Annotated in this window: 38 protein-coding genes, 1 tRNA gene, 2 rRNA genes and 3 pseudogenes (1 of these 44 running past the window's edge); 16 read left to right on the forward strand and 28 right to left on the reverse strand. The window is 55.5% G+C overall.

The window, feature by feature from the left end:
* Positions 1-177: 177 nt before the first annotated feature.
* The 3 genes from So717_RS03850 to So717_RS03860 form a co-directional block, all read right to left on the reverse strand.
* The gene (locus So717_RS03850) at positions 178-732 is read right to left on the reverse strand and encodes a hypothetical protein (RefSeq protein ID WP_159974910.1); all 555 of its coding nucleotides are present in this window, start codon (positions 730-732) and stop codon (positions 178-180) included.
* A 256-nt stretch (positions 733-988) separates the two neighbouring features.
* Positions 989-1993 carry an endonuclease/exonuclease/phosphatase family protein gene (locus So717_RS03855; RefSeq protein WP_159974911.1) on the reverse strand — a complete coding sequence of 335 codons (1005 nt, stop codon included), beginning with the start codon at positions 1991-1993 and terminating at the stop codon, positions 989-991.
* 545 nt (positions 1994-2538) lie between these two features.
* Entirely contained in the window at positions 2539-2919 is a 381-nt protein-coding gene (locus So717_RS03860; protein ID WP_159974912.1) for a VOC family protein, read from the reverse strand.
* 39 nt (positions 2920-2958) lie between these two features.
* Here So717_RS03860 and So717_RS03865 point away from each other — a divergent pair, with 39 nt between their 5' ends.
* Positions 2959-3504 (forward strand): winged helix-turn-helix transcriptional regulator, encoded by a 546-nt coding sequence (locus tag So717_RS03865; RefSeq protein ID WP_159974913.1) that lies wholly within the window; start codon positions 2959-2961, stop codon positions 3502-3504.
* A 145-nt stretch (positions 3505-3649) separates the two neighbouring features.
* On the opposite strand, the gene So717_RS03870 is transcribed toward So717_RS03865, so the two are convergent.
* The 4 genes from So717_RS03870 to So717_RS03885 form a co-directional block, all read right to left on the reverse strand.
* Entirely contained in the window at positions 3650-5062 is a 1413-nt protein-coding gene (locus tag So717_RS03870; protein WP_159974914.1) for an MATE family efflux transporter, read from the reverse strand.
* A gap of 317 nt (positions 5063-5379) precedes the next feature.
* Positions 5380-6078, reverse strand: coding sequence for a hypothetical protein (locus tag So717_RS03875; protein WP_159974915.1), 699 nt, complete (start codon positions 6076-6078; stop codon positions 5380-5382).
* Positions 6065-7207, reverse strand: a complete 1143-nt coding sequence (locus So717_RS03880; protein WP_159974916.1) for an AAA family ATPase — start codon at positions 7205-7207, stop codon at positions 6065-6067. Before So717_RS03880 ends, So717_RS03875 begins: the two co-directional genes overlap by 14 nt.
* 142 nt (positions 7208-7349) lie before the next feature.
* Positions 7350-9221 carry a methyl-accepting chemotaxis protein gene (locus tag So717_RS03885; RefSeq protein WP_159974917.1) on the reverse strand — a complete coding sequence of 624 codons (1872 nt, stop codon included), beginning with the start codon at positions 9219-9221 and terminating at the stop codon, positions 7350-7352.
* Between the two features lie 189 nt (positions 9222-9410).
* Here So717_RS03885 and So717_RS03890 point away from each other — a divergent pair, with 189 nt between their 5' ends.
* The 8 genes and pseudogenes from So717_RS03890 to So717_RS03925 all read left to right on the forward strand — a co-directional run bounded on the left by So717_RS03890 (position 9411) and on the right by So717_RS03925 (position 13855).
* Positions 9411-10154 carry a substrate-binding periplasmic protein gene (locus tag So717_RS03890; protein WP_159974918.1) on the forward strand — a complete coding sequence of 248 codons (744 nt, stop codon included), beginning with the start codon at positions 9411-9413 and terminating at the stop codon, positions 10152-10154.
* Between the two features lie 98 nt (positions 10155-10252).
* Positions 10253-10528: pseudogene (locus So717_RS03895) on the forward strand (hypothetical protein); the annotation flags it as partial.
* 273 nt (positions 10529-10801) lie between these two features.
* Positions 10802-11098, forward strand: a pseudogene (locus So717_RS03900) (transposase); the annotation flags it as partial.
* Positions 11099-11181: 83 nt separating this feature from the next.
* Positions 11182-11349: pseudogene (locus tag So717_RS03905) on the forward strand (IS3 family transposase); the annotation flags it as partial.
* Between the two features lie 31 nt (positions 11350-11380).
* Positions 11381-11893: an IS66 family transposase gene (locus So717_RS03910; protein ID WP_159974919.1), complete on the forward strand. Its 513-nt coding sequence runs from the start codon at positions 11381-11383 to the stop codon at positions 11891-11893.
* A 38-nt stretch (positions 11894-11931) separates the two neighbouring features.
* Positions 11932-12111 carry a hypothetical protein gene (locus tag So717_RS03915; RefSeq protein WP_159974920.1) on the forward strand — a complete coding sequence of 60 codons (180 nt, stop codon included), beginning with the start codon at positions 11932-11934 and terminating at the stop codon, positions 12109-12111.
* Positions 12112-12297: 186 nt separating this feature from the next.
* Positions 12298-12549, forward strand: a complete 252-nt coding sequence (locus So717_RS03920) for a helix-turn-helix domain-containing protein (protein ID WP_159974921.1) — start codon at positions 12298-12300, stop codon at positions 12547-12549.
* Positions 12473-13855, forward strand: coding sequence for a type II toxin-antitoxin system HipA family toxin (locus So717_RS03925; RefSeq protein ID WP_306439495.1), 1383 nt, complete (start codon positions 12473-12475; stop codon positions 13853-13855). The genes So717_RS03920 and So717_RS03925 overlap by 77 nt, the downstream gene beginning before the upstream one ends.
* Here So717_RS03925 and So717_RS03930 read toward each other — a convergent pair.
* From So717_RS03930 to So717_RS03945, 4 genes are all read right to left on the reverse strand, one after another.
* On the reverse strand, positions 13845-14030 hold the full coding sequence (locus tag So717_RS03930; RefSeq protein WP_159974922.1) for a hypothetical protein: 186 nt from the start codon (positions 14028-14030) through the stop codon (positions 13845-13847). The two genes, So717_RS03925 and So717_RS03930, sit on opposite strands and share 11 nt — an antisense overlap.
* A gap of 125 nt (positions 14031-14155) precedes the next feature.
* Complete coding sequence (locus tag So717_RS03935; RefSeq protein ID WP_159974923.1) at positions 14156-15259, reverse strand: glycoside hydrolase domain-containing protein; 1104 nt, start codon at positions 15257-15259, stop codon at positions 14156-14158.
* 380 nt (positions 15260-15639) lie between these two features.
* Positions 15640-16572, reverse strand: coding sequence for an IS66 family transposase (locus So717_RS03940; protein ID WP_159974924.1), 933 nt, complete (start codon positions 16570-16572; stop codon positions 15640-15642).
* Between the two features lie 320 nt (positions 16573-16892).
* Positions 16893-17150 (reverse strand): helix-turn-helix domain-containing protein, encoded by a 258-nt coding sequence (locus tag So717_RS03945; RefSeq protein WP_159974925.1) that lies wholly within the window; start codon positions 17148-17150, stop codon positions 16893-16895.
* Positions 17151-18636: 1486 nt separating this feature from the next.
* Between So717_RS03945 and So717_RS03950 the strand changes: the two genes are divergently transcribed.
* From So717_RS03950 to So717_RS03970, 5 genes are all read left to right on the forward strand, one after another.
* A complete protein-coding gene (locus tag So717_RS03950) occupies positions 18637-19602 on the forward strand; it encodes a tetratricopeptide repeat protein (RefSeq protein ID WP_159974926.1) in 966 nt (321 codons plus the stop codon).
* Positions 19603-20196: 594 nt separating this feature from the next.
* On the forward strand, positions 20197-22224 hold the full coding sequence (locus tag So717_RS03955) for a S8 family serine peptidase (protein WP_159974927.1): 2028 nt from the start codon (positions 20197-20199) through the stop codon (positions 22222-22224).
* 1 nt (position 22225) lies between these two features.
* A complete protein-coding gene (locus So717_RS03960) occupies positions 22226-23680 on the forward strand; it encodes a trypsin-like serine protease (protein WP_159974928.1) in 1455 nt (484 codons plus the stop codon).
* Positions 23681-24302: 622 nt separating this feature from the next.
* Positions 24303-24779: a hypothetical protein gene (locus tag So717_RS03965; RefSeq protein WP_159974929.1), complete on the forward strand. Its 477-nt coding sequence runs from the start codon at positions 24303-24305 to the stop codon at positions 24777-24779.
* A gap of 76 nt (positions 24780-24855) precedes the next feature.
* Positions 24856-25854, forward strand: coding sequence for a trypsin-like serine peptidase (locus So717_RS03970; RefSeq protein WP_202981890.1), 999 nt, complete (start codon positions 24856-24858; stop codon positions 25852-25854).
* Positions 25855-26161: 307 nt separating this feature from the next.
* Here the strand turns inward: So717_RS03970 and So717_RS03975 are convergent, their stop codons facing one another.
* The 3 genes from So717_RS03975 to So717_RS03985 all read right to left on the reverse strand — a co-directional run bounded on the left by So717_RS03975 (position 26162) and on the right by So717_RS03985 (position 27564).
* Positions 26162-26641, reverse strand: a complete 480-nt coding sequence (locus So717_RS03975) for a metallophosphoesterase (RefSeq protein ID WP_238840663.1) — start codon at positions 26639-26641, stop codon at positions 26162-26164.
* 141 nt (positions 26642-26782) lie between these two features.
* Entirely contained in the window at positions 26783-27133 is a 351-nt protein-coding gene (gene tnpB / locus So717_RS03980; RefSeq protein ID WP_159974931.1) for an IS66 family insertion sequence element accessory protein TnpB, read from the reverse strand.
* Complete coding sequence (locus So717_RS03985) at positions 27130-27564, reverse strand: hypothetical protein (RefSeq protein ID WP_159974932.1); 435 nt, start codon at positions 27562-27564, stop codon at positions 27130-27132. Before So717_RS03985 ends, tnpB (So717_RS03980) begins: the two co-directional genes overlap by 4 nt.
* A gap of 318 nt (positions 27565-27882) precedes the next feature.
* On the opposite strand from So717_RS03985, the gene So717_RS03990 reads away from it, so the two are divergent.
* Complete coding sequence (locus So717_RS03990; protein WP_159974933.1) at positions 27883-29469, forward strand: ATP-binding protein; 1587 nt, start codon at positions 27883-27885, stop codon at positions 29467-29469.
* Positions 29470-29599: 130 nt separating this feature from the next.
* Here So717_RS03990 and tnpC read toward each other — a convergent pair whose 3' ends face one another.
* The 3 genes from tnpC to So717_RS22630 all read right to left on the reverse strand — a co-directional run bounded on the left by tnpC (position 29600) and on the right by So717_RS22630 (position 31998).
* On the reverse strand, positions 29600-31252 hold the full coding sequence (gene tnpC, locus So717_RS03995) for an IS66 family transposase (protein ID WP_159974934.1): 1653 nt from the start codon (positions 31250-31252) through the stop codon (positions 29600-29602).
* A gap of 4 nt (positions 31253-31256) precedes the next feature.
* Complete coding sequence (locus So717_RS04000; protein ID WP_159974935.1) at positions 31257-31544, reverse strand: hypothetical protein; 288 nt, start codon at positions 31542-31544, stop codon at positions 31257-31259.
* 187 nt (positions 31545-31731) lie between these two features.
* Entirely contained in the window at positions 31732-31998 is a 267-nt protein-coding gene (locus So717_RS22630) for a helix-turn-helix domain-containing protein (protein ID WP_159974936.1), read from the reverse strand.
* Positions 31999-32127: 129 nt separating this feature from the next.
* Between So717_RS22630 and So717_RS04010 the strand changes: the two genes are divergently transcribed.
* Positions 32128-32721 carry a hypothetical protein gene (locus So717_RS04010; RefSeq protein ID WP_159974937.1) on the forward strand — a complete coding sequence of 198 codons (594 nt, stop codon included), beginning with the start codon at positions 32128-32130 and terminating at the stop codon, positions 32719-32721.
* A gap of 339 nt (positions 32722-33060) precedes the next feature.
* Here the strand turns inward: So717_RS04010 and So717_RS22495 are convergent, their stop codons facing one another.
* The 11 genes from So717_RS22495 to So717_RS04065 form a co-directional block, all read right to left on the reverse strand.
* Entirely contained in the window at positions 33061-42549 is a 9489-nt protein-coding gene (locus So717_RS22495; RefSeq protein ID WP_159974938.1) for a calcium-binding protein, read from the reverse strand.
* A 47-nt stretch (positions 42550-42596) separates the two neighbouring features.
* A complete protein-coding gene (locus So717_RS04020; RefSeq protein ID WP_159974939.1) occupies positions 42597-42848 on the reverse strand; it encodes a hypothetical protein in 252 nt (83 codons plus the stop codon).
* A 911-nt stretch (positions 42849-43759) separates the two neighbouring features.
* The gene (locus So717_RS04025; protein ID WP_159974940.1) at positions 43760-44266 is read right to left on the reverse strand and encodes a hypothetical protein; all 507 of its coding nucleotides are present in this window, start codon (positions 44264-44266) and stop codon (positions 43760-43762) included.
* 116 nt (positions 44267-44382) lie between these two features.
* A complete protein-coding gene (locus So717_RS04030) occupies positions 44383-44844 on the reverse strand; it encodes a hypothetical protein (RefSeq protein ID WP_159974941.1) in 462 nt (153 codons plus the stop codon).
* A gap of 340 nt (positions 44845-45184) precedes the next feature.
* Complete coding sequence (locus So717_RS04035) at positions 45185-45703, reverse strand: hypothetical protein (RefSeq protein WP_159974942.1); 519 nt, start codon at positions 45701-45703, stop codon at positions 45185-45187.
* 467 nt (positions 45704-46170) lie between these two features.
* Entirely contained in the window at positions 46171-46476 is a 306-nt protein-coding gene (locus So717_RS04040; protein ID WP_159974943.1) for a FitA-like ribbon-helix-helix domain-containing protein, read from the reverse strand.
* 17 nt (positions 46477-46493) lie between these two features.
* A complete protein-coding gene (tnpB, locus tag So717_RS04045; RefSeq protein ID WP_159974944.1) occupies positions 46494-46844 on the reverse strand; it encodes an IS66 family insertion sequence element accessory protein TnpB in 351 nt (116 codons plus the stop codon).
* A complete protein-coding gene (locus So717_RS04050) occupies positions 46841-47269 on the reverse strand; it encodes a transposase (protein WP_159974945.1) in 429 nt (142 codons plus the stop codon). The genes tnpB (So717_RS04045) and So717_RS04050 overlap by 4 nt, the downstream gene beginning before the upstream one ends.
* Before the next feature lie 277 nt (positions 47270-47546).
* Positions 47547-47623: transfer RNA gene (locus tag So717_RS04055), tRNA-Met, on the reverse strand.
* A 73-nt stretch (positions 47624-47696) separates the two neighbouring features.
* Positions 47697-47811, reverse strand: a 5S ribosomal RNA gene (rrf, locus tag So717_RS04060).
* Between the two features lie 89 nt (positions 47812-47900).
* Positions 47901-50000: ribosomal RNA gene (locus So717_RS04065) — 23S ribosomal RNA — on the reverse strand; it runs 1274 nt beyond the window's last position.

Here is a 50000-nt window from a genome sequence, read left to right on the forward strand (position 1 = left end):
TTGCCAATATCGATACCAATCGACATCAGTTCATCAAAATCTGTCTTCGCCATGCTACTTCTCCAGTTTGCAGAAATAGGCAGAGCCTACCGTGCTGGGTGAAGCAGCCGGTACATCCCATTAGCGGCCTTTCAACAACCCGTCAAGATGCTGCAATTGCACCCGCATAGCGGTCGTTCACAGAGCGGAAGACGACACTCGCATTTGCTCCAAACCTAACCCAAAACGCGGGCGGGTAAGTTGGATATGCTCAATTTCCGCCTGCAGAACCAAATGGTATTGGTAAGCCTCGTCCGTAAAGAAGCGCTCTGCCGAGTTTCTTTCGCAAAGGCCAGTATCCACGCAAACGAAGAGCTCATCAAAAAACCGCACCACAAGCAATGCGTCTTGATAGGATTCATCAGATCTTAGTTGAGCGGAGGTTTGTTCACGATAATGACGTGAAACGATTTCATTGATCGCCTCCAAGGAGGTCATCCCAGCCAACTTCTTTGAGAGAGCCTCGCCAAGTGTGTCAATTGAGCGCTGAACGTCAGAGCGGGCTTGTAGAACACCCTCTTGGTTATAGCGAGATATGAACTCCAAGGTGGTGCGTTGTGCGTCATCGATCCTTTTCGAAGTACTTTCTTGATACTCGCTAATTCCAAAGAGCACCGCAGCGCCCACACCAATCAAAGAAAGCCAACTAACGGCAATATCCGACTTGGTCTTGAATGCTTCCAGGTCTGTCATTTCTTCCTCAAAACGTTTGGGCGCCCCCCCAAAGGACATAATTGAAGTCAACAGAGTCAAGACGACCAAAAGCCGACATTGGGCAATACTTTCAAACGCTGCGTTTGCTGCCCGAGTTCCCGATGTTCGTCACGAACGCAAAACGCACTGTCTTGCCGCGCAGCTGTATAACTCGTACCTGATTACCAACCTGGCCGATGCGCTGGCGTTAGATTGGTCCGATAACTTCAATCCGAGCAAGGCAGGCTGTTATTTTTCAAATCTCCAGCCAGATTGGTCGATGATCACTTGCTCTTTGGGTTCGGCTGACCCCGCTTCCTTCTAGTTCACTCTCAAATTCGGAATGCGCGATACCTGCGTCTTGCACATCATCATATAAACCCGGCGAAACCGCGAAGTGATCCAACAAAAGGGGGCGATCTTGTATTCCATCTACAAAATCGTCGAAACGCGAGGTAAATAGGGCATTTGTTGGTACCCTTTCCAATACGGGATGACGAAATATCAAGTCGGGATAGAACGTGCTTCCCAGCACGATATCTGCAACATTGTGGGTAAGGTATTGTCGCTCAAAGAAATCTGGACCAGGACCATCGTTCCAATCTCCAGTAACGATAATACGTTCGGATGGCTCATTCTGCACCAATTGATCGAGGTACGTTCTGAGACGGAAGCCTTCTGCAGAAATTCGTCGCCGTGCTTTCATCGCAGAGGCGATGAACTCGTGACGACGTGCAGGATTATTGAATAGACTCTCGCCGTTATGAACATATTTCGATTTGGTGTGAAGGTTGACGATCCGAATAGGATCGCCCGCGACAGGATTGATGTCGACAACCATAGGCGCCCGAGTAAAGTCGTAGGGCTGCAACAGGAGGTCCCCATCCACGTCGGCTTGCCACACTTCTTCTAGTTCATGTGTCACCGTGTCCGTGGCATGATCAAAATCCGCAACACCACCGCCTATTTTTTTGAGCACGTATAGCTTTTGCGATCCGCCAGCTTTTCCAATCAGCGCCTCGTAAAGCGGGTCACCGTTCTCAGAAAGAAAATCCGAAATGAATAAGTTCATTTCCTGGATAGCGCTCGGTCCTTCCTGGATGCACAAGATATCTGGGTCGGTAGCTTTGACTATGTTGGCAACCCTCTGAGCTACGACCCGTGCATCTGCTTCGCTCAATGAGTTACTGCCCCAGGCAGGATTGTGATTGCCAGAGAACCAGCGATTCATCCATTCGATATTCCAGTTCATGATTTTCATAGCGGTCCCCTAAAACGAATTTTGATAAATAACTGTGCGAAGAATGCTGAAGGATCCTGCGGAAGTCTACAACTTTCATGTCTCGGATCATTTTCGGGCAGACGACTTCGCGCATCCCTCCAATCCTAGGTGCGCGGGTGTGCGTTAGCGGCGAGCTAGTTCAAAGTGGGAGGCCAAGTAGAGGTGAAACCGGCCCAAAGCCGTCATTGGCCAGTGCCCGCCTTCGCCGCGCTGCGGCCCGTGAGACCGGACCTTCGCTGCGACTGCAAATTTCAAGGGGCCGTGAATTCACGTATCGCGGGACAAACCCGACCTCGAATTTTCGACCTTCGCTGACGCAGCATGCCTTCGCAATCGCAGCACGCCGTTCCCTTTTTGCGCGACCTTGCCGCCAAACCGGTCATTGCAGTTCGTGAAAAAATCCTGGTTTGTGCAACATATGCCGGACTCCCCTGTTCCTCCGCGCGCCAAAGTCCGCAGCGAGCACAAATTCACTGATGCTGCAGAGACTTCAAGCAAAAGCTAAAGGAAAACGACCCAGCACACTATTCTGCGGCGCCGGTCAAATCCTGGGCAAGCATCATCGCGTTGCCGTCGGGATCATAAAAGGTCGCTGTCTTCACCATGCCTTCAACAACATCGGTTTCGCCGTCAAATTTAACTTCGGCCTGTTCCATTTTTTGCCGCGCCACATCCAGATCAGCGATACCAAAGACAGGAACACAGTTTCCAGGTACAGGTTCCGTGTGTTCGCCCAGACCGATTGTCACGCCGATCATTTTTGTCTGAAGCTCTGACCACCCGACCTCATCCGCATGGTAGATCGTTTCAAACCCAAGCATACTGCCGTACCATTCAGCACTTGCATGGCGGTCTTTGACCGACAGCGCGATGGTGATGGTTTCTTCCAGTGAGATGAGTGACATGGCCTTCCCTTATGTACACGAATATATTAACTATACTTTATGGACATAAGAACCTTTGTCAACACCACCTCAAGGGCTTGGGCCATTCCTATTCTGTCGAGCCTGCATGTAGGCATTGCCGGAAGACAAGCGCCGCTACTTGCTGCCACCGGAGCGAGCAGGACTGCTTTCGCGCAAAGCATGGATCACCTCATCTCGATCGGACTGCTGGAACGAAACCCCGGCTATGGCCATCCGCTGCGCCCAGAATTTCGACTAACAGAGCTTGGAGTTTCCGCAGCTGCTCTTGCCAACAAAATTCAAAGTGTCACTGCTGAGGGAGATCAAGATTTGCTCCGGCGTTCCTGGACCTTGCCGGTTCTGACTGCAATCCATCGGCCGCGTCACTTCAATGAGATCAAACGAAACCTGCGTACAATTACGGATCGCGCCTTGTCGCAGTCGTTGAAGACGATGGAAACCAGAAGCTGGGTTCACCGACATATTGACGAGGCCGCCCGCCCGCCACGATCTATTTATCGTGCTGTGAACACTGGTGGTTTGATAAGCAGTGTTGCGGCCAGTGAAATCAGCTTTCCCGGATAAGCAGTCCTTCTTTGGGAAACAACGAATGACGGCAATGTCCCGCACTAAGGTCCTGGAAGCATGTGCGCAAACGTCGAGTTGCACAACGCTGGTTTGTGCAACACGTCCTCCAGCAAGGGCATCCCACGCGGAGCGGTCACGTCTCCTATGCCCGGATTCTCCGTAACCATCCGAACCTTGTGACCCGCCAGAGCGCCATACCGAGGCGCGCCATCTCCTCGGCATTGATGGCGAGGAACACCCACGGGAAGGGCAACCCGAGCCATAGGACGGCCGCCGCTGTCAGAGGGATCGCGACGAGCCATTGTGCAGAGACGTCCATGACGATGGGCGAGATCGTGTCTGCGCCCGCGCGCAGCACGCCCACCACAAGGGTGACGTTGATCGCACGGATGACGAGGACGCAGGCGAGGACGTCGAACACGTCGTCGGTGACGGCCAGAACGGAAGCCCCCGCCCCACCGTAGAGCCATAGAAGCGCAGGCTTTGCGAGCCACAGTGCCACGCCCACAACGAGCGCAATTAGCACCGTCCACGCGACGAGGGCTGTAGCATCCACTACAGCGCCGCGGAAGTTGCTGCGCCCAAGCTGCTGACCCACGATCACATTCGCGGTGGAGGACAGGCCGATCATAATCGCGATGGCCATCGACTCGACCGGGGTAACAAGGCCGAGGACTGCCAGCGCTTCCGGCCCGGCCTGTGCGGTGACGACGGAATACATGAAGATGCCCACGGCCCAGATTACCGATCCGGCGGCGATCGGCAGACCCACGCGCAGCACCTTCCGCATCGTGTCTGCGTTCAGGTAGCCCGGAAGGCGAGCGGGCGCGAAGAGACGGCGGTCGAACAAGGCCACGGCGCAAATCGCGACGACGACAGCTTCGATCCCGAACGACAGGACGGAGGCATAGGCCGCGCCCTGCACGCCGAGGGCAGGCGCACCGAGGTTTCCAAAGATCAGGACCCAGTTGAGCAGCACGTTCGCCGAAAGCCCAACCACAGCCGCCGCCGTCGCCAGCCCCGGCCGCCCGACGCTGCGAAGTCCCACCGCGAGGCCGAAGGCGGCGGCGTAGGGCAGCACCATGGCGCTCGCCGGGATGAGATACTCCAACGCAAGGGCTTGGATAGCTGGATCGTCGCTCGACCAAGCGGCGAGTGGGCCGGACAGGGTCACCACAAGGGCGAAACCGCCAGCAGAAATCGCAACCGAGAGCAGCACTGTCGTGCCGATAGCGTCCCGCGCGCGTGCCTCCGCTCCGCCGCCGTAGAACTGTGCGACCACCACGCCTGCGCCGTTGCAGATAGTGAAAGACGACCGCAGCGGTACCTCGCAGCAGTCACAGACGGCGATGCCGCGCAGTGCAAAGTGATCGCCGATGTTCTTGCGTTTGGGCGCCTTGGCCGTGCCTGCGCGGCGTTCCTGTACCTTGTCGAAGGTCTCCAGAGTGATCAGCGGTTCGTGCTGAGCCTTGAGCCAGTTGATACCATAGCGCTCAGAGCAGATGTGGCCGGTGTAGATCGGATGAGTCAGCAGATCGGTTAGGCACCGTCGCAAAATTCAATGAGCTTTGTCCTATCGTCAGGTGTCGCAGCGTCTGACAGCGCGCTGCGCGCCATAATGGCCCGAAGTGACTCCAAAAGATCGTCGCGGTTGGCTCGCACGCATCGATCCAACAACGCTCGCCATTCTGGTCCGGTCGTCGGTGGTTCGCTACGCGGTCCAGGTTTCCGAATATAGCATCTGTGGTTTTGCAGCGTCCCGGGGCATTCTCTCTTGCTCATGACTGGCACCGCCAGATCACTCAGGATCGAAATTATGGGATGCATCACCTCTGTTTCGGGTGCTTTACTGAAAACAAAGTTACATGAAACTCAGGGTCGCAATATCTTGCGACTGCTGCGTTCGCTAGGTCCTGGGTGATTTCTGGTATCTCTTCCGGTCGTACAACTGAGTTTAGGTTGTCGCCAACTTCTTCCATTCCGACAACAACATAACCACCCCCGTGATTTGCCAGTGCTATTGCCGCCGACATAACCCTGTGCCTCTTTGTACACTTCGCTACGGCGGATAATCCGCGCTATCGGGTCATTCTCATAGCCAGGCTTGAAGGTCAGGTCATCATTCAACACTTCTTCGGCAACTGCTGTTAGCACACGGCGATTGTAATCTGCATCGGACTCGCCCGGACGACGCTCCGGCATGTTCTCCCCAAGAATGTCCTTGGCATAGTCTTCGAAGCTTTGGCCGGATTCTGCTTCGATTTGCGCAACCACATCATTGATCTCAGCGTCTGACATGCCGCTAAAAGTTTTCTCCGCAACGAAGTTATCGAGATCGCCGCGCTGAAGAAGTGCAAGAAACAGCGTGTCATCATATTGGCGTTTGGATTTGCGCACCGCTTCTTGCTCTGGCGAGTTGCGTGCATCCTTGGTCGCAAGCGCCGATGTCTTGTGGATGTTTTCAACCGAGCCGCCTTTGAGGCCCGCTTGGTTGTAATCGTCCGTCTTCCTGAAAATGGCGTCTGAAATAGTCGCGTGCTGCTTGTAGTCTTGTGCGTCAGCGGGCGTCATCAATGACCAGCACGTCACCTTTGGCAATCGGCTCGTATCCATTCTTCCAGGATAACTCCAATGAAGCGATCGTGCGGCTTTGGATGCTGGAGGCGGTTTGCAATTCTTCTGCTGCTTTACCAGCCAGTGCGGCCCCATGAACGGTCATGCCTTGCTTGGCCCAGGCATTGTGAGCCGTCGCCAGCAATGTGCTCTTGCCCGCGCCCGCGAGACCGACAACGGAAGAAAGCTGTTTCTTGCCGAGAACATGGTGCAACGCCGTCTGCTGTTCCAAGCTAAGCTTGCCACCAAAGGCTTTTTTCGTCTCCCGGTTCTTCGCCAATGTCGCGGACGCAATGTGTACGGCAGAGACGCCAAAACCATGTCGCGCTGACATCGCACTTGTGGCTTGATCGAGATCGCGTTCGGCCTTCTGATAATCCCGCGTCGTGAAGGCAGGCGTTGTGCCGTCTCTCGCCAAACGGACCAATTCAGAGGATTGCATCGCCTGACCCGCTGCTGTTTGCAGCGCCAAAGGGTCATCAATGTGTTTCGCCAGCGCGCGAAGTACGTCGACACGTTTGAAGCTGGCTTTGGTCTGTGAGACATGATCCAGCACCAGCTCGGGTCTCGCAATCAATTGCGCCTGCGAATGGGGTAGGCCATCATCCTTTAGAAGCAGTGCCTGTTTGGGGTCGGCTTTTGTCTGCGCAAGAAATGCCGAAGAAAGGCCCTGCGATTGACCTTCACGGGTAAGTGCTCGCCGTTCTGTCAGGTGTTTTGTGACGAGCGCCTGCTGCGCGATACGGTCACGGGTTTCCGATGCCATTACATCAGCAGCCATTTGGTCGACAAGCTTTTGAAATTGCCCCGTCGCCCGCGCAAGCATGCCGCGCCGCCCTGTCGGCAAACGCGCTTGCCTCGCTTTGATCTCGTTGATGCGCTGGCGTACCTGCCGGTTGAGCAACGCCTCACGCTCCGCCCGTTGGGCTGCGACCAGCTTGGCAAGTCGCCTCTCAAAGGCTGTATTGCGCGGATCAATGGGCTGCTTCGGCAGCTCTTGCGCTTGCTGCGCGACATCCTTAGCGGAGGGCAGATCGATCTCTGGGCCCAGCCGTGTGATAGGGCTTAGATAGGGGATTTGTCGCAACCCAGTTTAGAATGTGCCAGTCATCCAATCGTAGGAGCATAATAGTCCAACTAAGAGATCATAAACCCGCCGTCGGGCGACGATATCAAGCCCTGTTCTCAGAATAGAAGTACCACGAGGCAAGCAATGGAGAGTTCTCAGGTCACGCAGACTCGGCGACAGAAGTCTCTTGGGAGGGCGTATTTTCATCCCGATCTTCCCCTAGAGAGAAGCGTGAAACGACCTTTGCAAGCGCCTCTGCTTCGGAGGTCAGGGCAAAACTCGCAGCTGTTGTCTCTTCGAACATTGCGGCATTTTGCTGGGTCACGTGATCAAGCTCATTGGCGGAACTATTGATCTCACCCAAACCTGCGGATTGCTCGTTTGCGGATGCAGAGATATCTGCAAGTCGGTTTGAGATTTCAATCACAGCTTCGGACAACTGCGATAGCGCACCGCCGGTTCTTTCAACCAATTCGACACCCCTTTGAACTTGAGTTCCCGAGGAAGACACCAACTCATTGATTTCCCGTGCGGCGTCCGCTGACCGATGCGCCAGAGCGCGCACTTCGGTTGCAACCACCGCGAAACCGCGACCGAATTCGCCAGCTCTCGCCGCTTCTACGCCAGCATTTAGAGCAAGAAGATTTGTCTGAAAGGCGATGTCATCAATCACAGAGGTAATGGTTGAAATCTGCTCGGATGACTCTCTGATCTCGGACATGGCGACCATGGCTTCATCTGCGATGTCAGCACCTTCCTGTGCTCTGTCCTGAGCATTGTTGGCGACAGAACTGGCCTTACCTGCGCCCTCGGCCGATGTCTTCACCGACGTGGTCATTTGGTCCAATGCTGCGGCGGTCTCTTCCAAGGTGGCTGCTTGTTTCTCCGTCCGCTTGGACAGGCTGTCAGCCGCACTGCTGATCTCAGAAGCCTCGCTGCGGATGGTTATGGAATGTCCTTTGACCGCAGATACGACCTCCGAGAGGCTCGCGACCGCTCTGTTGAAATCAGTGCGGAGCTTTTCGTACTCCGCCGGGAAAGTGTCGGTGATGTTTGAGGCAAGGTCGCCTTCGGACAGCGCGTGCATGGCTTCCCCAAGGGCTTTGACAACGGCTTTTTGTTCATCGGCTCGTGCGGCGCTTTCCGCAGCACGTTCTGCATCCAGCTGGCGCTCCTTTTCCAAACGTTCGCGTTGACGTTCTGCCTTCTCCGCCTCCGCCTGTCGGGCCTCCATATCTCGTTGACGGGCGTCCTCCTCCCGTTCCTTTTCGAGCTCCCGCTGAGCTTCTTCCGCCTGCCGTCTTTCGGCCTCAAGCCGCTTTGATTCGACCATTGTGTCGCGAAAGTCTTCCAATGCCTGTCCAAGCAGGCCAATTTCATCACCTCTTTTCGCCAAATTGGTGTCGAACTCGGTCTCGCCGTCTTGCAGTTTCGCGATCACACCCAGGGTCTTTTGAAGCGGTCGTGTCACCGACAAGGACACCAGATAAAGCATCACGCCAAAGCAGACGAAGGCAAAGGCGCCTATTGCTGCCGCCAGATAATTCGCGGTGCGTATCTCAGCCTGGATCGGTGAAGATGTATAACCTGAGATCAAGGTGCCAATTTGGTTTCCGTCTTCCTGCAAAAGCGGCGTATTGTATATGTGCAAGGAGCCATCGTAAAAAGAAGTCTCCCGATCGGTTTCCTTTGGCATTTGCTCGATCAACGAATCCCAAGTCGGTCTCCATTCCTCGCCATGTGTCATTTCGGTCATGACTTCGCCAGACGAAACGACCCGTGCAAATTCGAACGAGGAAACCCGGGCCAAGCCATAGACAGATTTCTCGATCACATCGGTGTTGAAGTCCCAAACAGCCTCAACCAATGAAGGCGTGATGAAGCTCTTTGCGGACTGAATCTCGCTGTCAAAGCCATCATAGAGCTCGTTGCTATACCGCGTCGCCCAAAAGAAGGTCAGCCCCAGAACGAGGACCAGCAAAGAGACTTGAGCAGGGATCAGTAGTTTTTGTTTGATCGACAGCTGAAGCATGGCTTCACTCCATTCAGATTACTCGTGGGGCTTAGCCAGAAGAGCTTTCGATCTTGCTAACGCCCGGGTGCTCGTTTCGCGGTATCGCTTAACCCAGCATTCATAACCGCTTTGCTAGGAAGCGGCAGCCAAATGGCACTTTTTTGGTGTGCACTTAGGCACGCGATTTACCCTAAGACGGAGACAAACATGAACAATCTATCAAGGCGCGGCGCACTCGGTGTATTGGGTGGCGCGATGGCTTCGACTGTCGTTCCAAATCTCGCTCGGGCGGGCATGGGGCCTTACAAATTTGTGCGGATCGACGGCCTAGCCGAGCAAGCCGTCGGCGAAAAATTACTGAAAGAGGTGTACAAGCGCGCCGAGATTGAAATCTCTGTCACTCCGATGCCTGGAAAGCGGGCTTTGCAGCAAGCGTCTTCGGGCGCAATGGATGGCGAAACGCTGCGCGTGTTTGCGCTTGGTGAGAACGTCAAGTCGCTCATTCGTGTGCCAACTGCGCTGTCCAGCCTGCAAACCGTAGCCTTCAAGAAAAGCGGCTCGGACATTTCGCTGACGACAAAAGACGACCTCAACAAGTATTCAAACGTGATCGTCACCGGGGTTTTGCATACTCACGCGATCACCGAAGGTATTTCAGACGTCAACGAGGTGAGTGATCCTGCCGCCATGTTCAAACTGGTCGCTGCAGGGCGCGCAGATCTGGCGTTAACCAGCTATCTTGATGGTTTGGCGTCGATCCGGCAGCTGAACGTCGAAGGTATCGAAGACGTGAAGCCGGCACTCAATGATCAGCCGTTGTTCCACTACGTCCACGAATCCAAGAAGGATGTTGTGCCGGTGGTGGATGCGATCATCAAGGGCATGGCCGATAGCGGCGAACTGGCCGACTTGCGTACCAAACTCGAAGAAGAGTACCTGGACAATCTCTGACAAATGGCTCCGGCGCTGGAATCATAGTGTGAAAGCGTCGGAGGCCTCTTACAAAGCCGTAGGCCCGTCATATAATAGCACAGCGACCAAGAATGGCCGACGGCAAATACATTGGGTGGGGCGGTTTTCAGAAAGAAGGTGACGAGTGGGATTTCGGGCTTGTTTTGCGGCCGGATGCGTTTGGCCTAGGCAGGCGCATCTCGAAAAAAGCCATAGATTTCGCCATCGCCGACGACCGCATTCCATTTGTGACGTTTCTGCTGCCACCATCCCGGAAGAACCTTGGAGCGCTCGGAAGACTAGGTGCTGAGCACGTTGGCGATGTCGACTACGGCGGAGAGAGATTCCTGAAGTTCCGTCTTAACACTGCGTGACCAGCGCGCCGCCTGTTTTGCTTATGACCGTCTCAGACCATCTTCAGGCCGCAATGAATGTAAGGCACCTATCAAAATCAAACGACCCACGCGAACGGGCGCTTTGGCGACAACGGCTGCAACTCAGAGAATGATACGCCGCGCCTGCAAGGCGATGCTGCGTCAGCGAGGTCAAAAAAATCGACTGTCGGCGGAGTCCGCATAGTGTTGAAAAAGTCCGTTGATTGGTCGGCTTGGCGCTGATTCACTCGTTTTGAGAGTGGAGGTGTGGCGATGATGGGACCAAGACAGATGGCGCAAGGTGCGCTGTTTTACGAATTCTCGATTGAAGAGTTTGTGCCTGGCGATCATCCGTTGCGCGGCATTGATCGGTTTCTAGACCTGTCCGACGTTCGACCGCTTTTGGCCCCGTCTTATAGCTCGCATGGTCGTCCCGCGATTGATCCTGAGTTGATGATCCGGATGCTGTTGCTGGGCTACTGCCAAGGCATTCGGTCGGAGCGCCGCCCCTGTGAAGAGGTCCATGTCAATCTGGCGTATTGGTGGTTCTGCCGTCTTGACCTATCCGAAGTATGTCTGCCGGACATGCAACAAGTTCGTCCAAGCTAAGGTCCCGCCCCGCGCTTTCGACTACTGCTGGGCGCATGGTGGCACTAACCGTTCGTAAACGGGGCGGACGCAAGTGCGCAGTGGGCACCAGGACACCGATGGCGATCCCTCAGGGGCCAAACCAGAGATGGTCGCTCGACTTCATGTCAGACGCGCTGGAAGACGGGCGCAGGTTCCGGGTGCTGAATGTTATCGACGACTTCAGTCGGGAATACCAGTCATGAATGCGGACAGTTCGATCAGATGATCGACGATCTCCACTATCAGTGTGACCTCTTGTCCGTGCACGCTGATCCGGCCGTCCGCGCGGCAGCAGCAGAGATTGTGACGCTCGGCATCCAGCTGTCAGATGCTTTCGTGAAGGCGGAGGCGACAAACTCTACGCTGTCTGCCAAGATCAAGGTGCTTGCCGCTGAGATCAAGCGCCTAAAGACCCAGCTTAGGAATGCTCAACGTGCGCAGTACGGAAAAAAGAGCGAAAAATCTGAAACTGAGAAAGATTCCTCGTCGGTGGGGTTTGATGATGGTGACCCTGAGACCGACGATGAGGATGAAACACCTGATGACGGGAACGAACCATCTAAACCTGAGGAGGTTCCCAATACAGGCACTGGTAAGAACAAGAAAAGCTACCCGTCACACTTGCGACGTGAGCCGCGCGAGTTCCAACCTAGACCCGATCAACTGTGTGACTGCAGCTGCGGTCAGCGCCTTCACTGGCCGATGATTGTGTGTGTCCGGGCCGAAAGGCCCTGAGTGGTTCGGGGCCTCCTTGAAACAAGAGGAGGAGTGCTATGAAACTCGTCTCACGATTTGAAGCGGCATCCCGCAGCACGGCAGAACTGCATGGTCTACTGACCAAAGCATTCAACGCCTTTGCAACAGCTCCGCGCGGCAGCGGTCAGCGCCGCGATGCGCTGGCATCGATGCGCAACATCGAGGATGAATTGGCGGCCCGTTCGCCAAGCATCTGATCTTTTGCGGCTGGCCACACGGTCAGCCGCATTTTTTTGTCATCCAGGTGTGCACGCCACGGGCACTCATGATCTTTAAGTCATATTTCCCATTTATGCGCCATAGATCATAAGTCCAATTTATGCCCTACAGATCATATTGACATTTTATGATTTAAAGATCATACTGGTATGAAGGAGTCACAGATGAAGAACCTGGCACGCACACCAAATGATATCGGGCACGCCATCCGCCAAGCCCGCAAGGCAAAGAAGCTGACGCAGAAAGAGCTCGCGGAGCGCAGCGGGGTCTGGCAGGAGACAATTTCCAAGGTTGAAAACGGTTTGTCCGGCACCAAGCTGGAAACCGTTTTCGATATCTTTGCTGCGCTCGACCTGGAAATTCAGGTGCAGAGCCGCAGCAAGGGCTCGACCGAGAGCTTCGAGGACATCTTCTAAGATGGGACGAAAACGAAGCTATCCGCCGTTAAATGTCTTTCTAAATGCGCGCCATGTTGGCCAACTCCTGCGCGAAAGCACGGGCGCGATCAGCTTTGTCTATGATCAAGACTGGCTGGCTTGGGAGCACCGCTTGCCTGTGTCCCTGTCACTTCCACTGCGAGAAGATCGTTATGTCGGCGCGCCTGTCATAGCCGTTTTCGAAAATCTGCTACCGGACAATGATGTTATCAGAGGGCGCGTTGCCGAGCGCGTTGGCGCGGCGGGCACGGACGCCTATAGCCTGCTAAGCGAAATTGGCCGCGACTGTGTGGGCGCGCTGCAATTCTTGCCGGACGGTGAAGAACCGCAAGCCGCCGACGATCTCACCGGTCATCCGGTCAGTGAGACGGACATCGAGGCGCTGCTGGGTGAGCTCGACGTCGCACCGCTCGGCATCAGGAGAGAAAAAGACTTCCGGATATCGGTGGCAGGCGCACAGGAAAAAACTGCCCTTCTCTGGCATGACGGCAAGTGGTTAGAGCCTTCGGGCACCACACCGACAACGCATATCATCAAGCCGCAGATCGGGCGGCTCCCGAACGGCATGGATTTGTCGAACAGCGTCGAGAATGAATATCTGTGCCTGAAACTGATGGAAGGCTTTGGCCTACGCGCCGCAAATGCCGAAATGGCCAGCTTCGGCGCACGCAGGGCTCTAGTTATCGAGCGGTTTGACCGGCTCTGGACGAGAGATGGTCGCCTCATCCGCCTGCCGCAAGAAGATTGCGCGCAAGCCCTATCAGTGCCGCCAACCCAAAAATACCAGAACGAGGGCGGGCCAGGCATCGCGGAAATCATGGGACTCTTGCGCGGGAGCGATGAAGCAACCCAAGACCGGCTGGATTTTTTCAAGTCCAATATCCTGTTCTGGCTAACCGGTGCGACCGATGGACATGCCAAGAATTTCAGTCTCGCCTTGATGCCAGGTGGGCGTTTCCGGCTGACGCCCTTCTATGACGTGCTGACCGTTCAACCAACGTTGGATGTGCACCAGTTGAACAGAAAAGACTTCAAACTGGCGATGCGCTTTGGCAAGTCAAATCACTACAAGGTCAGCGATATCATCGGGCGTCACATTATGGAGACGGGCCTTGCGTCCGGCCTATCTCGCAAAGCCATTGCCAACATCTTCGAAAGCATCCACGCAACGTCAGAGGCCGCGATGGACGAGACTTTCGCTGCGCTTCCCGCAGGATTCCCAGAAGTGCTCGTCACGTCGATCCGCAGCGCGGTCTTGGACCGGTTGCGCCACCTCAAACCTTGAACACGCGATCAAGGTTTAGATGAATGGCGTTTTGCTCAACCCGATTGAGCAAATCCGCACAAATCCAAGCCATGGTATTTCCGCCCGCCAAATGGCGGGCGAAATTTTCTGACTGAGGAGCCGCCTTACGCGGCGGCTCCTTGCTGCTCTTCCTCAATGACAGGCTGACACCCATGCAGGAAAGCGCTTTGCGTATCGAACTTCATGCGGGACTGTCGAACATATCCGTTTTGCTTATACGACCAAGGCAATAGTGGATTCATGCCTTCCAAAATGCGGCAGGGGCTTCCAAATTTCGCGTTAAATGTTGCGAGGCGAGCAAACGCTCCTCTTCCAACGCGGCATATCGTTCAACGGCAAGAGATTTGGCACTTGGCAATAACCTTCGGCCGTACCGTCCTCGTCTAGATCCACCAACGCCCAATCTCCATCAATGCGCAACACATGCACGGTTCTTGCGATACATGCCCGATCGACAACGTTGCCACCAGGTCGGTCAAACACATCTAGTCGATCTGACTGGACCCATAACCGGGAGGAAGCGACACGTTCTAGCTTTGATCTATCGTACGTCTTAATGCTGTTGTCCGAACTAAATGCCCCAATAGTGTCTGTCGTCTTAGGGTTAATGATGTTGGTATCGATTATCACTTCTTGTCCGAACCCAGCTGTCAAACTCGAGCGATCTACGTTGGTTTTATTTTGATACAGAGTCCAGTCTTGTGAACGAATGAACTCGCGGGTTCCGTTCCATGCAGGAGCTTCCGGCACCCAGAAGAACTGCGCTAGACCCGCGTCTTTGAGAGAACGGCAATGCACACCGGGTCCATACACTCCTAGTTCGAACCTGCCCCCTAGAATTCGTCTTATTTCCGTGAAGTACGCGCGTACGGACCTAATCGAATTCTTAGAGAGGTCGCCATCAACGCCAATGTAAATGGTGCTGCCATCTGGAGGACGAATGACCTGCGCGCGCTCAAGAATGAAAGCCGCATCCTGTTGCGCCCGAGCTCCTGTATAACGACCGGCAACATTCCCGTTGTACTGGTAGACCACAGCAATCGAGAAACCATAATCAAACAACATGTCTCGCTCGCGGACCGTAAGGTTCTTGCAGTTCAAGCCAGCATTATTTCGATCTGAAAAGTACCGAATAACCGTATCGATACCAGCTTCGGCGAGGGCGCGGTAGTACCGCTCGTTTGGCCTTGTACATGCATCGAGACCGTCTAAGCCGCTTGGGCTCGTTCTTCGATCTAAGAATGACGCATTCGCCTGATCAATGACGTGGATGTTGGAAGACCTCGGACTGCCAATAAAATCGGAATCAGAACAGCCGGACAATCCGACTGCTGACATCGCGAGACTAGAAATTAAAAAGTCCCGCTTAGAAATTTTTTTCATGGTTGCTAAATCCTAAAATTCCTTCATGAGAATGTTCAAACGGTAGCTCGATTGACTCCTTGCAAAAAGGTGCCAATCCTATTTTTTGGCCAAAGACACCAATACGCGAGGTTGAGCGGCCCAAATGTATGTACCGGCTACTGTTCGCAATTGATTTCTTCGCATGTTCTCGGAAGTCGCTCATATGTATCCGGCCTGTTGATCGGCACGCGGGCCGTGGCCTTGTTGGGGTTACGCACGCGCCGTGATCTCATTACCGGACAAGTCGTTGTCGACTATTTGGGCCGTCAGATTCTGGGGGCGTAGTTTTTCCGTTCCATGCTTTCGATCTTTCGCGAACTCCTTTGGATTGCTTCGGGTCGTTAAATGTTGATCAAAATCTATGTCTGCGGGACTTGCCCTTTGCTTGGCCCGGGTTGGGTAAGCACACCACAAGCACCGTTGAGTACACCGAAATGATGCTCAAAGCCTACGCCAGCCAACGGGCTGACAAAGATGTCGAATAACGTATGCTGAGACAGTGCTTCTCTTACACCATCAAGTGCTTTGGCCAGACCGGCGACTTGGTTGCACATGGTCGCACGGTGATATGTGATGCCATCGTGGTTGAGCATGTTTTCGATACGATACCAAGGGATGCCCCACCCGAAACGCATGGTCACCAAATATGCCAGCACACTTGACCCGCTGGTCAATCCGGGCATCAAAGTGGGCTTGTACAGAGTCCCAATGGTGACGCCCTGTTCGCGACAGCGATATCGAGGATACTTCCGGACAGCGACGTAGAACTTGGCCGGGATTACTTCCCGCTTTTCATCAATATCATATGTCCGGATAGTACCGCCGCAACCGCATGGGCAGGTCTTGGGGAAATCCATGGGAACCTCAATGCGCTCCAGATTATCCCAATTTTTTGGAGCACGACCGCTTGTATTGCGCGGTTTCTTGGGCCGCTCTGCTGCAAAGCTCTTATTCTGGCTCCCGGTGCCTTCGTCACTTGGCTCGCGCTCATTGCCTTTCTGAGAATTCTGGCGCCGATTCTGAGCTACGCTGATTTCAGATTTTGAACCAAACTGCTCATGCAACAGCTCTGCAATCCGCTGCGCCTGTTTGGCCATCTCTGCTTTCAATGCCTGAACCTGAGCTTTGAGATGGGTGATTTCCCCGGATCGCTTGGTAGCAAGTGCTTTGGCTTCCTCATAAGCCGCCGATTTATTGGCAAACAACCGCACCAAGGCCTCAATGGGCTCTTGCACGGCTTCGCCGCCAAGTTCACATGCTAATCTGCTATGTTTGACAAATTCGCTGGTCATGGAGACAGCGGCCCACCACCAGCGCGAGCGCGGCTCCCTATCAGGGTAGCGCACCCGGGAGGGTCTCCGGGGAGCAAAACCTTGCAGATAGTATTCACAATTTCGGCCATACAGCATCGACCGCCAGATTGGCGGGTTCATCCCATGTCGGCTGCAAACGCAGCTGTTCTGGTCACGTCCGACGCATCGGGCGCGTTTTCACTTGATTTTTGGGGGTGAGGGTGGGATGAAGAAGATGTCGTGATGAGCGATTTCGAGCCCGGCTATGGATTGCAGTCCACCGGGCTCAACCTTTTTCAAAGCCCAAGTATTCTAGGGGCTCATCGCGGAACCTCCCTAGGCTCAGCAAGGTCCTGATACCTTTCAGGAAAAAGCTCTTCTGGAGTTTTATCGAGGGCAGCCGCTAAGGCTTGCTCAATTCTCTTGGAGCGGCTTTTGCCAAGCGATACCGAACTCACAGCGCTGGCACCTACTCCAATTTGTTCAGCTATCTCGGCAAGGCTCAGTCCGCGAAGCTCCAATTGATACTTGATGTGAGCGTGGCGTTCACGATCCACCGCTATATCAATGTGCTTCATAAAGCTACTCCGCGAATCAACTACACCCTTACTGCCAGATGATTTCGGGAAAAATCAATATCAAACTTAAAATAACAAAAAAAACCGCACTAAAGCGGCTTCCTCTATAGTCTTATCTAGCTCTAGGATTAAACCGGGTCAAGTTAATAGTAGAAACAAGAATAGACTTACTGAAACTTAGCCTGCTCGCTACGCGACGAACTGCAAACAAGTTCTAAAACGCCAACTGATCAACCGCGATAGAAATCAAGCGCTCGGACTACTGTTAATTGGAACATTGTGTCTTCCGGCTACCAAAGAAACTGTGCTGCGTTCATTCGTTAGAAACGCAGCAAAATTTTTGTGAGAGGCCATTGTTGCCGATGGTGCAAGGCCAACCGAAACCGTGGTTACGGTGGAGCTTGAAGATCGATTGGCTTTTTTGCAGTGGAGATTGTGACATACAAGCCTAACTCAAGTCAGAAAAGATCGCCGGCAGCCAAGCAGCCAGGAGAAAGTTTGTAGCTACTGCCTTAATAGCGATTCTTTTCTTTGCGGCTTTGTATACACCCGTAACATTTGAGACCTGCCGAGCTACATAGATGAGCGGTGGTGCCACCTCCCCGAAAACAAGAGACCTTGAACACTCGACGCATTTGTCCACGTAGACATGGCATAAATCCAAATGCGCATTTGGAGCCCGCGCCTCAAACGGATCCAATGTCGGCAAAAGAACATTCAGTTTTGTTCCAGATCGTTTCTACCATCAGAAAACCATCAAAAGTAACGCAGCGGACCTCAGCCGATTTGGTAAACTGTTAGAGTCAACTTAAGGTGTTACGTGTGGCTAGTGGGGCGAAAAATGCGATTGGAATTGACTGGTTTATTCCGGCTTGAGGATCAAGAGGGGAAAGATGTACCGCTCAGTGGACGCTATGGGCCAGCGCTGATTGCGATTCTGGCAACCTCTTGCCGCAACAGCAGGTCGCGTGATGTTTTGCGGACGATGCTATGGCCGCGGTCACCCGATGAACAAAGCGCCGCCAGCTTGCGAACACTGTTAAATGCCCTACGGAAAGAGTTGGGATCACACTCGCACCACCTGATTGCAGACAGAAAGACCGTCCGGCTGCGGGGCGTGACATTGGTGCCGCATCGTGATCCCGCTCAAACATTTTTTGAGGATGCCCCCCGCCTTGGGGAAGCATTCGAAGACTGGTTGAGCACGGAGCGCAGTCGCGCGCAGGCGGCAATGCCGACTGCCCAGCCTGACGCCGGCGTACGCGCCAACATGCATGCGCGGATCTGTGTAGCAATCTATCCCCCGGACATCTCAACCGACGATGCGCATGCCAACCATTTGGCGGGGCGCATCATCGGGCAGATGCGCCAGCACCTGTGCCTGATGGACATGACGGACGTGCTGGATCTGTCGATCCTCGACGAATCCGGTATCGCGCCAACCACGCTGGCGCAGCGCTTGCCGGATGTGGCCTTGCTTGTGTCATTGTCCAAGATCGGCAGTTTTGCCGAGATCAGCATCCGTGCTTTTGATCCGGCAACAAAGCATGTGCTTTGGAGTGCTTCAATCTCGGCCGATCAATCCACCACCTTCCTGTTTTCTACTGATCAGCTGGATGAATTCGTTAACCAGGCAGTTGATGCGCTCAACGTTGCTTGCCTGCGTCTGGTTGAAAGTGGGCGGATCGGTCGCGATGCGGCGCCACAGTCGATCTTTGGCGCCGTGCACAAAGTGTTGGGGATGTCGGTGCGGGGGCAGTCGGCAGCACGGCAGTTCTTTCGCAGCAAAGCAGAGCTCGAGAATTCAGCGATTGCCGCGGCATGGTACGCGTTTTCACTGGCCAATACACTGGGCGAAGGTGGCGACCGACAGAATATCCTTGAAGAAGCGGATGCCTATTGCCGCCGTGCGGTAGCGCTTGACCCGTCTAATGCGCTGGCGCTTGCACTTGTCGCTCATGTGCAGGGCTTTGTGCTGCGTCGCTTGGAAATTGGAGCAGAACTGGCACAAACCGCCCGCCAGATCGCGCCGACACTGGCTATTGCATGGGATATGTCGGCAATGAACTCGCTTTACCGTGGACAGGTCGCGGAAGCTGCAGAGTTCAGCGAGAAGGCCGTGCGGTTGGGCCGCTTCAGCCCTTACAAACCGCTATTTGAAAGCTCGCAGGCAATCACTACGTCGCTTGCCGGAAAGCATGCTGAGGCTATCATGATCGCGGGCCGTGTGCTGGACCGGGTGCCGCATTTCCTAGCGGTTGAACGGCATCTCGCTGGTAGCTTGGCAGCAGCAGGGCGGCTTGATGACAGCCGCCGCCTGATCCGAAAGGTGCAGACCCGCGACCCGGGGTTTGTTGCCGCGCACCTGGCTGACCCTGACTATCCGCTGCCCTCGCCACAAAGCGTTGATTTGATCCAGCGCGGCTTTTCCAGCGTGGGTGCATTGATTTGAAACAAGGGAGATTGACAGATGAATATTTCACGTCGTGCGTTCTTGCTGAGCTCTGCCAGCGCGACATTTGTACCGTGGGCGCCGTCGCCCGCAATGGCGCTGGAGAGTTGTCAGGTACCGGCACGTACTGGCAGTCTGGCCGCCCGAGTGCGTGGTCATGTCTTAGGTGCGCCATTCACACCGGTCCCCATTCTTGATGCCTGCCACCGGCCAGATAATATGGCACCCTTGGACCTTGCCGGTCTCTGGGCACAAACGACACGCAGTTTTCTAGTGCCCGGCGATGAGGGTGGTGTCGGCACGCGTCTTCTTACCACAACCGACGAACCTGATGACGCGCTGTTTGATGGCCCACTGGCAAGTTGCTACAGCGACGGCGGCGGGTTTCCTGCAAACATATTCCGAGCCACAAACGAGGGTGGCACGGGCCGGGGACGTGGGCGCGGAAGGGGCAGAGGGCGCGGACGCGGCAGAGGCCGTGGTAGGGGGCGCGGGCGAGGCCGTAACCAGACATCTGTGCAGGCGGCGCTCGATCGATCGTTCGAGGAAGAGACGGAATACTATCGAAGGCGCGTCGTCCAAACGCTCCCCACCATGGTTGAGCTGTTGCGCACTGGGGTACAGGGGCAGCCTTTCTTCCTGCCCGATCCCGCTTACACAGGACCCGTCTTTGCCGCAGAAATCGCGGATCTGATCGCGCTGCAGAAAGACGCAGAACGAGCGGCGCGCGAGGAAGAGATCCTCGCTGAGATCGACGATATCGCCACCCCGTTTCTGGCGGAACTCGATGATTTTGGTGGTCCACCCGGCGGCGTGCTCCGCCTGATCAATCTGATGGATATGGCGGGCCTGACCATCGGTTATCATTTCAAACGCATCTTTGGTCGCCCGCGCCCTCACATTGCGGATCCCCGGATTGACCCACTGATCGATGTCCCGACCCATTCGGCCTATCCCAGTGCGCATGCAGTCCAGACCCATCTGATCGCTCATGCGTTGGCCGAGGTGTACGAAGATAACGCACTGGTTGCGGATCTGTTCGATGTCGCCGCGCGCATCAGCATCAATCGCGAATGGGCCGGGGTGCATTATGCGTCCGACACCGAAGCAGGCATGCAGATCGCACAGGCGGTTTTCCCCATCCTGCGGCTGGTGATGGACGAGGTGTTCGTGGATGCCATTGCCGAGCTGAACACCCCGCATGATGCCCATTGCCATCTGCTGGGCGATCTGCGACGGCCCCTGATCCCCCCGCAATCAGAAGACCCCGACCCAGACGGGTTGCCATGGAACCTCGACGCGCTTGGATTGGCTACCATCTCTGACGGGGAAATGGGTGACGCTATTGTAGTGGGCATGATCGACGGTGCCGTTGCGGTGCGGCACCCGGCCCTTGCCGCCGGGATGCCCCGGTTCGAGAATGTCGACTACCCCGTCCCTGCTGGTGACGAATGGTGTATGTCGTCAAAGGGCATCGGGCATGGCACGGCGATGGCCGGTCTTGTCATCGGGCAGGAAGGCGCCAGACGCTATGGCGTCGCGCCGGGCGCAGAGCTTTACCCGATCAGAGCGGCCAACCTGTCCGGTGACAGGCACGAAAACCGGGTGACGCTCGCCCTGCGTGTGTTAGAGGCCGGGCTGGCAGGTGATCGCTTCATCTCTGATATCAACTGCGAAGCCGATCGGACCATAGCAGCCAAGCTTGGCGTGCTGCTTTTGTCGCTGGATTTTCAGCGGCCGGATGCGGCCGCAGCAGGCTATCTCGACATGGCAAAGATCGCTGAATTACGCGCGGATGATCCCGATGCTGCAACGGCGTTGATCGATGCGGTCGATCCCGAAAACGCGGTTGATCCCTTCGTGCTGGCCATCTTGATCGTGCAAAGCCAGATCGCCGTCGTGATCCCGGCAGGCAATAGCGGCGCGCAAAACCTCGCCTACCCCGCCGCCTTTGATGACTATGCGCCGGTCCTGCAGGCGATCATAGATGATGAAACGCGGCCCAAAGTTATCAGCACGGTAGCCGCATTGTTGCGTCAGTTCAGCGCAACGCTGGAGGACGATGTATTAGGTGATGCCACGGATCTTGTCACCGAAGCTACGACATTGCTGGCGCAAGGCTTGGCAGCGCAGGAGGAGGAGACCGGCGCAAGTCTTGATGCCTTTGAAAGCACCGGCATAGTGGTTGTTGGGGCCAGCAGCCCAATTGATGGCGCCCTGACAAAAACGAATTACAGCCAGTCTGGCCCAGGTCTTTGCGTGATGGGCCCCTCGGATGGAGATCATAACCCGCCTTACCGGTGCCCCACATCGCAGGTGCCTGCGCCGGGTTTTGGGTCGGCGCAGAACAGCCGCCCCGTGCGAACACTGGATATCCTAGGCCCCGGCGGCTTTGCCGATGATCCGCTGGCGGATGAAAGCCATTCGGGGCAGGCAACCGGTTTTGGGGGAACATCTGCGGCAGCAGCACAGATTGCCGGGGCGATTGCGATCATCGCCTCGCGCATGAATGATCCGCTGTTACTGACAGGACCACAGCTGCGCGCTGATCTGATCGACTTGGCGGGCGACGATTACTCGCCAACAACCGGCTACGGGCCGATCAACCTCGGGGGGCTTTAGAATGAAACCGTTGCAAGCTTCGCTGCTCATTGCCGGATTGGCACTGGCCCTCGTCCAGGATGCTTTCGCTGAAGAGCATATCGATCTGACACTTGAGCGTCCGGCGCTGCCGCTGGACCAGTTCATCGCGCGCGCCGGGGAAAGTAGGATCAACCAAACTACGCGTGGCGACGACACTTTTGCCGTGCCAGACGCGACCCGCGGCCAACTGGATCAGCTGCTTGACGAGGTTCTGCGGCGCAATCCGCGGTTTACTGACGGGATCGTTGAACTCAGCGACGGGCGTCGGCTGACCATCGGTCGGCGGGGGCCGCAATTTCTCGTCAGCCCTACCAGCGGTGTGGTTGGCAACCTGCCGACGAATTTACCGCCCTCTGCGGGAGGGGTACCTACCGTGCTTCGGATCATCGATAATGAAGGGAGAATTATCAAGAATACCGGTCCTCAATCGGCGGGCCTGAGGGCGGAAGAGGGCGCACTACCATGTGGTGCAAACACCGGTGATCCGAATACCCATTGCGCACTGTCGACCGTGAGGCTCTTGGATCGGGATGTCGGGCTCTTTTGTACGGGCGTTGTGATTACAGAGCAGCATGTACTGACGGCGGCGCATTGCCTGTGTGACAAGGAACCTGCCAATCTGCATGTCAAATTTGGCGCAGGTCCGTTCTTTTACGGCTTACAAGTGTCGGATGAAATTGCCTTCTTTGACGGCGGTACGGGCACACATTGTGCTACCGGTCAAATCAGTGAGATCAGCTCAGACAATGGCGACCTGGCCGTACTCAAGCTGGTCGACCCGGACCCGGACGATGATCGGAGCCCGCTTGATGTGGTTGCGGCGGGGATTTTGCAAAGGGGTATCGATGCAGGCGAAACACTTGATGCAGAAGAATTGGCACGCCAGCGCGCAATGATCGGCAAGGTGGCGGATTGTGAAGATGAGTGCGACGAACCCAGCGTGATTTGGGACCCTGATCAGGCGTTTGGCAATGGTTTTGCAACTTGGGGCTGGGGCGATGGGCCTGATGGCGTTGCGGGCACCAAGCGCGGAATGATCTACCCGTTGGCACAGATGCTGCCTTGTCATGGCGGACAGGAAAACAACCGATGCCAGGGGCTACAAGAGGCACTTTTTCAGGACCGCGAACACGGGCTTTGTGCTGGTGACAGCGGAGGCGGCGTGTTCAAAGCAGCTAACCCGGCCCCTGAAACGCGTGCCGAAGACCTTGCCGGATACGGCCTTTGGGCGCTGATGGGGATTGTCAGCGGCGATATCGCGCCCGCCGACTGTCACAACGCAAATGGGCATCTGCTCGCCCAGCATCACCCGCGCAACATAACCCGGGTGGACACTCCGCAGGTTATCGATTGGCTGAATACGGTCACCGATGACGGGATCATGCGCAGCCCGGTGCGCTTGACCTACGACACCCAATTGGCGGGTGACCTTTAAGCGCTCGCATCGTTTCCCAAAAATGCCGCGCGCCGCGGCATTCACCGGCAAGGCCGTACTGACCGCGATCTCGGGTGCACGGGGAAATGTTGATCCTGACGACGCATTTGTTGCAATGGTCACGCTGGAGTAACAACGCATGATCCTCCAAGTGGCAGGCGGTACAGCCGCCCCGGGGGGTAAAGTTGTTTTTTCAGATGTGCGGCGCATCAAAAAGCCTGCAAAAAGGCGGGTACAAACAAACACCGCCGCAACTTTGACGGCTTCCTTTGCAGTCTGAATTGCTTCTTCAAAGCGGACACTGGGATAAAAATAGGCTAAAAGCGGGGCTCGGCAGCGAGCGTCTGGCAGGCCGCTTGCCGCATGATCGCCAACAAGATCCGAAAACTTCGAAAGCGTGGGCACAGCCGTGCCCACGCTTCATCGTATTCACAACAGAGATTTGCAGCAAAGGCCCCACTCGGTGCGGGTCTTCGTTGGTTTTGATGACTTTTTGATCAATGCCTGACGCCTCTCTGACCGTGCAATGCCGCTGCATTGATGGCGGGCGCGCATACCAACGGCGGGCATGAGGCCCAACGCCCTTCTTGGGGCGCTCATTTCGAAAAAGGACTTACAGAAAATGGCTAAGAAAGATGTGGGGAACACCCCCAGCGATGCAATCGATGAACCCATGGTCGATGATACCGGCGACATGGAGTTTGACGCGCTGTTCGACGACATCTCCGAAGAGTTCGGTGTTGTCGCAGAGGCTGACAGTGGCGGATATGATGCGTTGAATGCGGCACTTGTCGGGACAGAGTTTGAGGCCCCAGCCACCGAAAGCGGTGGGACTGCCCGGCTCTTTGACATTGCCGATGGTGCAGTTACTGAAAGCGGCGCGGCGGATGAGGCCGAGGTCTTTGGCTTCATCAAACGCCGGTTCAAGAAGCGTGCGCTGCAGGCGATGCGTGCCTTGATCCGCAAGGTTCGGAGCGCACGGAAATACGCCAAATGCATACCACAGCTGCTGAAGGTCATCGCGGCCGTGAAAGCAAAGCGGTGGGGTACAGCGATCAAAGAGGCGCTGGCGACCTGGCGCTGCATCCGCCGCGCGTAAGGTGGCGGTGAAGGGGTGCCTCGATCCTCCCGCGTGGCACCCTGACCGAATAAGTTTTCAGACAAGGATTTAACAGATGACACACGCAAGTATGGACACAGGCAACTGCGGCTGTGGCGAAACCGGGATCGATTCACAGATCGATATGGGGAACGCCAGCAAAGAAACCGGCCCACTGATCCCGGAAACCAATCCTGCCACGATCGAACAGGGTTTTGACGGGGAAACCCATGGTGGCGGACAGCTTGAGACCGTTGCTGGCTTTGACGTGGGCCGCGCCATGGTTGATGTAATCGGCACAATGGAAAGCAGCGCCTTGCCGCGAAACTATGGTGCCATGTTGGATGCTGGCACGGCGCACTACGAAGGCAATGTGAACCTGCGCAGAGAGGCACCCGAGTCGGTCTGCGGACGGGATGACCGGGCGCATATCTCGAATGTCACACAGCCTCCGTGGCGCATGACGGCACAGCTTTTTATCACGGCGGCCAATGGTGACCAATATGTTGGCACTGGTTGGTTCATCGCGCCGACAATTCTGGTAACGGCGGGGCATTGTGTGCATTCGGGCCGGAGTGGCGGCTGGGCCCAGCAGATCGAGGTGGTTCCTGGGATGAACGGACGGCACAGACCCTTTGGTTCTGCGGTCAGCAAGCAATTCCGCTCCGTACGTGGCTGGGTCAACAATGGCCGCGTGGAGGAGGACTATGCCTGCATCATTCTGCCAGATGCCGCCCCGCTTGGCGAAAAGACCGGCTGGTTCGGATTTGCAAGCTTTAGTGATGCTAAACTGAAAAACTCACTGATCAACACGTCTGGCTATCCCGCCGACAAAAGTATCGGCACGCAATGGTTCAATGGCGGTCGCCTGACCGAAATTGAGCCACAGCGGCTGCACTATCTCGTTGATACTTTTGGCGGGCAAAGCGGCAGTGCTGTCTGGCACAATGAGGTTGGAACCCGTCGGCGATATGCAGTCGGCATCCACAATTATGGTGGCTGCAACAACAAGGCGACGCGGATCAATGACGAGGTCTTTGATGTGCTGAAGGCTTGGAAAGCGATGGGAATATAGAACGATTGCCAGGAACTGTCTTGTATCTCGTGGCGAGAAATTTGGCAGTTCCGCTCGCACTAGAAAGGTTGGCCACTCTGGACACCCCCGATTTTCAAGGGGCTGGCTTGCCATATAGCGTTTCGAATGAGTAGTGAGATTTCTTGGAAAAACTATATAGATGTCGAACTCTATGCAGTTCCGGGATGATCCCAGAAATTATGGCGTGCTTGCAACAATTCAGTGATCGTAAGCGAAGCGCAAAAAAAAGGCGCGGGACAAGTCTTGCGTCACGTGAGCTTGACTCTACAACTCACTACGGCTTGATCTACTCAAGCTCGCTCCGGTGCTCGACATCTGACCAATGCTTGTTGACGGGCAGTTTGCGCGCCCGCCGCGACACATCATCGTATGTCACCGGCCTGAAATCCCAAACATCGACGCCTACATTGATGGAATTTCGCGATCCGCGCCAGTTGTTGTGAACGTGCCCAAACAATTGCAGAGCTTCGCGTCTCGCGTGGTTCCACGTAATCATCGGGTAATGGCACAGCGTGTTCCGCTGCTTCTTTGGCCCGTCCGGCACCTCTGCCATTAGCGAGACCGAGGACCAACCCAATGACTGGGTTAGATCGCTGTCATGATTGCCAACGATCAGGTGCTTGCACGCTCCTGGTAGCTGGTCAAAGATCTGTTGCAGATACGCCGCGTCCTTCGCTGGCGCACCGAAGGCAAAGTCTCCGATGATCCAGAGATCGTCCTCAGGCTCCACCACCTTCCACATGTTTTCAAGTATGACACCGTCCATATGAGCGGAGGATTTGAATGGGCGGTCGCAAAACCGAATAACGTTCTCATGCCCAAAATGGGTGTCTGCCGTGTACCAATTTGTCATGTTTGCCGCTTCATACCTGCTGTTTATTTCGAGTCTCAGACGTGTTTGATTGTCCTAGACGGCTACCGGACGGCGCACGCCCCTAGCGGTGACACGCTTCCAGTCGAGCCCTTCAAACAGGGCTTCGAATTGAGATTTGTTCAGGGTAATCATGCCGTCTTGGATGCGCGGCCATTCGAAGCCTTTGCCCTCAATGCGCTTGTAAGTCATCACGAGACCTGTGCCATCCCAGACGATCAGCTTCAGTCGGTCAGCCCGTTTTGAGCGGAAGATGAAGATGGCACCGCTGAAGGGATCAAGCTCAAATTCATTCAGTACAATCGCTGCCAGGCCATCCATACCCTTCCGAAAGTCGACAGGCTTGGTCGCGACATAGAATTTGAAGTTGCCTGCCGGAGAGATCATGGGTCACGTTCGAAAGCGCTGATCAACTGAGCCAGCTGATCGATTGGAAAGTTTGGCGGCAGTAAAACCTCACAGCCTGCGCGCTTGAAGACAATCTGAGGTGGTTCAGGTGGCACGACCGGCTCATCACGCTGAACTTTGATTTCGGCAAACGCCGGGGCTGGCTCTTGAGTTTTCTTTGGCTTGTGAGGTGACTTTCGAGAACCGCCTTTTCGCCAACTGTAGGCCGTTTTGTTCGAAACCTGGCAAGTCCTTTGCACCTCACCGAGTGATAGCTCACCTGATCTCATTCTCTGACCCATCGCGCGTTTGAATTTTGTGGGCCACAAACGGCGGCCGTCTTTCCCGACAGGGATTGAGTAGCCAAAGGCGTGGAAGACGTTTTGTATTTTCTGATCACTTGCGAGGTCACCCAAGTTTTGAGAATTCATGATGCCTGTATCCTTTTTGGGACATCATAAACCGGCGAACTAAGGTAAGCGGTGCAAACGACCCCTCCCTTAACATCTTCCCGTATTGCTATTGAAGGTCAATATTGGCGGCACGCCAATACGGAAAGTAGATTGAGGCATTTTCAGCCCAATGCTGCCGTCCAGATCATTTGCCAGCGCCGCAGTGCGGCTTCCGAATCGCGGACATTGGCAATGGCGCAAGGAACTCCTACGATGTGCCGGGTACCTGCCTGCCCAGCAAGACTGGCTGATGGATGTCTCTGGGTTTGTTGATCTGGCAAAAGTAAGGCAAACCTGATGGCCAAAAAACGCAGCATCACCGATGAAGAAATCGCCCTCATCAAGGCGATGGCTGCGCGAGGCATGAAGAACAATGACATTCAGTTCTTCTTCAACCGACCTGACCGCCCCGTAAATTCTGGCAGGATCACCGGCATCAAGAACGGCAGCTACAGCGATTCATCAACGATTGGTGCGGCCAATGACAACACACTTGATGCATTCCTGAAATCATTCAAAGCGACCGGTGTTACCGCGTCGGTGGCGGTCCCAAGTGCGGGATCGCCGATGGTTCCTGAAAGCGGTCCGATGGTTGAAGCCACCCTTGCCACAATGTTCGAAAAGGATGAAGGCGGTGTTTGGCGGTTCAAGTTTGGCGAAAGCGAAACTCACGAGTGCAAGCAGGACTTCGGGTTCAAGCACGCAGGGAAATGGCTTCGGGCTGTCGCGGCACTCGCCAATAACTCGGGAGGCTACATTGTCTTCGGAGTTAAAGACAAAAAGGTAACCGGCGGGAAAGTCGATCCCGAAAGTTACAAGGTGACCGGGTTCAAGGGTGCTGATTTCGCGAATGCCGATCCGGCAGATTTCACCAAGCGCATAAAATCAACGTTCGATCCTACGCCAAAAGTCGAGGCCGGTGTTCTTGAAATTGACGGAATGACGGTGGGCATCATGTACGTTCATCAGCATGGATCGCGCCCCGTGATTGCGCAAAAAGGCGACGGCGATCAAGTCAAGGAAGGAGACATCTTTTTCCGTTATCCGGGACAATCAGCCCGCATCAAGTACAGCGACCTGCGGTCCATTCTCGACGAACGTGATCGTCAGGCCAGAGAGCAGATACTTCCGATGGTGGAAAAGCTTCTCCAACTCGGTCCGCGTGATGCTATGGTCGCTGACCTTGCAGATGGCATTTTAAGCGATGAAAGACGATCCATCGTGATCGGGGAAGACCTGCTGGACAAGATCAAGTTCATTCGTGAGGGCGAATTCAATGAGAAGGAAGGCGAACCTACACTGAAACTGGTCGGGGAGGTTCAGGCTGTGGACGGGGCCGGTGGTGTTCTCCACAAAGGGTTTGCAACACCGGCAGACCTGATATGCGATTTCCTGAACGTAGCTTCACCGTACGATCCCAAGGATTATGTGCGTTGTGCATTCGAAGTGAGCAACGGGGCTTGGTTGCCAATGCACTTTTATGGCGAGAAGGCCGGACTTGATCGACAGGGGCTTGCAGATTTCATTCAAACAACCAAGGCACCGAAAAAACGCAGGCAAACCTATGCGGATCGTGCTCTAGGCAAGAACAGCCCGTATCAAAAGGCGGGTGGATTCGCACTTGAATTTCTGGACGAAATCAACAGTGGGAAAAAGCCGGAACCAAAGACACCGCAAGCAGCCGCCGATGTCGCGCGTGCGATTACGGGACTGGAGAACAAGCCGGAACTTTCTCTGGACGACCTGCTGTCAGTGCTCGGTGTTTGCTGGGAAATCATTGAAACAAAAAAGCACAGTTGGCTTGGGATTGTCAGGAAGGCAATTGCGCGGGTGGATGAGTTGTATTTTGCAAATGATGGAAACGAACAGTCCGCAGGCAAATAGCACCGAGTGTTGAGACTCGAACTCGCAATCTGCCTGTTCCAAATCAGTTGATTGAATGTCCGCTCTCTCAAATGATGTCTTGGATTACTGTAACCGCGGCGAACGGTCGCATCCCGCCCGCCCTACGAGCCTATTGCCTGATATTGATTTCGACTTCCTCAGCAAAATGCCACGGCAACAGCTTGTCATACTGACTTCGAGGCACCTTCTGGGTGAATTTCTCGAAAACCCACGTAATGTATGCATGTGGATCAATATCGTTCAGCCGGCAGGTGCCAACCAGACTCGCGATGATGGCCCAAGTTTCGCCGCCGTCGGTGCTGCCTGTGAACAGCGACGCCTTGCGCAACGGAACGATGGGACGAATTGTGTTTTCGACGTTGTTGTTGTCAATTTCCACGCGACCATCTTGCAGAAACACGCGCAACCCATCTTCCAACTTAAGGGCGTAGCTTACGGCCTCACCCATCTTGGTTTTCATTGCGCCTTTCATGGCGTAATCCTTCAAACACGCGAATATCTGGTCAACAATGGGTGCACTCTCTTTCAGACGTGTGGCTTGTCGTACGATGTGCGCTTGACCCTTGAGATCCTTTTCAATCCCATAGAGCTTCCCAATCATGTCAATGAGCTTCCCGGCGGTTTTGCCCTTGTTGGACTGCAGTTCTTCCCAGAATTTGCGGCGCACATGGGCCCAGCAATAGGCAAGCACTACGGGCTCACCAATGCGAGTCGTCGAGGTCAACCTGTTGTAGCCACCATATGCGTCGACCTGTAGCACGCCATCAAAACCGCTCAGCATGTCTTCAGCGTGGACGCCTTCGCGTGTTTGCGTATATCGAAATGCGACGGCTGGTGGCTTGTTGCCTTTCCAGCGCCTATCATCGCGACACAACGCCCAGACACGGCAGGTCTTGAGCTTTCCAAGACCAGGGAACATCTGACCCAGGTGCGTTTCATCCATGTGAAGCTTGCTGGACGACTTGATGTCTGCCAACAGCGCCTCGTAGATCCATTTCAATGCGCCCTTTGCCTTCTTCATGAGGCGCGAGAGTGTGGATCTGTGGACATGGACGCCTTTGCGTCCGAATATCTCTGTAATCCGGTTCAGCGGGAGAAAATCAGCATACTTCTTGATCAATACCGCAATAAAGATCGAGGTGTCGAAGCCACTTCCATCAAAAGGCCGTTCCGGGACCGGGTGTTGTGCAAACTGTCCGCAGTTCCTGCAGACCTTCTTGTAGTAGATCTCTTCGACGATGAATATTTCGGCCTCCCTATAGGCCAGTCTTTCACGAACCTCTTCACCAATCTCCCTGTGGCCGCAACCGCAGTCACATAGCTGATCAGACGTGGGCTCGAATTCACGTTGCTCGCGTCGTAGATGTGGCGGGTAGCTTTTCTTGTTCTTACCGCTGCCCGAATTGGGGACCTCTTCAGGCTCCGATGGCTCGCTACCGTTATCGGGTTTCTCCTCACTATCGTCGGTCTCAGGGTCACCATCATCAAACCCCACCGACGAGGAGTCTTTCTCTGTGTCAGATTTTTCGCTCTTTTTTCCGTACTGCGCACGTTGAGCATTCTTAAGCTGGGTCTTTAGGCGCTTGATCTCAGCGGCAAGCGCCTTGATCTTGGCAGACAGCGTAGAGTTTGTCGCCTCCGCCTTCACGAAAGCATCTGACAGCTGGATGCCGAGCGTGACAATCTCTGCTGCTGCCGCGCGGACGGCTGGGTCAGCGTGCACGGACAAGAGGTCACACTGATAGTGGAGATCGTCGATCATCTGATCATGACATCAGTAGTTTTCGCTGGCGCCGCGTGGCATGTGCATATACCGGATGTTCAATCTGCATGCTTTTCAGCTTGCTCATTTTGACGCGTAACCAACGATTGTCAGACCAGGTTACCTTTAATTTTGCCGTCGGCATTGAAATTGAAGCATCTGGCGCCCAGACAGCGTCGTCATGTTCGACGTCTCGCCGAAAATCTGCATCAGCGATAAGATTGACGTTCTGGACGACAAAGTCTTCTCGACTCTTCCCGGGCATGGCGCAGGTCGATTGTATCTCTTCCATGTTCCGTCCCTTTGCATTCTGCAAGATAAAGGGGTCTGGCTCAGCCCCACTGACCACGGGGCTGATGCTTGACTTTCGAAGTAGGGGATGGGATGAACAGGGAAGAGATCGTCGCTAAGCGATTTTCCGGGGCTTCGAGGACCTGCAACGTCCGAGAAGCCCTTTTCTATTCAGTGTACAAAAAACGCTAAGATTGCATTTGCGGTTCCTCTTCAATGTCGCTGTTTTGGGGATAGCGTTCGGGAAAGAGTTCCAACACAGTTTGTCCGACTGCGGACGCTAGGTGTTTCTCGATCCTTTCTGATCGGCTCTTTCCCAACGAAACGGAGCTGACGGCGCTGGCACCAACCCCGAGTTCTTTCGCCAGTGCCGCAAGGTTCAGACCTCTAAGCTCCAACTCGCACTTGATCCGGGCGTGCTTGGCGCGGTCCACGGGGACATCAGTATACTTCATAGGTCTACCTCACGTATGGACTACACCTTGTGACTTTTGCGTATAGAATCGATTGCATGAGGAGCGGTCAAATCTTTTAATCGCTGCCCCAAAAAACGAGAATTGATCTTGAAAAAGAGGGCATGGAAAATGAGAGCGGATCACGGAGGCAAACCTGTCGACGCGTTTGACCTCGAAGCAAAAGAAAGTGGTTACGACAGGTTCCGGAGATTCGCAGGAGACGATGTAAAGACTTGCAAAATTTGGCTGACTGAAGACGCTGATCTCCGAGTGGTCATATGGCTGAGCGACAGCTCTGGTGGCGTGCTTTTCCAGTTCGCATCTGACCATCTTATCTCAGATTTTCACGCAACGAAATCTCTGAAGGATCTTTGTGAGGCCTACAGTAGTTCACGTAAGTCTCTTTGGTCACTCCTCGGGAAACTGGGTCTCGATCCCTGGGCGAGAGTTGCCAGAGACTATCAGTCGCCAATGTCATTGGAGCAGGTTGCAAGTCTTCATGGCTTGAAGCCTGCAACGCTTTCAAAAGGTCTAAAGGAGCGCGGTATTCCCATCCGTTCAGGTAGAATTCCCGTTCAGCTGAATCCAAGGGATGTCGAACATGCTTTGCGAGGCGCTCCCTCAGTCAATGAACTTCGTAGAAGGCTGGGATGCGCTTGGAGTACCGCCAAGGAGCTGAAGATAGAGGCACAAATCGCTCAGGGCCGCCTGCCGGAGTATTAGTTTCACATGCCGCAATGCTCTTTCCCGAAGTGTCCGCCAGTACAACGACGAGAATAAGTTGGGCACAGACCGCGCCTCATTCACGGTGTCCCAAAGCCACCATTCGCACAACCTGCGACGAACGCCCGGTTCGAGCCCAAGGCGGTCATTGCGATTTCATGCTGCGTGCGCACGCGGAGCGGGTTTTTTGTAGGTGTGCAGTTCCCCGCGCCTCGCAGCAGCGAGCAAAGCAGCCATTGATTGCCGATCTGATTTGGCCCGTCGTTCACAGCCTCAGTCCTTCTTTCGCTGTGGCTGTGCGGATCGCCCATTTACCAGCGTTGATGTCTTTACGACCTGCTAGACAAATATGAAGTCCGTTTCGGTGAGCAGCGTAGGGTCGATGTTTGAGACGGTGATCTGGTTGTCTGCGCCGAATGCAACGACTGCATCTCCGCCTTGTGCCGTGATAGTAAGATCGGCGAAGGTCAGCGCAGTGCCGGAGATTTGGATCTGATCGATGCCATCCTCGAAGTCGGTGATTGTGTCAGAGCCAGTACCGGTCTCAAACACAAAGACGTCCGCGCCGCTTCCGCCGGCCATCAGATCGTTCCCTGCGCCACCAGCCAGACTGTCGGCCCCGTCTCCCCCGCGCAGGATGTCAAAACCGTTCTGGCCCTCCAGTTGGTCGTTGCCGCTGCCGCCAATCAACTCATCTGCACCATTGCCGCCCACCAACACGTCATTGCCCGCAAGCCCGTCGAGAATGGCCCCGGCAGCTTTCGCAGTCAGATGGTCGTCGAAGAGTGAACCTTCGAGCGCTTCAATGTTGAGCAGGACATCGCCGACCTCTTCGCCGCCGACGGCACCGATCTGTGCGCTGCTGAGGCCAAGATCCACAATGACACCTTGGGTCGAGAGGTAATAGCTCGCCGTGTCGATGCCGTCCTCGCCGTCGAGGCGATCCGCACCCAGACCACCGACGAGCTTGTCGTCGCCGAGGCTGCTCTTGAGTGTATCGCTGCCATCCAGGCCATACACATTGTCCGCCGCGAAGCTGTGGTAGAAGGACGCGTCATTGCCAGTGGTGAGCGAGATGGTTGTGCGTGCCTCGATTTCTTCCTTCGTCCAGATGGCACCGTCAGAGAACTCGATCACCTCGATGCCGGTCCCTTGAGTGTCGTAGTAGGCAAAGTGCTGGGCAATTGTGATGACCTCGCCCGTGCTTGCAACCGTCACCAGCAGGGCAAATGTTGTATCATTGGGGCGCGTGAGCGTGACCTCCGTGGAGGCCACATCCGTCAGGACCAATCGGTCCACTTCGGTCAAAGAGGTGGCGGTGTCGTGGATCGTGTCATTGCCATCCCCACTCGTCCAGATGTAGCTGTCGTTGCCCTCCTGCCCATCGAGGTGATCGGCGCCCAAGCCGCCGACGAGTGTGTCATCGCCGAGACTGCTCTTGAGTGTATCGTTGCCATCCAGGCCAAAGACGTTGTCTGCCGCAAAACTGTAGTAGAACGATGCATCATTGCCAGTGGTGAGCGAGATGGTGGTGCGCGCCTCGATCTCATCCTTCGTCCAAGTGACGCCATCGCTGAACACTATTGCTTCAATGCCCGTGCCATGTGTGTCGTAGTAGGCAAAGTGCTGATCAACGGTGATCACTTCGCCGGTGCTGCCCACAGTGACCCGCAGCGCAAACGACGTGTCATTCGGACGGGTGAGCGTGACGTCGGTGGAGGCCACGTCGGTGAGCACCAGGGTGTCAACTTCGCTCAGAGATGTCGCAGTGTCATGGATCGTGTCATCGCCGTCACCACTCGTCCAGATATAGCTGTCGTTGCCCTCCTGCCCATCGAGGTGATCCGCACCCAAGCCGCCGACGAGAGTATCATCGCCGAGGCTGCTCGTCAGCGTATCGTTGCCATCCAGGCCATACACATTGTCCGCAGCAAAACTGTACTGGATCGAGCCGTCGTTGTTAGAGGTACCATAGATGCGCGTCTGCGCCTCGATCTCATCCTTGAACAAAGTCACGCCGTCGCTGAACGCAATGGCTTCAATGCCTGTCCCACGCGTATCGTAGTAGGCAAAGTGCTGGGCGACGGTGATCACCTCACCGGTGCTGAGAATGGTCACAAGCAATGCAAAACTTGTGTCGTTGGGACGGGTGAGTGCGACGTCGGTTGAGGTCACGTCCGTCAGCACAAGTGTGTCGATGTCACTTAGCGAGGTTGCGCTGTCGTCGATTGTGTCGTTGCCGTCCCCCTTGGTCCAGATGTAGCGATCATCGCCAGTTTCTCCCTTCAGAAGATCAATGCCAGTGCCGCCTTCGAGCAGGTCATCTCCGCCTTTTCCATCGAGCGTGTCATTGCCCTCCAGCCCGAAGATCTGATCCTTGAAGCCCCAGCCGACCAGCGTGTTTGCCGCACTTGTGCCGGTGATGATGGTCTCGGCTACCGGCTGGCTCAGTATTTCGACGAAGGAGCCATCGGCAAAAGCCAGAACTTCAAGACCATATCCTTGTGTCGCAGAGTAAAAGCGATTGGTGTCCGTAAGGATTTCACCGCTCGGCAGGATTGTGATGATCAGATCACTGCCCATCCGCGATAGATCAACATCTGCAAAGTCCACGTCAAGCAGGTGCAGAACATCGACCTCCGTCAATGACGTGGAGGTGTCATTGATGGTGTCGTTGCCGTCTCCGAGTGACCAGTCGTAGATGTCACTGCCTTCACCCCCATACATGCTGTCATTGCCGAGGCCTCCGACGAGGCGGTCGTCGCCCTTGCCGCCGCCGAAGCTGTCATGGCCGTCCAGTGCATAGATGTTGTCATCCGCGAAGGTCGCGATGATCGCGCTTTGATTGCCGTTGGTGCCGTAGGTTCGCGTCTGCGCTTCGATCTCATCCTTGGTCCAAGTCACGCCGTCAGCAAACTCGATCATCTCGATCCCGTAGCCGCGCGTGTCGTAGAAATAATACTGGTAGGTGAAGGTGAGCACTTCCCCGCTGGAGCCGACAGTGAGCTGCATACCGTAACTGCTGTCGTTCGGGCGGATCAGGGTGACATCGGTCGAGGCCACATCCGTAAGGGTAAGTTTATCGACGTCCGTGAGTGACGTTGCACTGTCATAGATAGTATCATTTCCATCCCCGAGCGACCAGACGTAGGTGTCGTTGCCGCCCCCTCCGTTGATATTGTCGTTCCCGAGCCCACCAACGAGGACATCGTCGCCATCCCCTCCACCAAAGGTGTCATTGCCGTCCAGTGCATAAATGTTGTCCCGCGCAAACGTGTTGAGGATCGCGCTTTGGTTGCCATCGGTTCCATAGGTCCGCGTCTGCGCTTCGATCTCATCCTTGGCCCAGATCACGCCGTCACTGAATTCGATCATCTCGATGCCGTAGCCGCGCGTGTCGTAGTAGTAGTACTGGTGTGTAAAGGTGAGCACTTCGCCACTGGATCCAACGGTGAGCTGCATGCCGTAGCTGCTGTCGTTCGGGCGGATCAACGTGACATCCGCGGAGACCACATCGGTCAGGATGAGCTTGTCGACGTCTGTGAGTGACGTCGCGCTGTCATAGATGGTGTCGTTGCCATCGCCCAGCGACCAGACATAGGTGTCACTGCCTTCACCACCATTCATATTGTCGTTGCCTAGACCGCCGACGAGGCGGTCATCGCCTTTGCTCCCCCCGAAGGTGTCATTGCCGTCCAACGCATAGATGTTGTCATCCGCGAAGGTCGTGATGATGGAACTTTGGTTCCCATTGGTGCCGTAGGTCCGCGTCTGCGCCTCGATCTCATCCTTGGTCCAAGTCACGCCGTCAGCAAATTCGATCATCTCAATGCCGTAACCGCGCGTATCATAAAAATAGTACTGGTGGGCGAACGTCAGAACTTCCCCGCTGGAACCGACGGTGAGCTGCATGCCGTAGCTGCTGTCATTCGGACGGATCAGGGTCACGTCGGTGGAGGCCACATCGGTCAGCACGAGCCGATCCGTATCCGACAGTGAAATGGCGCTGTCATAAATGGTGTCATTGCCATCGCCCAGCGACCAGACGTAGATGTCATTACCCGACCCGCCATCCATGTAATCGTTACCAATCCCGCCGACCAAACGGTCGCTGTCAGCCCCGCCATTCAGCGTGTCATTCCCGCCAAGACCGAGAAGCTCCTGCTGACCAGCGCCTTGGGTCAAGGTGTTCGCAGCACTGGTGCCGGTGATTTGCGTGACGCTCGATTGGGTGTTTTCCAAATGGGCCGGGCCGACAGCCAAGTGATCCGGGCTTTGTGCCAGAGAGGCAATGAACTGGGCAGTCGTTAGATGCCCCGAAGACAGGCTCTGTTCCCAGGTGGCCAGTTCAGACGGGTTGGGTTGTCGCCCAAGCGCGTTTAAGAAAGCCTGCTGTATCAGGGCAGTCCCTGTCAGACCTGCTAGGCTGTTCGCGCCAACGCCCTGGATCTCCGCATCCGCAGCGAGCAGCTTTACCACTATGTCTTCTAGGCTATCTGTGTCTTCGAGCAAGAGATCCCCGAAGTGCGCCAGCTCCTGCGCCGTTGCGTCACGGTCATAGGCCACATCGACAAGGTTCTTGATCAGGCTTTCGACATAGGCGCGGTCGAGGCTGCGCTCAAACTCTGCGGGGTTGATGATGGCGTCAAAGTTGTTGGTCGACCGATGCACGTTGCCAACGATTAGATGCTCGGTCGACTCTGACAGCTGCAAAGCCATATCTGTTTTCGACAGCGTACCCGAAGACAGCTGGTTCAGCGCGGTGTCCAACTCCTGCAGGCTCGGCGCCCGGCCAAAGGTGTTGAGATAGATCTGGGTCAGGAACTCGGCATCGGACTGGGTGCCGTAGCGGCGTGCAAACTCTGCAGAGCCCAGCAGTTCATCAGCGAGGTCCTCTAACCTGAGCAAGCCGTCCGCAACCCATTCGACAAGAGCTTCGACTTCGTTGAAGTCCATGTCCCGGTCGAGAACCGTGTCGAAGATCCGCGCTGCTTCATCCAGAATGCGGCCCTTCGCGGATTGATCCAACCGCGCCTCGGAGGTTTCCTTCACAAAAGCGCCAGAGCTGTTGTAGTAGCTCCTCTCACTGGTCCAGGTCTCGATCCCGAAGCTGTCAATCTCATGAGAGACAACCAGTTTTGCTGCCGTCACAGCAAACTCAGATGTAGTCGTAATAGAGCCATTGGAGCCGCCGGTTGAGTCAGCGACGGATGAGCTACTGTATACCAGTGATCCAAAGCCGCCAGTGGCGATTGCGAGATCAGGCCCGGAGGCAGAAGGCACTCCTCCGCCGCTGTTTGCATGATCGGGATAATAGACGACAATTGGCTCTCCAATCGAGGCCGTCACACCGTTGTCCCAGACGTAGCTGCCGTTATCGACAACAGAGCGCGTGATGGTCTGCAGATTACCGTCCCGGAGGATGGTGGTCACCAAGTCGTCCGACGTGGTGATTGTGACAAAGCGGTTGGTTTCATTGCCGCCTTCGCCAAAGGCGCGCTCGACGACCACTTCCTGGCCGTCTGCATGCCGCTCGGTGGTGATGATCTTGTCGGCAATGCCATTGCCGTCGTAATCGGCGACCTCTTCACGGATGCGCCCATCGGCGCTGGTCGTTGTCGTCACAGAGGATTGCAACTCACCATCCGCATAGCGGGTCACATCCGTTGTGGTCATGCTGCCGTCAGCACCATAGGACATGAGCTGCGTTCTCGTCCCGTCGATCACACCGTCACCGTCGAGATCCGTCTCGACTGTTTGCTGGTAGCCATTGGCTGCGGTCGTGACAGTCTCGATCATGGCGGGCCCGCCCTGACCGAAGCGTTCGGTCAACTCCACAACCTCGCTGCCATCCGCGTTGTAGGTCGTCTCCCACGTCCGGCTGCGATCCGCCATCCCGTCGCCATCAAAATCAAAGCTCTGGGTCTGATACATTCCGTTTGCAGATTGCGTCGTGGTCGCTTGCGCGGCGGTGGATCCATCCATCTTCAGGTCCGATTGAACCGATGTCAGGGCCCGGCTGAGATCTTCGGTCGTCTGAACCGACCGGTCTGCAAAACCGTCACCGTCAAGGTCGATGCTCTGGGACCGCGCACGGCCGTCTGCCGACACGGTTTCTGTCACCGACCGCGTGAGCGCATAGCCTGCACCATACTCCTGTACGGTCTGGGTCACGGCACCGTCGCCGGTCTCGACCCGCGAGACATGCCGATCTGTGTTGCCATCCCCGTCCTGATCAACACGGACCGATCTCCCCAGTCCATTGCCACTGGTCGTTGTGGTGATCTTGGACAACAGCGCCGATGTGGCGTCCCGGCTTGTCTGAACGCGCAGCGTATCGCCATCGGCGGCCAGTTCGGTGACATCCGTCGTGAAGACGTCATCGGTTCCGTCCCCGTCAAGATCCAGCCACGCGCTTAGTGACAGCCCGTCGCCGTTGGTCTCATATTCCGCGCGACCCAGCTCCACATAGCGACCATCCCGATGCTCCACCACACGATGTGTGGCGCCGTCCTGCTTGAGCATGGTCCGATCCATGCTCCGCAGCTCAAAAGCGCCATCGCCGTCCCGGTCCAGCGTTGTCAGGCGCGTCAGGCCATTTGCTGAGAGCACGGAGGTTTGTTTGGCGATGAGGGTACCGCCCGTCGCATGATAGGTGGTCTCAGTTGTGAGGCTCCCGTCGTCCCCGCGCACTGCAGTCACGATTTCGTCGTCCGCCCCATTTCCGTCTGCGTCCAGGCGCGTTGTCACGCTGCGGCCGTCCGCACTGGTCACTATGGATTGATTGCGCAGGAGGTCTCCGTTCTGCGCCGTCTCCAGAGATGTTTCGGTCTGAACGCCATCAAGCGACCAGGAGGTTGACGTGGTTGTGGTGCGCTCGTCTATGCCGTCGCCATCCATGTCGTCTGACTGCGTTGTGGCATAGCCGTCATCCGAGACGGTGCGGGTCGAGGTTGCGAAGGTGCTGCCATCGGCGCCTTTTTCGGTTGTTGTGGTTGTTTGGGAGCCGTCGGCGTTCAGTGTGGTGGCCGCTGTCTGCGTGCGTTCATAGGTGCCATCACCATCCGCGTCGGCGCGGGCTGTCACCGTGAGGCCGTTGGCGCTGGTGACCGTTTCTATGCGGCTTTGCAGGCTGCCATCAGCGGCCTGGTCGGTCCGGGTCTGGGTCAGCACACCGCTGTCCGCCAGTACGTTGGACTGGAGGCTGTCAACCGCCCCGTCGCCGTTCACGTCGACTTCGGTCACAATCAAGGTGTCATTGTCATTGTGGGTGGTCGTGGTGCTGCTGCGCAGAGGGCCGCCCACTTCACGCAGGTCTGATGTGACGCTTGTGCCGCCATCGGTCTGCAGCGTGGTGGTCTCGGTCGTGACCAGATCGTCCATGCCGTCGCCATCCGTGTCGAGGCGCGCGGTTATGGTCAGACCATCATCGCTGCGACTGGTTTGGGCCGCAGAGAGCAGGCTACCATCCGCGGCGCGGGTTTCATCTGTGGTGACTTGGGTGCCGTCGACGTTCAGCACCGTTGCGCTGGTCTGATCGCGTTCGAAGATACCATCGCCGTCCGCATCGCGCTGTATCTGCGTACTCAGCCCGTCATCGCTTACTGTCGTCACAGTCGTCGTGCGGGCGCTCAGATCCCCGTTCTGTGTCACCAGCGTCTGCGTCCGGCTGCCATCGATATTCAGCACGGTTGTGCTTTCGTCGGTGACATCTGTGATCCCATCGCCGTCAAGGTCGCGCGCGGTGCGCGAGACCAGGCCATTGGCGCTGATCCAGGTCTCAGAAGACGTGATGGTGGCCCCGTTTGCGGCCTTGCGTGTGTCCGTGACGGTGGTTGTGCCATCAGTGGCCTCAGTGGAGACCGTGATCTGGTCGGCGATGCCGTCGCCATCTGTATCCACCTGGGTGGTCATAACCCGCCGATCCGCGCTCTCGGTGGATGTGCTGCGGCTCAGCAGGGTGGTGCCGTCCCCTGCATAGTTTGAGACGGTCCGCGTCGTGCTGTCATCCGCCTCCAGAACACGCATATCCACGGTCTGGCCGTCGAACGCGCCATTGCCGTCCGCGTCGACCCGGGTTGTGGTGGTTAGCCCGTCCGCGCTGGTCTCGACCACGGTTTTGTCGCGCAGGGTGGTGTCCTGGTTGCGCATCTCGATGGTCCGCGTGGAGACGCCAGCACCGTCCACCGTGGTCACATCCGAGACAGCCACATCCGTATCGCCGTCGCCATCGGCGTCCGTTGTGCTGGTGACGGTCAGACCATCCTCAGAAGACACAGTTGTGCTGCTGGCGAGCACCGTGCCGTCAATCGCGCGGGTCTGATCCAGCGTCGTGCGGTCCTGCGTCGCCGCATCCACGGTGACCGACCGCACCCGCTCATCCGTGTCGAAGACACCGTTCTGATTGAGATCGACCCAGGTCTCAGACGTCACCTTATCCGCACCCAGCGTGGTCTTTTGCATCGACCGCACCGACCCATCCGTGTTGGTCACGGTGATCGTGTTCTCCCGGCTGCCATCGCGGTGCACCACTGTGGCGTCCACCGTGGTGCTGTCGATGTCGCCGTCGCCATCCACATCCGCCGCTATGGTCTTGGTCAGCGCATCCGCCGACTGCGTCTGGGTCACCGTGCTGCGCGTCGTGCCGGAACCGTTCTTGACCGTCAGAACCGAGGTGCTGTCGCCGCCAGCCCCCAGCGTGATCGACAGGTCTTCGATGGTCTCCACCACCCCGTCACCATCAACGTCACGACTGATGGTCCGGCTCTGCCCATCCGGGCCCACCACCATCACCTCGGAGGACCGCAAGCTCAGGTCCTGATTGCGCGTCTCGGTGACCTCCGTACGGCTGTCATCGCCATGCTCGGTGATGCTGTGGGTCACGGTCACGTCGCTGAGCGTATCACCGTCCTCATCTGTGCCCTTCGTGCGGGTCAGCCCATTGATCGTGGTGGTCTCGCTGGAGCTGCGGATGGTCCCGCCGTCCTTGTCCAGATCCTTGATCACGATGCTGCGGCTGCCATCGGGCGCGGTCGTGCGGACCTCTTCCTGGTCAAACCAGCCGCCGCCCGTCGAGTCCCGCTGGATCGTCACATCGCCGCCATCCGCACTGGTCGTGGTCACCACGCGGCTGGTGACAATCGCCGTCGTCGTGTCCGAACCGGTTTTGTTCACGACGGTTTCTACTTTGTTCCCATTCACCTCCTGCGTCGAGATCTCCTGCAGCCGGTCGACCACCCCGTCGCCATCATCGTCATAGCTGTTGAGAATGCTGGATCCGTCCGGGCTGGTCACCGACGTGATCACATAGGCCACGTCCCCCGTCGCCGTATAAGCCGTGCTCACCACCTGTCGGTCGCCGCCCGCCAGTGTGCTCTCGTCCTGCTCGACCCGGTAGCCCTGCGCCTCGGCCACCAGCGTCGCATTCGCCACCGTGCCCGTGCTGCCGTCCGAACGCGTGAACGTCGTCTGCCCGGTGATCATCGAACCATCCGGCAGCTCGATGCGCGTCGTATCCGCCGTCAGGTTGATCGAGGTGATGCCCAGTTCCGCCAGCGTCTTCGCCGTGGTCGAACCATCGGCATTGGTCACCAGAACCTTGAAGTCCGCAAACCGCGCGTCGGAGGCGTCCAGCACCCCGTCGTCATTGCTGTCGAACACGGCCCGCAGAGCCGCCAGATCATCGGTCGCCGTCGGATCCCACTCGGTGAAGACATACTCCTTCTTCTCCGAGATCGCCCCATCGCCATCGTCATCAATGAACAGAACTCCATCACCAGACCCAGCCCACGCCGTCCGATGCAACAGACCGTCACCACCAGCGTCCATGAACACCGTCGACTTCGAAAGCTCCGTCAGCTCAACGCCGTCTCCGTCTAAATCGAGAATAACGGGTTTGCCGCCACTTGACTCACCGCTATCTTTCTCGCGTTGTTCTTGTTTTTCGCGGTAAGCTTTCTCTTTCTTCTCACGTCCACCGCTTGGCTCGATACCACGGTCATCAGAGTTGCTTCGCTCGCTTTCAGGTCGTGAATCCCGCTCCGGACGGCGCGGCGGGCGTACAACCGGATGAAAATCAGCAGGTACTCTTTGATCCTCAGGTATGTGACCATTGAAAGATCCGTCATAACCAGGCTTTCCATCTAAACCTATTGCGTCGCCGAAAGACTTTATTGCGTCCAAAAGGCTCTGACCAAAAGTAGCGCGTTGTTGGCCTATAACATTTCCGAAGTCATCTTTCTTTACGCGGCCGTAGTGCTGAAACTGCTCCGGCGTAAAACTTCCAGAGATGTCTTGAAACGTCCCGTCCGGCCCAGCTATGCCGGACACGTTGCCATCTTCTCCGATCGTGTAGCCTAGCGGCTTGTTTTCAACATATAAGCCTTGGGAATTTCTGTAGTAATTGTCAGGATTGGCGGGAGATAATTCATTAAAATCTATGGATGCATATTCAGAAGGCTGGTCGACTAATTGAAAAACTCCGGAAGACCACCTCTGTGCAGTTAGTGGATCTAGTTTTTCCAATTGAACAGTATTAGATATTATATTGCCGAAGATATCAGTTTCATATCTTCGCGTATGCGGTACTCCATCTCTGATTACGAAATCAATGACCGCTTGACCAATAAAGTTATCCTCGTCATCGTATAGGTCTGTCGAAATTTTCGTCTTGCTAGCTTCGAAGCCGGTTCGGGGGTTTTCTTCATGTACTTCAAAGCCAACGCTCAAGGGGCCTCGTTTCAAACCAAACGTGCCGTACTTTCCATCTATCGTGTATTTTTCACCAAAACTGACAGGGCCCGGTGAAGACCAACTCCAACCGTTTGCCTCTGAATCGATCTGCAAACCGACCTTCGCCCGACCGAACCCAACGGATCCGCCCCAACTCAAACTCAGAGAGCCACCTTCCTGCGGATCGTAACTGCCGCTAATCCTCCCTAAACCGAAATTCAGCGACGCGTTCAGCGCACCTCGACTGGGATGCTCAGTGGCAAAGGTTGTTTCAGGCAGATTTTCTTCAGTCACGATCAGTTTCCATTCAATGATTAATGCGGCGATCGAGTGAATTCACTATTCGCATAAGACAGATTTCATCAGAAAGAATGTCAGGGACATGCGGCAAATTAATTACAATATAGGAACCTATAGAACTCTTCACATCGCCAACGCTACATACGTTATCCGGCCACTCAGATGATCCACCAGTCAGATTGCCCTCAAAAAGATGTGATATCGCTTTGTGATATTGACCAATTTCTTCAAAGAGTTGAACGCCGACATTCTCATCCAGGCAGTCATAAACTTCACCACCAGTTCCGACAAAGAAAACTGGTCCGGCTTTCACACTACTGTGGGTAAGTATATCTTCTACTGTATCGACATACTGGGACCAAACCTCTGGGCAGTGATTGGCGCGGTCTGCTTCCGCGCTGGGAGGCAAACTTAGAAGAAACAGCACTAAAAGAATTAAAGATCGGCGAGTAAATTTGTTTAACGCATCTAACCAAGCAAATTTATTAGGCAGTTTGCTGTCTATTGATTTCAAGACTACAATTAGAGGCGATAGTCTATAAATGAATTTGATCCGACGAAAACTCACATGATATGCGATGCTATTTACATGGGACGCAAACGAGCTTTCTTTAGACTGATCTTGCATCCTCAAAATAGCCTCACCCCATAGCTGCCGCCAATCTGCTTCATCCCAATCTTACGGAAGAACTCATCCGCCTGTCTAATTTTTATCCCCGACGTTACATGATAAAGGATATGTGTCGACCTTCGCGATCGGGCCCAAACCTCAATACCTTTCGTCAGCCTAAGCGCCACTTTCCCACCGAGCAGCCCGTTGGCCGCACCCTGATCCACGCAGATAGTATTCACCGAAGCAATTCGCGCACCTTCGCCGATAAAATAGTCACCGATGGAACAATAACAGCAACCGAGAACACGGTTCCCAAGAGAGACAGTGAGCCCTAAGTGCTGTTCCGCCTCGGTCAGAGTCTTGTCAAAAGCCCTGTCAAACTTCGCGTCAGAAAACGGGATATCTCCAAACAAGCTTTTCTCGTGAACTACCCGGGTTAGATCGCGAACGCTTTCGCGATGCTTCTCTTGTGTCGGCAACGTACGGAGCGCTGATCGAGGCGGACTTTTTTCGGGTCCACTGCGCATTTGCTCTTGGCCAACGCCAGCGACACTTGCTCCGCTGGCTCCGTATTGCTCAAACTGGTTCAAATTTCCTCACAATCATATCCTGCAATGCACACCTAGTTGCAGCGCTCGCCCACCGGCGAGCCTTGATCCAGATCAAGGACAAGGTAACTTCACGCCAATTCGTGCCTAATGCCTCACCCGCTATCACGTTTCCGTTATCGTTAAACGCGAACATTAACCAATTCACCCTGTTTCTCAAACATGGTTAACGCGGGCCCCTACGACGCCCCGCTCACGTCATCCCCAAGCCTCATCCTCCCCCATAAACCCGCGTCCGCACAGCGCGATGCCGCTTGAGGTTGCGATATTCGAAATGGATCGGAGGACGAAACACCTTACTCCTGCGCCGCTCGGGAAAGACCAACTGCCCGCGCCAGGATTGGATCAAATGCTGACTCTCCACACCGGGGAACGCAAGCGCGATCTCACCACTGACAGGCAAGCGGAGGATCTCCGACCGAACGGTCTGGCACACCAACAGCTCCGACGTCTGCGCCTGCGCCATCTGCCCGAGAGCCGCGGTGGACAGGTCGATGATATGCCCCACCTTGATGCCCGGGTTCCGGATTTCGAAGGTGAGCGGCGCCTCCAACTCGAAGTGCTCGGTCAGCGCGCCGGGACCAAAGAGGTCCTTATCGCCCTGCCAAGCCCGGCCCGCAGCGAAGCGCACACGGTAGTGACCCGGCGGCACCAACACCCGGAAAAACGCGCCACCCTCCACATAAGCCGCCAACGCCTCCGCACTGGTCACGCAGTCAATCAACGTCATGACATAATCCCGCCCCGCCGGCGATTTGACCTGCAAAGGAAAAACCGCCGGCAGCCCCGCGCGATTCCACATCAGACCGACAGGAGGCGATGCGGGATGTGGGGCTGAATCTTCGGCGCTGGCAGCCCTCGGCGTGGGGCTCCAAAGTAGGTCCGCAAACGCCACAACCGATAGGAACGTCGTGATGAAGTGAAGCATCCCATCACTATTTCAGAGTAGTGAGCTTGCGTCACCTTCTGTCCGACAAACAACAACGACGACTATGACGTTATGGATCGCTAAAGATCGGCAGTCGCAAACGACCGCTTCGACGACTACGATGTGTCCTGAACAAAAGCAGTGCTGCGGCTGCGAATAAATGCTGCGTCAGCAAAGCGAAAAAAGTGAATGGCGGCTTTGTCCGCACTTCCGACCTTTGAAGAAGATGCGGCGAATGTCGGGAGTGCGCAGACGGCGGATTGAGCAGTTTATGCTGGCGTGTCGATCGGATCAGCTAGGCGGTCGTATTCACCAACGGATATCAACACGAACCTCTGTCCGTCATCGTCTGCAACAAAGACCGGTTCTCGCGCCGCGACCCTGAGAATGGACGCCGTGGTGTCGCGCAGCTGCGCCATCGTGATGTCTGCATCCTGCTTGTGCCAGTGCTCAACAACAGCGTCACAGATCAAGCGCCTCGCGTAGTCTTCGAGCGAAAGGCCAGCCTCATGAGCGCGCACTTGCAGCTCGGCGAACACCGCATCGGGAATGTCGGTTATGAGTAGATCGGCCAAATCTCATTCCTCCGTCGTCATACCGCAGCCGGTCGGCGTACAGATCGCGCCGTTACCCGTTTCCAGTCGAGCCCTTCGAAGAGGGCCTCGAACTGCGACTTGTTGATGGTGATCATCCCATCGCTGATCCGCGGCCACTCGAACCCCTTGCCTTCGATCCGCTTGTACACCAGCACCAGACCGGTACCGTCCCAGACGATCATTTTCAAACGGTCCGCCCGTTTTGAGCGAAAAATGAAGATCGCGCCTGAGAAGGCATCAAGCTCAAACTCATTCATGACGATCGCCGCCAGCCCATCCATCCCCTTGCGGAAATCGACCGGCTTTGTGGCGACGTAGAATTTGAAGTTGCCCGCTGGTGAGATCATATCTTGCCGTCGAGGGCTCGGATCAGCAATGCGAGCTGCTTGACCGGATAGTCGGTGGGTAACGTCAGTTCTGTCGCGCCGCGCTTCAATTTAATCTGCCCATGTGAGATCGGATCGACCGGTTTGGCCTCGTTGACCTGCACTTCGACAAACGCTGGCCGATCCTTGCGCTTCGCGGCCTTCTTTGTGGGGGTCTGAAAGTCACTTTTCCATCTGTACGCGGTCTTGTCCGACACTCGGCACGTTTTCTGGACATCGCCAACAGTGAGTTTCCCGGACATCATTTGCTTGGCCATTTCGCGTTTGAATTTTGTAGGCCACATGCGGCGACCGTCTTTCCCGATAGGAATGGAGTAGCCAAAGACACGGAAGACATTTTCGATTTTCTGATCACTTGCCAGACCGCCTAGCGTTTGAGAGTTCATGATGCCTGTATCCTTTTGGAAACATCATAAACTGCTGACGGCAGGCGGATCAGGGGTGTTTTAGGGGGTCAGATGCAACGCTTACCCTTGGTGGCGCGTAGCGCCACTGTAATCCCAAATGGTGAACACTGGAAGAACCTACTGAAGGGGTAATTTGCACCGCTTACGATCAACCTGCAGACAACCCTATCCAGGCTGATTTGGATATTCTGAAGACTTTGGCGGAAGCTAACCACCACCACCCTGAGCTAGCTGCTCAAGGGGTAGTAGGTTTAGCTGGTTGCGGGAGTAGGATTTGAACCTACGACCTTCAGGTTATGAGCCTGACGAGCTACCGGGCTGCTCCATCCCGCGCCAATTGCGCTGCCTCAATCAGATTGAATATGAGGCGCATCGAAAGAGAGATACGATACAGAGGTTTTGCTAGGTTTGGCGGTGACCTACTCTCCCACGCCTTAAGACGCAGTACCATCGGCGCTAAGGCACTTAACGGCCGGGTTCGGGATGGGACCGGGTGTTTTGCTCTCGCTATGACCACCAAACCATGAAAAACCTCTGTGTCCAAGTCACGTGCAGCTGTGTAGTGTGCGTATGCTTTTGATATGAATAGAAAATCTCTCTTCTACTGGATCAAATCAAGCCTATCGAGCAATTAGTACCAGTCAACTGAACACATTGCTGTGCTTACATCTCTGGCCTATCGACGAGATGGTCTATCTCGGCTCTCAGGGATACCTTGTTTTGAGGGGGGCTTCCCGCTTAGATGCCTTCAGCGGTTATCCTGTCCGATCATAGCTACCCTGCACTGCCGTTGGCACGACAACAGGTCCACCAGTGGATCGTTCACCCCGGTCCTCTCGTACTAGGGGCAACTCCTCTCAAGTATCCTACACCCACGGAAGATAGGGACCGAACTGTCTCACGACGTTCTAAACCCAGCTCACGTACCTCTTTAAACGGCGAACAGCCGTACCCTTGGGACCTGCTCCAGCCCCAGGATGAGATGAGCCGACATCGAGGTGCCAAACACTGCCGTCGATATGGACTCTTGGGCAGTATCAGCCTGTTATCCCCGGCGTACCTTTTATCCGTTGAGCGATGGCCCTTCCACTCGGGACCACCGGATCACTATGGCCGTCTTTCGACTCTGCTCGACTTGTCAGTCTCGCAGTCAGGCTGGCTTCTGCCATTGCACTCAACGAGCGATTTCCGACCGCTCTGAGCCAACCTTCGCGCGCCTCCGTTACGCTTTAGGAGGCGACCGCCCCAGTCAAACTACCCACCACACAGGGTCCCGGATCCGGATAACGGACCGCGGTTAGACATCAAGCAGAACAAGGGTGGTATCTCAAGGGAGGCTCCACGCAAACTGGCGTTCACGCTTCAAAGCCCACCACCTATCCTGCACATGTTCGGCCTAATGCCAGTGTGAAGTTGTAGTAAAGGTGCACGGGGTCTTTCCGTCTAACCGCGGGAAACCTGCATCTTGACAGGTAATTCAATTTCGCTGAGTCGATGTTGGAGACAGCGGGGAAGTCGTTACGCCATTCGTGCAGGTCGGAACTTACCCGACAAGGAATTTCGCTACCTTAGGACCGTTATAGTTACGGCCGCCGTTTACCTGGGCTTCAATTCAAGGCTCTCACCTCTCCTTTTAACCTTCAGGCACCGGGCAGGCGTCAGACCCTATACGTCGTCTTGCGACTTCGCAGAGCCCTGTGTTTTTAATAAACAGTCGCCACCCCCTGGTTTGTGCCCCCAGCCAATACTTGCGTAGAAACTGGGCCTCCTTCTCGCGAACTTACGGAGGTATTTTGCCGAGTTCCTTCAACATCGTTCTCTCAAGCGCCTTGGTATTCTCTACCAGTCCACCTGTGTCGGTTTAGGGTACGATCTCATGATGGAGCTATTTCCAGGAACTGCTGAGCGGCCCACCCAATCCGATAAGGATGAACAACCTTCGCAATTCGTCACTTCCATCTGGCTCAGGAATATTAACCTGATTCCCATCGACTACGCCTTTCGGCCTCGCCTTAGGGGTCGGCTTACCCTGCTCAGATTAGCTTTAAGCAGGAACCCTTGGACTTTCGGCGACAGTGTCTCTCACACTGTTTGTCGCTACTCATGTCATCATTCTCACTAGTGATCTCTCCACCGGATCGCTCACGCGCCGGCTTCACAGAAAACTCCGCGTCTCCAATATCCCCGAAGGGAGTAAGGAGACATGGAATTATGTCACACTACGCTCTGCTACCATGCGATAAACGCATCCTAAGCTTCGGCTCATGGCTTGAGCCCCGTTACATCTTCGCCGCAAGACAACTTATTTAGACCAGTGAGCTGTTACGCTATCTTTAAAGGATGGCTGCTTCTAAGCCAACCTCCTGGTTGTTTTGGTCGTCTCACCTGCTTTCCCACTTAGCCATGAATTAGGGGCCTTAGCTGTAGGTCAGGGTTGTTTCCCTCTCCACGACGGACGTTAGCATTCGCCGTGTGTCTGCCATCTAGTACTCCTCGGTATTCGGAGTTTGGTTAGGATCAGTAAGCCTGTGGGGCCCCATTACCCATCCAGTGCTCTACCCCCGAGGGTATACGGATGACGCTCTACCTAAATAGATTTCGCAGAGAACCAGCTATCTCCGAGTTTGATTGGCCTTTCACCCCTAGGCACAGCTCATCCCGATCCTTTTCAACGGATGTGGGTTCGGTCCTCCAGTACGTGTTACCGTAC

The organism is Roseobacter cerasinus (assembly GCF_009811755.1).
In the GTDB taxonomy this organism is placed as follows: Bacteria; Pseudomonadota; Alphaproteobacteria; order Rhodobacterales; family Rhodobacteraceae; genus Roseobacter; species Roseobacter cerasinus.

Bases quoted from the DNA above. Each gene is read 5' to 3' on its own strand.
- So717_RS03915 (WP_159974920.1), top strand. From the start codon at position 11,932: ATGAAACTCGTCTCACGATTTGAAGCGGCATCCCGCAGCACGGCAGAA.
- So717_RS03990 (WP_159974933.1), top strand. From the start codon at position 27,883: ATGGCCAAAAAACGCAGCATCACCGATGAAGAAATCGCCCTCATCAAG.
- So717_RS22630 (WP_159974936.1), bottom strand. From the start codon at position 31,998: ATGAAGTATACTGATGTCCCCGTGGACCGCGCCAAGCACGCCCGGATC.
- So717_RS03885 (WP_159974917.1), bottom strand. From the start codon at position 9,221: ATGCTTCAGCTGTCGATCAAACAAAAACTACTGATCCCTGCTCAAGTC.
- So717_RS04035 (WP_159974942.1), bottom strand. From the start codon at position 45,703: ATGACGTTGATTGACTGCGTGACCAGTGCGGAGGCGTTGGCGGCTTAT.
- tnpB (WP_159974944.1), bottom strand. From the start codon at position 46,844: ATGATCTCACCAGCGGGCAACTTCAAATTCTACGTCGCCACAAAGCCG.
- So717_RS04050 (WP_159974945.1), bottom strand. From the start codon at position 47,269: ATGAACTCTCAAACGCTAGGCGGTCTGGCAAGTGATCAGAAAATCGAA.
- So717_RS03860 (WP_159974912.1), bottom strand. From the start codon at position 2,919: ATGTCACTCATCTCACTGGAAGAAACCATCACCATCGCGCTGTCGGTC.
- So717_RS03975 (WP_238840663.1), bottom strand. From the start codon at position 26,641: ATGGACGGTGTCATACTTGAAAACATGTGGAAGGTGGTGGAGCCTGAG.
- So717_RS04010 (WP_159974937.1), top strand. From the start codon at position 32,128: ATGAGAGCGGATCACGGAGGCAAACCTGTCGACGCGTTTGACCTCGAA.
- tnpC (WP_159974934.1), bottom strand. From the start codon at position 31,252: ATGATCGACGATCTCCACTATCAGTGTGACCTCTTGTCCGTGCACGCT.
- So717_RS03940 (WP_159974924.1), bottom strand. From the start codon at position 16,572: ATGACCAGCGAATTTGTCAAACATAGCAGATTAGCATGTGAACTTGGC.
- So717_RS03920 (WP_159974921.1), top strand. From the start codon at position 12,298: ATGAAGAACCTGGCACGCACACCAAATGATATCGGGCACGCCATCCGC.
- So717_RS03970 (WP_202981890.1), top strand. From the start codon at position 24,856: ATGACACACGCAAGTATGGACACAGGCAACTGCGGCTGTGGCGAAACC.
- So717_RS04020 (WP_159974939.1), bottom strand. From the start codon at position 42,848: ATGACGGATCTTTCAATGGTCACATACCTGAGGATCAAAGAGTACCTG.
- So717_RS03910 (WP_159974919.1), top strand. From the start codon at position 11,381: ATGATCGACGATCTCCACTATCAGTGTGACCTCTTGTCCGTGCACGCT.
- tnpB (WP_159974931.1), bottom strand. From the start codon at position 27,133: ATGATCTCTCCGGCAGGCAACTTCAAATTCTATGTCGCGACCAAGCCT.
- So717_RS03930 (WP_159974922.1), bottom strand. From the start codon at position 14,030: ATGGGTGTCAGCCTGTCATTGAGGAAGAGCAGCAAGGAGCCGCCGCGT.
- So717_RS22495 (WP_159974938.1), bottom strand. From the start codon at position 42,549: ATGGACGCTGGTGGTGACGGTCTGTTGCATCGGACGGCGTGGGCTGGG.
- So717_RS03890 (WP_159974918.1), top strand. From the start codon at position 9,411: ATGAACAATCTATCAAGGCGCGGCGCACTCGGTGTATTGGGTGGCGCG.
- So717_RS03955 (WP_159974927.1), top strand. From the start codon at position 20,197: ATGGTTGAGCTGTTGCGCACTGGGGTACAGGGGCAGCCTTTCTTCCTG.
- So717_RS03855 (WP_159974911.1), bottom strand. From the start codon at position 1,993: ATGAAAATCATGAACTGGAATATCGAATGGATGAATCGCTGGTTCTCT.
- So717_RS03875 (WP_159974915.1), bottom strand. From the start codon at position 6,078: ATGACGCCCGCTGACGCACAAGACTACAAGCAGCACGCGACTATTTCA.
- So717_RS03865 (WP_159974913.1), top strand. From the start codon at position 2,959: ATGGACATAAGAACCTTTGTCAACACCACCTCAAGGGCTTGGGCCATT.
- So717_RS03960 (WP_159974928.1), top strand. From the start codon at position 22,226: ATGAAACCGTTGCAAGCTTCGCTGCTCATTGCCGGATTGGCACTGGCC.
- So717_RS04000 (WP_159974935.1), bottom strand. From the start codon at position 31,544: ATGGAAGAGATACAATCGACCTGCGCCATGCCCGGGAAGAGTCGAGAA.
- So717_RS03985 (WP_159974932.1), bottom strand. From the start codon at position 27,564: ATGAATTCTCAAAACTTGGGTGACCTCGCAAGTGATCAGAAAATACAA.
- So717_RS03945 (WP_159974925.1), bottom strand. From the start codon at position 17,150: ATGAAGCACATTGATATAGCGGTGGATCGTGAACGCCACGCTCACATC.
- So717_RS03965 (WP_159974929.1), top strand. From the start codon at position 24,303: ATGGCTAAGAAAGATGTGGGGAACACCCCCAGCGATGCAATCGATGAA.
- So717_RS03850 (WP_159974910.1), bottom strand. From the start codon at position 732: ATGACAGACCTGGAAGCATTCAAGACCAAGTCGGATATTGCCGTTAGT.
- So717_RS03935 (WP_159974923.1), bottom strand. From the start codon at position 15,259: ATGAAAAAAATTTCTAAGCGGGACTTTTTAATTTCTAGTCTCGCGATG.